The sequence below is a fragment of the Cytobacillus gottheilii genome (assembly GCF_001636345.1).
GTDB classification, from domain to species: Bacteria; Bacillota; Bacilli; order Bacillales; family Cytobacillaceae; genus Cytobacillus; species Cytobacillus gottheilii.
This window is the reverse complement of record NZ_KV440945.1, coordinates 896975-954645: the sequence shown is the minus strand read 5'-3', so window position 1 is coordinate 954645 and position 57671 is coordinate 896975. Positions and strand designations below refer to the sequence as shown.

Genomic DNA, 57671 nt, shown 5'->3' with positions numbered 1-57671 from the left:
CTCGCCGTAAAGAACAGAAGAAACAAAATATCTTAGAGGCCGCTTTAAACTTATTTATTGAATATGGCACCGAAAAGGTATCAATATCTGAGATTGCACAAAAAGCAGATGTCTCCCAAGTAACCATCTATAATTATTTCGAAAGCAAACATAATCTAATACAAGAAGTAATCATTTTCTATGTTGACCAAATTTCTGATTATTTTGACGAGATCATTTACGGCAATGCACCATTTCCCGAAAAGATTCATCAAATTATTTTTAATAAAAGTGAACAAGCCAATGAGATTCATGAAGATTTCTATCAATATCTAATGAAAGAGCATGCTTCTGGAGTAAGTTATCTCGAAAAGGTATATGCCGAAAAGTCATTGAAAGGCTTTATGCACTTATTCGAAGAAGGACGGCAAAAAGGGTATATTGATCCTTCTATTTCAAATGAAGCTATATTAGCTTTTATCCACATTATGAAGGAAGGCATGAAAAAAGGAGAAATCTCTAACAAAATTCTTCCGTTCGCAGAAGAAATCACTAAACTGATGTTTTATGGGATCTTGGGGAATCAGCGAACTGACAAGAACGAATAACCACGGACCGCGGATCCATATTGGATTCGCAGTTCGTGGTTATTGTGCTTGCTTTGTTTTTTCGTCTGCTACAATTATTGAGTTAGTCAGTTTGCGATTGGTCAGTTGGTGGGTACTTGTCTTGATCACTCTTTTTCAAGACTGAAGGGCAGAATTCCTGCCTCTTTCTAACATTAAACCATATAGGTGGAAAGCAGGATCTCTATTAACAATGATGTGCTTATTTTTTTATTCCGAAAATTTACCCACATGGCAAAATTCACAATCAACAGAACTTACCCACATCTTATTCACAATTAACCTTACTTATCAACAGAACTATCCCCATACACATTAGTGCTATTCTCTAAGAGCCTGTTGATAATGACGAATTTATCCACATTATCAACATAATAGTTTGCGGAGAACTTGTGGATAAATTAGAAAAATGCACACTTATCCACAACTTAACCCTGTTATTCTTGAATCACGTATTGACTATATTTCTCAGCATCACTATTTTTACAGATGACATGCAGGATTGTGCCTTTTTCATCATATTCTGTTGATATTACATCGGCATTGTTGTTAAAATACGAAACAATTTCGCCGTCTGTATAAGGGATAAGCATTGTTTGCTGTGAATAATCGTTTAGAATTTCTGTGCTGATTTTATTGGTCAATTCCTCTAGACCCTGCCTCTTTTTCGCAGACAGATAGACTCTGCTATTGCTGACAGAAGGAGACTCCATATCTGTTAAGTCGACTTTATTGTATGCATAAATCATAGGTATACCCTTTACACCAATTTCATGCAATACTTTTTCGGTTAGCAACTTATGCTGTTCATGGTTCGGATCTGATGCATCAAGAACATGGATAAGCAGGTCTGCTTCTGTCACTTCCTCCAATGTTGATCGAAATGCCCTGACGAGATGATGTGGAAGTTTGTGAATAAATCCAACTGTATCTGTTAATAAGAAGACACGATTATTCTCGAGCTCGAGTCTGCGCACAGCCGTTTCCAGTGTGGCAAAGAGCATATCCTTTTCAAACACAAGCTTTTCATCTTTGTCGCCATATTTTTCAAGCATTGCATTCATCAGCGTAGATTTACCTGCATTTGTATAGCCAACAAGAGCCGCAACAGGCACGTCTTTTTTATTGCGCTGCTTTCTTTGCGTTTTTCTTTGCAGCGTTAATTGTTCCAGTTCTGTGGATAACTTACTGATCTTTTCTTCGATTTTGCGGCGATCCAATTCTAGCTTGGTTTCACCTGCACCTCTATTTTTTAATCCGGAGCCGCCGCCTTGACGACCTAAATCTTCACGAGTGCCAATTAGCCTGGGAAGCAAATATTTAAGCCGAGCCATTTCAACCTGCAGCTGTGCCTCTCTTGTTTTCGCTCTGCTTGCAAAAATATTTAAAATAAGAGTCGTTCTGTCGATTACCTCACACTTTAGCTCTTCTTCAAGATTGCGGATTTGCGAAGGTGAAAGCTCATCATCAAACACGACAAGCTCAGAATCCTCGTGTTCAATCAGCATTCGCAGCTCCTCCACCTTGCCAGGACCCATATAGTAGCCTTTATGAATATGCTTTACATTTTGCGTAAGCGCACCAGCCACCTCTAAATCGCATGCTTCAGCTAAATTGGAAAGCTCCTCCATCGAACTTTTAAAATTTTCCTGTTGATTGCTGTTTACATTTACTCCAGCTAATATGACTTTTCTCTTCATAAAATGATTCCTCCCTTTCATTACAAACTTCATGCCTGCATTGTGTAATCGGGAGTAGTCCTTTTGAAATAAAGGAAATAACGATAAAGTTAATTGCCGACCGGCAAGCCTAAAAAGGTGTAGCCAGAGGCTTAACTGCATTTATACTTTCATTTGAAGTCGGAGCCTGAGCAGAATTTTCTCCTTTGCTGCTCAATTAGACTTTATGAAGGTATAAAAAAAGACAGCAAAAAAGAGAGAACGATTCATCCCCTCTTCTTTGCCGTTATATGCAAATGTAACTTCCTCTAATGAAGGCAGACCAATCCCGTTTACCCTGCAAGGCGCAGAGTTTTTGAACATATTCAGTTACTGGTTCAAAGTGGGAAAACGTAGTCTGATTGATTGCATTAGTGGAAGCCTCCGTTCATTTAAGTTAGCAACATCATATCATTCGCTGGAATATAAAGCAAGGTGACATTAGCCTAATTTATGACTGCTGAAGCTTAACTGCAGCATTTTTTTGTTTCAGTTTCTTCTGCCAGATCATGGTCACCGTCATTGTAACAGAAAGGAATACCAGTCCTAGAATAAATGGATAAATAATATTAACATCATAAAGCATTCCGGCAATCGTTGGCCCTAAAATATTTCCGATACTCATATAAGAGTTATTCATGCCCATCGCAAAGCCTTGCTCATTTCCCGCTAATTTTGAAATAAGCGTGTTTAATACCGGGCGGAGAATCGATGTAGCTAAAAAGATTAATAATGTGATGGCAAAGAAAACAGCATAGCTTGAAGCAAATAAGGTTAATAAGAAACCAAAAGCTGCAACGCCTAAGAAGATGTTTAATACTTTACCTTCACCAATTTTTGAAACAAGACGATCAACAATAAACAATTGAACAACCACACTAATAATACCAGTGGCTGTAATCATAAGAGCAATATCCTGAGGCGTGGCACCAAATTGATTATCTACAAAAAGTCCCAAAACGGATTCATAAGCCATTAAGCCAAAGCTCATCACAAGCGTAATAATAAGCGGGACAAAATAAGGCATTTTTACAGAGCGAACCATTTTGCTTGCCATTGACTCTTCCTGTACATTTTTTGCAGCTGCTGCAGCCTGCTCAGACATACTTTCTTTTAATACAATAACAGAGAAAATAACAGCAACAAGGGAGACAAGGGCAGAAACAAGGAAAGGCACCTTTAATCCATATTCCGCTAAAAATCCACCGACACCGGGACCGATTACAATCCCTAAGGACATAGCTGCAGATACAAGGCTATTTCCTTTTGCACGCTGATCCATCGTTGTAATATCAGCAACATAGGCAAAGATCGCTGGGATCATCAAGGCTGCACCAACTCCTCCAATTACGCGGGAGACATACAGCAGGTAAATGGAATCAACGGCATAAAAAACAAACATAGATGCGGTTAAACCAGATAAACCAAATATAATCATTTTCCTGCGGCCATATTGATCGGTCCATTTACCAGCAATAGGGGACATGATCAGCTGTGCTCCAGCAAAAATCGCAATCATGAGCCCAGCTGCAGTTCCCCCCTGATTAATTGATTCTAGATATTGAGGGAGGATCGGGATGACAATCCCAAAACTTCCTATGGCAATAAACATATTGACCATTAAAATCGTTAATTTCTTCCTTTGATCAGGAGACATCGTAAAACCTCACTTTCATACTGTATAGTTGATAAAATTTATTGAATGCGAAAAATAAAAGATCCTATCCGTCATAATGGGATAGGATCCAGTCTAACCGTAGAAAAAGGCATAGTGCTGTCACACTAAGCATAAATGATCATTTTCTATCCAATTTTAGACTAATCCTATTTAAAAGAGTTCTTCAAAAAACGAAAATTTATTAAAACAGGATTAGCAGATCATTTTTCTATGGTCACCTCTTCAAATTTTATCTTTAAATCTTACATGGTTTTTTCCAGTTAATCAAGTTAATTATTATAAAAACAAGTTAAAATCCATAAGCATATTTGGCTTCAGTGGATCTTCTTTTAGTGAGAACAATATGCCCATTTTCCTGCTTTCAGATAAGACAAAAGCGGCATCTCTGGATCTCAACACAGCACTTTTCCTGTTTTTTTAGACCCATTTTCACTTTAAACAATCCTAGTTATACCCATTTTCTCCAAAGGGCATAAGCTCATCCAGCCATTTTTGTTCTAATTTTTCAAGTTCCTTTTTGCTGTCAAAATAGCCTTGTTCAGGCTGTTTTAACACTTCTGCAACTTCTATTTGAAACGAATCGCTTCCCAATCGGCTCCAGTCCTCCTGAAGCTCTTTATGAAAACTTGTTCCATTATTTAGTGTGAACTTAACTCCATTTAATGTTTTTAGATTAGGAGTGCTTCCAATAAAAATCCGTCCATTTTCTTTGTTCGTAATTTTATAAACACCGGCTTCCACTTTTGTTTCCTTATATAATTGCTTTAATTCTTTTCTTCGTTCCAAAATATTCAGCCTGCCTCTCGGTTATTTTTTCAGCCAATATGCGCTGCCGTCTTTTTCACGTGCGAGAAATCCATACTCTATTAAATACCGTCTCAGTAATACATAATCATCAAACACGACAGCTAATACTGTGTTCATTTCTTTCTCATCATACTTTTTCTCTGGGCTGATTCTTTCTGCTGCGGCTCTTAATATAATGAGTCTTTGCTTTTCCTTTGGAGGAAAGGATGCCAGTTTCCCTTCCACTCCTTGAGGAAAATACTTATTCAGTATCTTTACACTCTCTTCTTCTGTCACATTGTAGCGGTCATCAATCATTCGGGCGTGAGGGTGGATTGGGATAAAGTCCGGCTCATCATGGTCATGTTCCTTCAGCAGCTCCATCAGTGTTAAAAACAGCTTTGCCTGACGCTCCTTTTCTTTCAGAACAAACCGATGATTTCGTATCGTCGAGGCACTGCCAATTCCCATTTCCTCGCGAATTTCCCCATCACTTTTCCCCTCATAAAATAAACGCAGCAGCCGGTTTTGATGTTCTGTTAAACCTGTCAGCTTCTTATCTAATCCCATCAAGTGATGAAAAACAGTCTGATGCTCTTCTTTTAGATGAAGCTGCATAAATTTTTCCGCTTCGTAAAAGACGCCCTGCTGCTCATACACAATTCCTCTTTCTGATGATCTGCCGCATAATAAGCACACAAAATGCTGCCCTTTCTCTATATAACCTTTTTTTAATTCCTCTATGGTTGCATCCCAGAACAATTCCTCCGCTTTCATTAATAGACACCTCTTACATATGTTTGTTTATTTATAGACATTATAGAATTATGTTTGTTTTATGTCAATACTCAGATTTGGCTTAAGTAGATAAACAAGCCCGTTCCATTGCGCTGCGGACCCTCGCTTTCCGTGGGGAGGAAGCTGAGCCTCCTCGTCGCGCGCTCCTGCGGGGTCTCACCCTTTCCTCTATTGCCCACAGGAGTCGAGTGTCCTCCGCTCCATTTCACTCTTGTTAAAATAAGATATTTTATAATCATAAATAAAAAACCGAATGACTAGAAAGATGATCTTCCTAACCACTCGGTTCTATGGCCATGTTAAATACTGATGTCCCAGCCTCATGTTTCTTATTCAAATTCTTCCATGCAGGATGTATCGATAATCCAGGGTTCCCCGCTGGTTGCATTGATGCAGCGGATATGTCCTCTTGTTTGTGGAAAAGAAGGGACAAAAGCTAATGAATACATGCCGTTTTCCAGATCTTTTACCCATGATAGCTCCATGGACAGACCCTTTTTATACGTTTCCGCTGCTTCTTCTATCGTAATAGACTGCTGAATATTTAGCATACTAAGATCAGCAAAAATAACCTGATCTGTTTCAACTCTAAGCAGGGAGCCTGTTTTGGCGCAGATTTCGATGGCAATTTCAGCATTTTGAACTTTTATGCCCTGTTCAAAACGGTGATAACAAAAACGATAAGCATATATTTCTGATTGACCTTCATTGGTATAATGGTGCAATTCGGCATCACCTTGAAGTAATTGAAACGTACTTTTATTTTTTGTATATTCACCAGAGATCACTTCATTCGCCTTTTTCAGTGCTTGTTCTGCTGTAATCACTGATGCATTTGAATTATGATCTTCACTTAATAAGCGCAGTAATCCTCCATCCTGATTAAATAGCAGCTTAACCGTATCTGGAATCGCTAATTGGATTTCTGCCAGCTCCGCATTCTCAACAGCAAGCTCTTGTTTGGTTTTTTTGCTCCAAACCTCGATGCGGCCCTTCTTTGTTTTGCTTTCGTAAATCTTCATGTGATCTTCCGTTAATCCTGCTAGTGTATATAAATCAGCAGGATCCGACAGACAGACTTCCCCAGCATATTGCTGGCGCTCGACTCCAAACATTTCGATTGTCTGAAGCTTTCCGTCAGCTCCTACCTCCATCACGTAATCTTCTATTTCATAGACAAAGTAATAACGGTTATCTCCGTTGACATATGTATCCTTATCATATTTAGCTATGACAGGCACTAACCGAAGCTCTTTCAAAAATAGTTTCTTTGCTTTTTCAGCAGTGATACAGCTTTTCGGATAAATGACCTCAACTTTATGATAATCTCTCTCCACATGACTGATAACTCCATTTGGCATAATGGAAAAGCTTACCCCAGAATTAGGAAGTTCAAGTCCAAACTTTTTGTCCTTCTGATTAAAGACAATCATCGTGAAATCATCCATATCAATTAATGCAGATAAACAGAGCGTTTCGCTGAAATCCCTTGGATAAAATTCATCAATAAAGGTGTAAGCTTTATTAATAAGTACATCCCTCTTTAAGGATCCTGTTTGAGATTCTTCATCATTATAGGTGGAAAAGTTAGCCAGACCTTCTTCATCAAAATTTGCTGAAGCAATCACCTCATCTTCCTCACGATCAATAAAGTCAAAGGAATTAGGATCGCCCTCTGCCGGGAAAACATCAATTTCCAAAACATCAAATCCATATATGTATGTTTTTAATTTGTCTAACACTGTTTTGTTCACTGTATGGGCCCCTCTTTAAAGAAAAATGGTTAGTTGAATTTTACCATAAACAATTCTTAGAAGTTAACTATTCCAAGTATAATCTGAACATCACTTCGAACAAAACCCTCACAAAAGATGATTATTGCAGGTGCTTATTCATGATCTCATAAGTGTTACATGGTATGATATAGAGAACTTATCTGCTGCTTACACGCAAATGAAAGGTTCAATTTACTCTCCAAAAGAAGGAGTGCGGATTAGATGGAAAACTACAAGCCATTACGGCAAAAGCAACAAGAATATTTTCGAAGCAATCAAACCAAAAGCATTTCTTTTCGATTAGAAGCATTGGATCAATTGCGCTCCATTATTAAAGCTCATGAACAAGAGATTATAGATGCGCTCCGCAAAGACTTAAACAAGTCAGAATTTGAAGCATATACAACGGAAATCGGTATTCTATTAGAAGAAATTAAGTTTACAAAAAAGCATTTACACAAATGGGCCAAACCTCGAAAAGTGAAGACTGCTTTAAGCCATACAGGAACAAAAGGCTATATTTATCCGCAGCCATATGGGAGCGCCTTAATTATTGCACCTTGGAATTACCCGTTCCAGCTGGCGATCGCTCCGTTAATAGGCGCAATCAGTGCTGGAAATTGTGCCATTATAAAACCGTCAGAGCTCACGCCAACCATCTCTGCTCTCATTAAGAAGATGATTGAATCTGCATTCCCTGAAGAGTACATTGCCGTCGTGGAAGGTGCCGTTGAAACAAGTCAAGCCTTGCTGAACGAGCCTTTTGACTATTTATTCTTCACTGGGAGTGTCCCTGTTGGAAAGATTGTAATGGAAGCAGCCTCAAAGCATCTGACTCCTCTTACACTTGAGCTTGGCGGAAAAAGCCCTGCCATTGTACATCATGATGCAGACTTAAAACTTGCAGCTAAGCGCATTGCCTGGGGCAAGTTTATCAATGCAGGTCAAACGTGCATCGCACCAGATTATGTATATGTACATGAAAAGGTAAGAGACTCATTTTTATCGTATCTAAAAGAGGCCATTGCCGAACTGTATGGCAAACAGCCTCTCGAAAATCGTGACTATACCCGCATTGTCAGCGAAAAACACTTTAATCGCCTTGAGGCGTTTCTGACAAGCGGTCAAATTGCATACGGCGGAAAAACGAATAAAGAAAAACTCTCCATTGAACCAACTGTCATCACAGATGTAAATTGGGGATCCTCTATTATGGAGGATGAAATTTTTGGTCCTCTTCTTCCTATTATGGAATACAAGGACATTGATGATGTAATAGCAGGTGTTTTAAACTTTCCCAACCCGCTTGCCCTCTATTTATTTACAAGTGATAAACAGATTGAACATCATGTCCTTGAGAGCATTTCATTTGGCGGCGGCTGTATTAATGACACGCTATATCACTTGGCCACTCCCCACCTGCCCTTTGGAGGTGTCGGAACAAGCGGCATGGGTTCCTATCATGGCAAAAGCAGCTTTGATGCCTTCTCTCATGAAAAAAGTGTTTTAAAACAGTCTACTGTTTTTGATATGCCATTTCGTTATCCAAACAGTAAGGATGGGTTGAAATGGATCCGGAGATTTTTGGGTTAGAATGGATTATCTCTTAAATAAAGGCTGTCGGCCGCTATCCGATAGCCTTTATTTTTCAGCACTACAACTCCCTTTTTATCCTTTACGAATCTTTAGATTCCCTGTGTTTTGAATATCTATTTCTATATTAAAGTCCACTTTCAGTTCTGGAAAATAAACACTGCGCCATTCTTTTAGTTGATCACGAGGGATTTCGCGCCTAAAGTATTGGCCAATTCCTAGAATGTCTGACTCGCTTTCTTTCATCTGCTCAAAAAGGCTTTGGTATCTTTCAGTCAGCAGCTTTTCTAATTCCTTTTTAATCTCGTTTTCAGAAGGATCATTGATCGTTTCCAAGATAGTCACTTTTAGTTTTAAGAACAGCGAAAAAACCGGTATATCCTCTTCCAGCTTGCTTTTGAACTTCATTTTCTCACCTAGGATCATGACACTTGCATCATCCAGCACTTCTATTTTCCCCAGTGTGCTCTCTCCATTGAAGGCATTATACAATAAAGTTTTATTGGCTGAAATATCTCCCATCATGACGCCATTTTTAATAACCGCAGATCCTGTATGCTCAACCAATGTTGTTTTTCCAAGCTTCATTAAAGGCACAGCAACGTCATTTGTGTAAGAATAGATGCTTCTGTATACTTCCCATATTCTTGTTAATGCTATTTGCGGATCCCAGCCTGCACTTTTTTCAAAGAAATCTAATAAAATGGTTCCTTCAGCTTTTGGTTCACTGCTCATGGCACCAAAAAATGTGGATAAATCCTGATCAATAACAGCAAATAAAGCTTTGGAGGATATATCCCTTGATCGGATAAAACCGGAAATCAAATCCTTTACTCCCTTTTCAGCTAGCTCCCGATCTACCACAATGACTTTTACATGCAAAAGATCCACACTTCTTTCCATATTTGCACTAATGTGGTCAATGATCTCATTTACGGTTTTCCCAGTTCCAGACACTACGATGCTTTCAATCTGTCCCCCAGCCGGCTGCGGAATCTGCAGGTACACTTCATAGTTTTCGTCCTGCTGTGTCACACCGAGGACAACAGGCATCACACGATGATTAATGTCTTTATTATCCCAGCAGCCGCTGAGGATAAACATGGATGTAAGCAATAGAATAAGAAGCAAATATCTTTTCACCCATTCACACCTTCTTTACGTTTCTTCCAAAGACCTAAACCAAATATGGAAAGCGGAACAAATAAAATGACATAAAAACGTAAAGGCGTATTAATCTGAAACAACCTCTCTGCATCACTCCAATTAGGGATACGCAGACAGATGCAATAGATGAAGAATGCCAGGCCAATCGCTGCCCATTTCTCTGATAAAATAGGAATATAATATTTTGTAATTCGCACTGTTTTCCATAAAACAAGGGCAATAAATAACATAATAAATGTGATTAAGCATAATAGAAAAAACATGGTGATACGATCAAACATAAGCCAAGATATATTGATGCCATCTACAGCAGCAACATATGGAAATATAAAGGTCTCAGCTGTAGCCTGACCAAATGTTAACACTGGCACATAAACAGATAATAAATAAGCAGGTACGATTGCTGCCAGGCCAATGAGGATCCGGGTGTTCCGAAAAGATAGCACTGGCTGTATAAAACCCAAAAATAGGAACCCTCCCCCAATAGCAAAGTAACTATTAAGATAAGATTGCTTCTTGATAAAAGAGAAGTCACTGCTCCATATAGGAATCACATAGCGCCAATCTACATTCTGAAAAGAAATCGCTATAACAAATAAAACTAATGGCAGGAAAAGAAAAGACAAGAGAAAGCCTGTCTTAAAAATGGCTGAAAGCTCCTGCATGGACAAATAACAGGAAATAGACAGAATAAGGAGCATTACAGCCCAGAGCGGGGTCTTTGTAAGAAAAATGATATTAATGATCTCTGAATAAGCTCTGACCATAATAATATTGATCATTAATAAGTATAATCCTGTAGGTATTAATAAAAGAATGGTCCATAGCTTTCCAAAAGAAGAATATATGTCAATAATATTTTTATTTTTAAAGTAACTTAATCCTTTTAAGTAAATTAAGACTATTACAAAATGCAAGATAACTCCTATGACTATTGGAATCCATTGAGCTTCACTTGAACTTTCAATGATATTTGCAGGGTATAGAAAGAATAAAAGTCCTAAGTGTGTCAGTATGTACATCACTACAATCTGCCAGCTTTTATCCACTGCTTTTTTCTCCTTTATTTAAGTTAAAATACAAATAAGGAATGCCAAATGTTTCAATACTGGCTAAATAGGTACATATGATAAACAATCCTACCAAAATGCCAAGAATCCCATAAAGGGATGCCAGGAAAACGATAAGATACTTAAAGATCCTTATAGAAATGGAATTTTGAAATCCTACTATGGTCGAGTTGGCAATTGTAGCTGCAGCTAAAATAATGATGAGCAGGTTACTGACCAGCTTTGCTTCTACAACCGCCTGCCCTAAAATAATGCCCCCTACCATTGTGATCGTCGGACCAATACTGCTTGGCAGCCGAATACTTGCCTCTAAGATTAATTCTAGGATCAGAAGCATAATAAGAATCTCAATAATCGCCGGATAGGGAACACCCTCCCTGCTTTGTGCAACTGACAATGCAATCTCTATTCTTAGTACTTCGGGGTTTACGGCAACTAAAGCAACATATAGTCCCGGAATAATTAACGCAAGAAGAATGCCCATTATTCGGAGCAGCCGTACAGAGAGCATAAGCGGGTAGGGGTAATTATGGTCGTTATACAAAAAAATCATATCTCTTAATACACCAGGCAGGATAAGTGCTAAGGATAGTCTATCTATAAATAGAACCACTCTTCCTTTTCCGATTGCCCGCAGTGCTTCATCTGGGATTTCAGTTGTATTGATTTGCGTAACGAAACTCCACTTTTTTAATCCAAGCATCTTATAGGCATCCTGAATACATTCAAGTTCGGCTTGATTCATAAATTTTGCAATTTGATCTTGTATTTTGGACAGCAGTTCTGAATGAACCATTTCCTGATTATAGAGCAGAGCTATTTCCTTCTTATACTGTTTACCCATTTCATAGGTTTTAACCTTTAAATGCTGTGATTTCATATTCTTCCTGACCAGTCCAATATTGAGTTTAATATCCTCATTGAAAGAAATGGGCGAACCTAACACAACATTTTCATTTGAAGAGCTTTCAATCGAACGATTTAAAGAAACAGGAGCTGGTACAAGACTAATAGCAAGATCCTTATTCGTTCTTGCAAGCAGCAGTTTGCCTTCTAAAAGAGAGGCTTCAGCTGTTTCAATATCCGCCAACTCCTCTCCGTGCTGCTCAATCTCTTCGATTACCTTATATTCTTTCAGTTCTCCAAGTGTTTTATCTAATTCAACCAAGCTGTCTAAACCTATTACAAAAACGGACTCGCCGCAGATTATTTGTTTTTTACAGAAGAAATCGTCATTTCCCTGAAAAGCATCTTTTATCTTTCCAATAAAAGAATTCATATGTGGTATCCTTTCATCTTATAATTGGGAGTAGTTTTGCCAATAAGAAAAAAATTATGTTGATGAGTAAAGAAAAGTGGGAAACATTAGCGATTCTTTTCGTTAAAATATACCCCTTGTGGTATAAGATGAATTTAATTAAAGAATTTTACAAAGAAAGGTGAAAAAGTATGAGCGGATATACTGAACTGAGAAATTGACAGCAGAATGAAAGTACAATAAAAAAACGTGCAAAGTTACGCTAAATATAGCGAAAGCTTTGAACGTTTTTTTAATCCATTTTTTCAAACTCCTGAATCATCAATTCGTAATTCATAGCCCCTAAAGTTCTATATTGAATAACGCCATTCGAATCTATCATATATGTAGTCGGAAGGGGCTGGATATTATACAAATCAGCCATTTCAGCTTCTTCATCTAATAAAATCGGAAATGTTAATTCGTATGTATTAGCAAAATTCTCAACCTGCTCATTATTCATTTCAGTGTCGGTCATGTTTACAGCTAATATTGCTACATCACGATCTTGATGAAACTTTTCCATATCTGGCATCTCTGCCCGGCATGGCGGACACCAGGTTGCCCAGAAATTCACCATAACACGCTGTCCCCGAAAATCAGATAATTTTACACGTACCTCTTTGTTTAACAATTCAAGTTCGAAATCAGGTGCTATATCCCCAACGTCTAGACCAACCTCATTCTCACTTTCATTAAGCTGTTTGGCTGTGTTGTTCGTATTTGTGAAATCGTAAATGGCCCAAGCCAGCATACCTAAAATAACTCCAACAACAATTGTATTTTTCATAACCTGCCCTCCTTCTCCTAATTAACATCCTCATTAATAAATCTGAGAAAATAAAATCCTGTAACAAGATTAACTGCTTTATTAACGTTTAAGGATTAGATTTCTTTTCATCATAACCACTATACCGAGCACCATAAATGCCAATACAAACCACCTGGCTACAATAAATCCGAAAATCGTGATGAATGGCTGAAAGTAAGATAATATAAGCATTCCAGCTGACCAGCCAGTAAGGAGTGCCAAAACAAGATTGACAGATTTCAACCGCTCACGAAGATAAAGATACAAAACAAGAATCAGGCCAGCTATGAGCATGTTTCCAAGACTCAAAGAGTTATTCTTCCACACCAATTGAATAAACTCATATAAAAAAATTGCTAATAAGAAAATAGGCAGAAAAGCAGCACTTAAACCGATAAAATGAAGCTGTTTATATTTAGATTTATATACAAGCAGTACAATACTGAACAGAACTGCCAAGTAAAACGCTGAAGAATTACTTGGATAAGCTAACACTGCCAATGGGTCATCAATAAATATTCGCCAATTGACCAGTACCTTTCCTATAATCATGAAGATAACAAAATTCAATAGTGCTGTTATAACTTCATCAATTTCTCTTTTCTTTTGCTCCTTCGGCTGCTCACTTAAAAAACAAAAAGCTATGACGCCAGCCAAAAAGCTAAATGCAACGATTCCAAAAAACAGTAATTTACTGGTTATCGCCATATTGGATTTCCTCCGTTCACTCTATACCAAAACAATACACTGGAAGTATGAAGAATCCGTGAAAACTCATAAAAAATTCAAGGCATAGGGAGTCCCTTTTATGAGCATAAAACAAAGACAGTAAAGTGCTATAACTTCACTGTCCTCATGTGTAATGTTACCTCATTACATCCAAGCACTCATACCGCCAGTAACATTGCTTATTTGCTCAAAGTCTTGTTTTTAATAATTAAATGATGACACTTAACCCTACCAGTAAGGGCCTTTTCTGACGAATACCCGCATACGTATATTATTATGAAAAGAAAAAGTCCAATACTTTTTCTTATGGTATTGAACTTTATCTGCTTTTCACCAGTAAATTGACTGCTTCTTTCACTAAATCCTCTGTGCTTTCCCCTTTTTCCAGGTTCTCCCGAATACATTGTTCTAAGTTCATACTGACAATAAGGCCAATCGTTCGGTCAATGCCACTGCGGGAAGCTGATAATTGGGTGATGACGTCACGGCAATCCTTATTTTGTTCGATCATCTGCAAAACTCCCTTAAGCTGACCTTCAATACGCTTTAAACGGTTTACAACGGATTTATCATATTCCATCCTACTTCCCCCCTTTTTCCCCTATTGTACCCTAAAAGGGATAAATGGAGATACTTTTATAGACGTCACTTTTAACCATCCTTACTTAAAATTATATTGCGTAACGATCTTTTCTCTTCCGCTCACGAGATCGTTAAAATACTCATAAATATTAATGCCTAAATAAGACCCGGAAATATTATATATATTTTCATAGCTTAAGTTATTTAATGCCATGACCATATTGTAACTGCGCTGACCTGAACGGCAATGAATATACACTGGCTGATCTGTTGGAATCTCATCCAGTCTGTCTCTAAATTCGCTAAGCGGAATGTTAACTGCATTTTTTAAATGCCCTGCCTGATATTCTCCCTTTTCACGGGCATCAATAATAAAGGCATTACCTTCTACTAAATCACGAACCTGCGAAACCTTAACTTCCTTATATAGTCCATGAAGCTGGTTCTCTGCTACTAATGCAGCATGATTTACGACATCCCTAGCCGTCCCAAGCATCGGTGAATAGGTTAATTCAAGGTCTTTTAAATCCTCTATTGTTCCATTCAGCTTGATGATGGCTGCGATAACATCAATTCGCTTGTCGACATTTCCTTTTCCAATCGCCTGTGCACCTAAAATTCTGCCAGACGGATATTCGTATACTAATTTAAAATGCATAGGGTTGCTATTTGGCATCAATCCCACTTTATCTCCTGGTATAACATAAACAGAATCGTGAGAAATCCCCGCATTTTTAGCAGTTCTTGCATTCAATCCGGTTGCTGCGGCATTAAGATCAAAAAGGTGAATAGACGAAGAACCAATCACGCCTTCATTTCTGTTTGGAATCTCATACATATGGTCTGCAGCTGCTCTCGCCTGCTTTAAGGCCGGACCTGCCAGCGCCAATCTGGTTGGTTTGTTTAATAAACGATGATATACCTCAATAGCATCACCAACAGCATAAATATGCTGGTCGCTTGTTTGATAGTGATGGTTAACCTTAATCGCACCTGTCTCACCAATTTCTAGACCAGCATCTTCCGCTAAAGTCGTTTCTGGTCTAACTCCAATTGCCAAAACAACGACGTCCGCTTCTATTTTTCGGCCTGAATTCGTTTCTATAAAGGTATCAGAAATTTTTGCTAAGCCATCATTTAAAATAAGCTCCACACCATGACCCACTAGCTCTTTATGAAGAATTTGAGCCATATCATAGTCAAAAGGTGTCATAACTTGATCAGCAAACTCAATTAACGAAACGTCTAGACCAGCTAATTTTAAGTTTTCAGCGACTTCTACACCAATGAAACCTCCGCCTATAACAGCCGCCTTTTGAACATTTTCAGTTTTTATAAAGCGATGCATTTTTTCAATATCCACCACATTTCTTACTGTAAAGACATTGGCATTGTTTACACCATCAAGATTTGGCCGAATTGGCTTTGCTCCTGGTGAAAGAACTAAATGATCATAAGTTTCCTCGTAATATTCACTTGTTGCTAAATTCTTCACTGAAATGCTTTTTTCTTTACGATTGATTTTCACCACTTCTTGACTTACTCTCGCTTCGATATTGTATCTCTTTTTAAATATTTCAGGATTCATTAACACGAGCTTCTGACTATCTTCTACAATGCCGCTTAAATGGTACGGAAGTGAACAATTTGAAAAAGAAACATGCGGCCCTTTTTCAAACATGATGATCTCTGCATGCTCGTCCAGTCTCCTAGCTCTTGCAGCAACAGACGCTCCTCCAGCAACTCCACCGACAATTACGATCTTTTTCCCCATATTTGTCACTCCTTTGGTTATCTTATATTTCATTTTATACCCATGGGGGTAAATGGTCAACTATGGGGATTGATTATTAGATCGTTTGAGTATGATTTAATTTGTGTGCAAGGTAACCTTATTAATCTATATAATCCTATAGTGAACATGCCAATCAAACTTTTCACTTTTTGCTGTGCTGCGATAACGCCAGAAAGCTGCCACACTAAGTGACAGCTTTCTTCCATTATCTTATGCTCCCATTACATAAAACACATACCGGCTCATGCCTTCTGCAAAGATCAAGACAGCGAGTGCTCCATAAGCAAAGTAGATTGGGATTTTTTTATTCATTGCAATGGACAAATAGCCAATGAAGAATATGCCAATAATTTCAATCATCCACCTAATTGCAACTGTTGTTTGATAACCTTCTAGTGCATCCATCACATTCACACCTGCAATTTGGTTCACTTCAGGAGCAGTAATCCCGAAGATTGCAACACCGATCAGCTGAATGGCTATTCCGCCTAGTGCAATGTAGAATGCATTTTTCACAAAAGCTTGCGCAAGTTCTTCATTTTTTGCCTTTAAGAAAGGAACAAGTAAACTCACAATTAAAATTGGACCTAATACAAAGGCTGTTCCATAAAAAGATGTATACGTATTAATAGAATTCCAGCCGCTAACCAGTGTGTTGTAATAAATCGCACCCATACAATAGATGTCAAAAAGTCCAATGACAGCTCCGGCAGCTAACAGCCATACATTCACCTTTTTCTGAATAAATGCAAGCCCTGCCGCTCCGCAAGCAACAGCAATAAACATTCCTGTTACAAGGATCTCTCGGCTCATCCAAGATGACCCTAAGTGCCGAATAGTGTTCAGTGCATTTTCTGGAGAACCCAAATGTGTAAAGGAAGCCGCCAGACCAATAAGTGATAATCCGGCAATGACAACCAGCGGCAGTTTCATCACGTGAAACTGTTGTTCTGGATCCAGTTTTGATAACTTTTTATAAAAAATCAGGAGCATCACAGTACCGCCAATGGCAGCCTGCATGCAAAGAGTAAAGATCAGTAAAGACCATTCATGCATCTTTTAAACCTCCTTTATTTAGCGTTTCTATGTGCAGTAATAACAAGATTTGGCTTCGTAATAGATGAATTAGGCAACCCTTTTATATCACTGACATTTCCATATTTAGCTCGCAGTTCTTCAATTGGACCGTATTCAATAGCGCGCATTGGACAAGATCCTACACAAGCTGGATTTTCACCAGCAGAGATTAAATCAATACAGAAATCACATTTTGTCATCTTACCAAGCACTTCATTGTATTGCGGAGCGCCATAAGGACAGTTCCATACACAATATTTACAGCCGACACACTTATCATGGTCTACTAATACAACGCCGTCTTCTTCTCTTTTATACATTGCACCAGTTGGACATCCTTCCACACACTTTGGATTTTCACAATGGTTGCAAGAAATAGATGTGAAAAAGGTTTGGATATTTTGAATAACAGCATGATCTCTTTCTACATAGTCACCTTCGGAATGCTCATAAACACGGCGAAAGTTGACACCAACCTCATTATCATTTTTATCTTTACACGCTACCACACATGCTTTACAGCCTGTACAATAATCATTATTTATATAAAAGCCTAGCTGAGCCACTTGCTCTCCCACCTTTCATTCTTCTACACTCTTGCTACTTCAACTAAGTTTGTATGCTGAGGATTTCCTTTAGCCAATGGCGACGGACGCTGACTTGTTAACGTATTGACGTTTCCACGCTGATCAACCCCATCTTTATCCGGACTCCACCATGCCCCTTGCGGAATCGCAATCGTTCCCGGAATAACACGATTGGTCATTTTCACCGGCATATGCACTTCACCGCGGTCATTAAAGATCTTCACACGATCTCCATCTTTTATGTTTCGAGTAGCTGCATCCCGCTCATTCATCCACATCACTTGCGGACCTGCTTCCTCCAGCCACTTATTGTTGTCAAACGTAGAGTGACAGCGACGCTTATAATGCCAGCCAATTAGCTGCAGCGGATATTTCTCTGTTAACGGATCTTCCGGCCCTTCCCAGGATGAGATATATTTTGGGATCGCTGGAATCTCTTCATGGTCATTCATGTCCCACAATGCTTTAGAGAAAATCTCAATTTTTCCTGATGGCGTTTCGAATTTATTGTTTTTAGGATCTTTAATCTGCTGTTCGAACGCGACCACTGAATTGCCTTCTAATGAGACTTGATAAATGCCCTCTTTCTTGAATTCTTCAAATGTTGGGAAGTTCGGATCAGTTTTTCTAGATTCTTCTATAGACCATTTAATCCAAGCCAGCTCATCTCTTCCTTCAGTAAATTTCTGCTCAACACCGAGCTTTTTAGCCAGCATTGTCATCCACTCATAATCTGATTTCGATTCATACATGTTTTCAATACATTTTTGTGACAAAATCGCCTGCTGAGAAGGAGCCCAAGTTGTACCGACATCCCATCTTTCCATAAATGTATTGGAAGGAAGTAAAATATCAGCAAATTTTGCGCTTGGTGTCATAAAGATTTCACTGACAACAATTAATTCAAGCAAGCTTTCATCACTTAATATCTCTGCTGTTTTATTACAATCAGAATGCTGATTGATCAGTGTATTACCTGCTAAATTAAACATGGCTTTCATATTCACTGGTAATGTATCCTGTTCCTCAGCTAATCCTTTCACGCCATCTTTAGCATCCATTTCCGTTCCGCGTACAATCGCATCTGTCCACAAGAAGCATGGAATGGTTAGACCAACTGGATTATCGCCTTTAGGCACAGCTGTTGTTTTAACAAGACTGATATAACCGGCACCAGATGCCCATCCGCCTTTCACACCAACATTTCCGGTGATGGCTGCAAGCACTGTGCCGCCGCGCACAAATTGTTCACCATATGCTTGCCGCTGCGGTCCCCACCCCTGCATAAGCGCTGATGGTTTATTGGTTGCGTATTCTCTGGCAAGTCTGCGGATGGTTGAAGCAGGTACTCTTGTAATTTTTTCAGCCCATTCTGGAGTTTTAGGAACACCATCTTTTTCGCCAAGGATGTAACTTTTTAAAGACTCTCCCTCTGGCACACCATCAGGCATATGGTTTTCATCAAAACCGACACAATATTGATCTACAAAGCTCTTATCATATAAATTTTCTGTAATGATGACATGTGTCATGGCATCCATCATCGCTGCGTCTGTTGTAGGCGCAATCGGAATCCATTCATCAGCCAGTGCTACAGCCGTATCAGATTGGCGCGGATCAATAACAACAATCTTTACTCCATTTTCTTTCGCCTTTCGCACATAAAAATCTGTTACACCAAATCTCGTTTCAACCGGATTATGACCCCAAAGGATAATCATTTTAGAATGTGATAGGTTATCCAGAGTGCTTCCTGTTTGGGTTGTTCCATACGTAAATGGAGTTGCATTTGTTGTTTGCGCAGAACTATAAGAATTGTGAAATCCTAAGTATCCGCCTGTTAGCCCAAATAATCTCTGAATCATGTTACCTGCACCGATAATACTGCCTGAGTGTCCACTCGCATAGTTGCTGTAACGGCTGGCAGGTCCATACTTTTCTGTTATTCTCGTTAACTCTTTTGCAATATAATCAATCGCTTCCTCCCAGGAAATACGTTCAAATTTCCCTTCTCCCCGCTTGCCTACACGCTTCATTGGATATTTTAAACGGTCAGGATTATACACAAATTGGCGATATCCTCTTCCCCGAATACAAGCCCGCAGCTGCGGCAATTCGAAGGTATCGGCTTTTGTATCTGTTGTTAACCTTGTAACCACGCCATTATTGATATGGGCTTTAATCAGGCATCGGCCACCGCAGTTAACCGTAGAACAAGTTGTGAGCACGAGTTCATCTGCCTTTTTTGCAGCTAATTCCGCTCCAGCTTTTTTCACCATGTTTCCAGTTGTTGCAATTCCTCCTAAAACAACTGGCGCTGATACGGCACCCGACCATTTAATAAATTTTCTTCTTGAAATCTTTTTTTCATTTAGTTCATTGAAGAATCCATTACTCATGTCTGTAACCTCCCATATAAAAAAATCGTATTAAAGCAGTTCATTTACTAATTCACTGTCAAACTGAATAAATGAATTTAGTATATTAGCAGAGCCTTGAAAATAGAGAGAACTGGCATTAGTCAAAATATCTTGAGCCAAATCGGGTATCCATTTTTTCAAATGCTCATCCAGCATTTTTTTCTGACCAAGCAGTGCTGCTGTTTGTTCAGCAGGACTATCTGCATCAAGCACTTTATCAATTAAAATACTCATAAATTCAAGCTCATAGATTAAATGATCGTCTGCTTCATCATGCTGTCCTTCTTGCTTCTTCATTTCTAAGCCAAAAGAGCTGTATAAATCTCTCACTTCAAAAGTTGGATAGTCGAACAGCGCTCGATCCTTTCCTCTATAGACAGACTCCCATGGAGGACAAGGTAAAGAATCCGGTCCGACAAAAAGCCGAAAATAATCCTCTCTTGCTTTTTGAATCGCGAAAGACTCTTCTTCTTGAAAAAAGGATTTTAAAAAATCACCGTCTGATATTTCTTCAGGGAAACCATTGGTTTGGACGTTATCCTTAATCAGACTGTAGGATTCCTGACTCATTGGAGTTGAAAACATAACTATTAGCAATTGATACATATATTTTCTGGCGTTCATCCATTCAATTTTATCCGCACCCATCAATCCCGCTTGGATCATTTTCACATCAACTCCTGTCTAAGATTGTGAACTTAATCACTAACTTAATTGAAGTATATTATTTTCTCACACAGAAAAATATGGACCGTGATACGAAAATAGAAATGAATTTTTGTACAGTGTGACAATAGAAAATGGGGTGAAAAGTGATGTAAATCACCTGATGTCAGCAGATCTTCATGTTGTTGGAGGAATAAGGAAAAGGAAAGGTGGATTTTAATGTAGAATTAATAAAGGGGGAACCTGGGGAATCATCAGATAGGAGTTGAAAATTATTAGTTGTTACCGCCATAAACCAATTGAGCTGATCATTCTGCAATCATTAGAGGGCAGAATGAATTTACCTGATCTCAAGAAAAAGCATCATTTAGAAAAAGGATATGCCGGGGAAAAACGCTTTGATCACTGGCTTGAAACGGAGCTATCATGCTCTTTCATTGTACTTAAAGATATAACGCTGGATGTCCACTCATCCAATGCACTTCAAATTGATACGCTCCTTATCTCTGAAAAGACACTCTACTTATTTGAGGTGAAGAATTATGAAGGTGATTTTTCAATCGATGGAGAAAAGTGGCATTCCATCACAGGTACGGAAATCAAATCACCATTACAGCAGCTCAAACGAAGCGAGCTTCTGCTCAACCAATTTTGCCGCGAGCTTGGCTATAAAATACCAATAGAATCTTATTGTGTATTTATAAATCCCGAATTTCATTTATTTGGCTGCACCCCTCAGCAACCACTCATTTTCCCTGCGCAGATTAAGAGATTCCTCCAAAAGATTAATAACCACTCCACTAAACTTAAAGCCCAGCATCATAAACTCGCTGCTGCATTAAACTCTTACAAGCTAGAAAAATCTCCCTACTCACGTTTTCCTGCCTATTCCTATGACACGCTCAAAAAGGGAGTACCTTGTCCTGTATGCCGAACGTTTATGCTTCCTTCTAACTCTAAAATGGTATGTGATCAGTGCGGATTTGTTGAGAAATTGGGCGCTGCAATACTACGGTGCGTTCAAGAGTTTAAAATTCTATTTCCTGAAGAAAAAATCACTGTTGCTGGAATTTCTAATTGGACTGGAGGCCTGACTGTAAAGACAGTACAAAGAGTACTCAAGAGGCATTATCGCTTGACTGGCAGTGGAAGAGGATCCTTTTATGTTTGATGCTTAAATGGTTCGTCTTCTAGTATGCTTTGGATTATGTCATTTGCTCGTGCATCCATATTGTGATTGCACGGGCTTTTTTGCTATATTGTTTTTGTTAGTGAATAGTTGAAGGCTTTTTATGCGTTATTTTTGGTTTACTAGATTTAGGTTGGGGGTTTTTCTTCTTTTGGTGACACCATTTTTTAGATTCTGGATTATAGGAGGGTTTCTTCCCTTTTCGCGACAACGTTTTCCAGATTGTGGATTTTAGAGGGGTGTTTTTTCTCTTTTCACGACACCATTTTCCAAATTTCGGATTTAAGAGGGATGTTTCTTACCTTTTCACGACACCATTTTCCAAATTTCGGATTTAAGAGGGATGTTTCTTACCTTTTCACGACACCGTTTTCCAGATTGTGGATTTCAGAGGGGTGTTTCTCCCTTTTTTACGACACCTTTTTCCAGATTGTGGATTATAGAGGGGTGTTTCTTCTCTTTTCGCGACTCCATTTTCCAGATTCTAGATTATAGAGGGGTGTTTCTCCCCTTTTCACGACACCGTTTTCCAGATTATGGATTATAGAGGGGTGTTTCTTCTCTTTTCGCGACACCATTTTCCAGATTCCGGATTATAGAGGGGTGTTTCTCCCTTTTTCGCGACTCCATTTTCCAGATTCTAGATTATAGAGGGGTGTTTCTTCTCTTTTCGCGACTCCATTTTCCATATTGTGGATTATAGAGGGGTGTTTCTTCTCTTTTCGCGACTCCATTTTCCAGATTCTAGATTCTAGAGGGTGTTTCTCCCTTTTTTACGACACCATTTTCCATATTGTGGATTACAGAGGAGTGTTTCTCCCTTTTTCACGACACCACTTTCCAGATTGTGGATTATAGAGGGGTGTTTCTTCTCTTTTCACGACGCTAGTTTCCAGATTTTAGATTATAGAGGGGTATTTCTCCCCTTTTCACGACACTATTTTCCAGATTCTAGATTTTAAAGGGGTGTTTCTCTCTTTTCCGCGACACCACTTTCTACATTCTGGATTACTCAGGTTTATTACTCCCCTTTTCACCACACCATTCTCCATATTTATGTTTATCGCACGGTTTCCCCCCTCTTTCACAACTCACCTCTCCCAAAATCCATCTAAAACACCCTCATCTCCCTCTATTATAAGAAGAAAACGTACGCCTCTCCCCACCCTCCTCATTTTCCGCTTCCATCGAAAAGGCTCTAATCAAAATAAACGCTCCAATTACTTGAATCCAGCTCCCAATCATTAGGATGTGTTCTCCCGCTTCCTCCAGTTCCTGCAGTAAGAAAACAGTTCCAATTGCCTCAACGATGGAGCCCAGTGAAACTAGACTATTTCCCGTCATATCCAACTCCCTTGCAGGTGTGTCGGCGGCAAGGTAAGCTCCCACTGCTTCAAATGCTGCACCAAGTCCTTGCACGGAACTTCCCAGTGCATCAATTCGCCTGCCATCTTCTTCTGATTCATTTAATTCGACATGTATCCCAACTGAGTTTGTGGTATTGCCTGCCGCTTCAATCCAGCAGCCCAAGATATAATAGTAAGTTGATTCAGCACTTGCCGGATTGAGATCTTTTGACCTTCCGACTGCCTGTAATGAGTTGCCCAATGCCTCGATCCCATTTCCCTTAAGGACCAGTTCTTTTCCCTTCTTTGTCCGTGTGACGGTGGCATGAGTCTGACCTATGGCTGCTGATAATGTGCCCAGTCCAAGAAGCCATGCCCCTGTTATGAGTAATTCTTCGCCTGCATGATCCATGCCATCCCTCCTGATAAGACGCTGCTACTATGGTATGACGCATTTTCCGCTTTTGTACCTCACATAGGGATCCTCCCAATGGCATTTTGAATAGTTACTACCTATTTGATAAAATAAGAAAGCTACTAATAGAAAAGGAGATTCCCTACATGTCACAGAAAAAGAAATCATCTAATACATTTATTATTGTTTTGACTCTTTTAGTCTTTGCTTCCATTGCGGTGTTTGTTGTGCTCAACAGCAATAACCAAAAAGAAAATGAACCCGGTACTGAATTTTCAGAGCAGCCATCACTGGAAAAACAGCCTAGATTAGGAGAAGAGGATGCACCAGTGAAAGTCGTTGAGTTTGGCGACTTTAAGTGCCCAGCATGTAAAGCATGGGGAGAAAGCATTTACCCGCAGCTTGTGGATGATTATGTAGAAAGTGGACAAGTTGAGTTTGGTTATATCAATGTCTTATTTCATGGCGAGGAATCCACATTAGGCTCTGCTGCTGCAGAAGCCGTGCTAAAGCTAGAGCCTGAATCCTATTGGGACTTCCATAAGAAGCTATTTGCAGAGCAGCCTGAAAATGATCATGATACTGTATGGCTAACGGTGGATAAAATACACGAAGTGGCAGCTGAAACAACTGGCATTGCTGCTGAGGATCTAGAAGCAGCAATGCAAACGGAAGCGGTTGTGGAAGAGGTAAATAAAGATACATCCCTTGTTGAAGAGTATGAAATACAATTAACACCAACCATTATGGTTAATGAAGTGATGATAGAAGATCCTTTTGATTATGAAAAAATAAAAAGTGTAATTGATGAAGCATTAGAGGATCAGGAATAATGGAGGCACAGAAGAAGAGTCAGCTCTTTTTATATCTTGCTTGGGTCATCTCCATGATTGCTGCACTTGGCAGCCTTTATTTTAGTGAAATCCGCGGCTTTATCCCTTGTGAACTTTGCTGGTATCAGCGTATTTTCATGTATCCGCTTGTTTTCGTTTTAGGAATTGGCGCTTTTTATCAGGATCATACGGTGAAAAGAATTGCATTGCCAATGGCTGTGATTGGCTGGTGCATTTCCATCTATCACTACTTGCTGCAAATGGTTCCTGGTTTTGCACAAATCAAACCATGTGCAAATGGCGTTCCCTGCAATGCCAAGTATATCGATTGGTTTGGGTTTGTAACCATTCCTTTCCTGGCCTTAACGGCATTTACACTAATTATTGTTTTACTGTTCATGATGCGCATCAAAAAATAAAGCAAAAGGGTGATCCTGACTTCGGATCACCCTTTTCAAATGTCAGAGCACCTTAATGTGCTTCCGACATATACACTCTATTTTTCCCTGTTCTTTTCACCTTATATAGCGCTTCATCAGCTAGACGGATGACCGACGTGATGTTGTTGATTTCAGGGTGATATACTGCTCCGCCTACACTGCAGCCGACATGAACAATATGTTCATCAATGACAAAGGCATCACCAAGCATAGACACAATCCGATTTCCGATATCGATTCCTCGTTGAACTGGATCTTCTGGCGATTTCAAAACAAGGACAAATTCATCTCCACCAAGTCTTGCAACGAACTCGCCATTCTCGATATTCTGCTTGAGGCGCCTTCCTGTTTCAATCAGGAGCTGATCACCTGCATCGTGACCTAACGTATCATTTACTTTTTTAAATCCATCTAAGTCTAGATACAATACCGTTAATGGGATATTTTCATGTGTAACCCGATCCAGATAACGTTCAAGACCATTGCGGTTCGCAAGTCCGGTCAAATGATCCCTTGAAGCTACATTTTCCATCTCTACTAAATCAGTTTCCGTTTTGGTTAACTGTTTTATTAGTTTTCGCAATGAAATGGAAAGAGATTCAATCTCCTCTATTCCTCTGTAGATTGGAATATCAATTTTTTCCCCTCCGCGCAGCCGGTCCGCAATGTTTGATATTTCCTTCAACGGTGCAGCCATTCTTCTGGCCACTAAGGAAGCTAAAAGGGAAGAAAGAACTGCCAAAATGATGCCGCAGACAATAAAATAGCTCAACATCTCTTTCGTTGGAGCATATGCCTCGTCCACCGTCTGTCTAACAATGACAGTCCATCCCAGACCTTCATAGTCTCTATAGCCATCCGTTAAAGCAAAACCTGTTAAATATTCCTTTCCATCGTCCCATTTCTCTACAGCCCAAGCAACCTGATCTGGTTCGGCATGCTTTAACTCATCAAAATTCAGCGTATGACCCAGCATTTCTTGCGGTCCTAGGAGAACATCTTGATTTTTGCCCACAATGAAAATTTCAAGATTCTCTCTGCCTTTTAATGTATTCAGCATGGACATTTCAACCTCTTTTGCCCATTCCCAGCTTAAGTGTGCCGCCAATACTCCAGTAAAAACACCACCATCGGTTGTAATAGGCATACTAATATCCACGAATCTCATCGGTTCCCCAGTAGGATTTGGCAATAACTCAGCCAGCAGCACCGCTTCATGAACATCACCAATAAATGGCCTTTCCAATGCTTCCTGATAAACTGGCCTCTCTGAAATATCTACTTCTTTTAAAATATCATCTGTAGATGAAACAACTTCGCCTGCTTCATTGGTTAATCCAATCCAGCTGAAAGCAGGAAAGCTTTCTTTGACCTGATTCAGCAATTGATCGATTTCGTTAAGGTCTTCCTGCTCTTTAATGGTCTGCATTTCACTGATAATCTCAACTTCGCCATTTCTTGACCACATGTAACGATCAAGCTTGTCCCCCATTAAATAGGCCATATCTGCTAATGAATCACCAATTTCCGTTTGTACTTCCTGAATGGATCGCTGTCCAATTAAAAAACTTAGTATAATGACTAAAAATACCATAATAATGCCAAAAATAATCGATAGTTGCCTTTGCAGACTACTAGAAAACAACATATAGAACCTCTCCGTTTGTTTAATCATTTTGCAGATACTATTCATTGAGGCGTATTCTAAGATGCAGCTTTTTATTCAAGCTAAAATTGATCAATCTTGAACATAGTAAGTATATAAGATGTGAAGGAATTTTGTATAGCAGAATTCCTTATACAGTTTAAACTTCTATAAATAGTTTTACAGCTGAACTTCCACAGAGTAACTTTCCCCCACTTATTCCGTCTATTGTTTTAGGAGGGAAAAAAATGAAAAAAATCATCTTACTCGCTTTATTTGCCCTTTTTGTAACTGGATGTGATTCAGGTATGGCCGGCACAGACCAAGTAAAAAAGGGAATTGAAGAACAAGATATCACGATACCTAATGATCTTCCACAGCAATTAAAAGAGATCGACAAATCAAAAGTAAACACAGCTATTCAATTTGAGAGTAAATCATTTTTGGATTTAATGGATTCAGTCTTTTTTGAAAATCGTGATCAGGAAGGTTATCAGCGCACAACACATCGTGTATATAAGGCTGGGGACCAATTTGAAATCGACCCCGATGGATTATCACCCACAGCAAGATATGAAGTTGAATTCTTGAAATTTAATTATGAAGAAAGAAAGTTTGAAACGATCATAGAAAAAACAGTTGAGCGCCAGGATCCAAGTTATTTTATCACCATTCCAGATGAAGAGAATGTTGCTTATTATATTGAGCAAGTAGCAATAGGTGAAAATGATGAAATTCGGAAACAGGAATATCATCAAATCTTTGTACCCTATAACGAAATAAATGCAAGAATTGATTTAGACAAGACACACTATTCCCCTGAAGAAAAGATGACCGTTACGCTGACAAACTTGGGTACGATTGAATTAAATACTGGTTATGGTGTGATTTTGGATAAATGGAACGGAGAAAGTTGGGAACAGTTTGAGTTTGAACAAATGGCACCTGCATAGGAATTTTATTAAGAAATGGAGACACTTTTTCGCAGGATGTCGAGCTTTCTCAGCTTGAAAAAGGAACCTATCGTGTGATTGAAACTTTGACAGAGGATGACCGAATATCCGCATCATTTACGATAGAATAAATAGAAGACTGATTAAATGGCGAGCCTTTGAAGTTCCATAGCATGGAAACTTTTTGTTATATCACTTTCATAAACTAAAGAGCTCATTTGATCATGAGCTCTTTGGCTTTTCATATGTGTTGATCCTTTAGGATAAGGTGCTCCCGTTTTTACTGTTTTCTCACTCAGCTGTGCTTCAGTATTTATCCAGCAATTAAGCGAAAATAAACTGCAATATCACCAACATATCAAATTGGTTCTATTTATAGATTTGACTTCCGCCTTCTTTAAATTCTTCTGCTTTCTGCTTTAACCCCTGTTCTATATCTGCTGTTGTAACATGTATATTCTCTTTTGCATAGTTTCGAATATCCTGAGAAATTCTCATTGAGCAAAATTTGGGACCGCACATGGAACAGAAGTGAGCTGTCTTAGCACCTTCTGCAGGCAAGGTTTCATCATGAAATTGCAGTGCCCGTTCTGGATCAAGGGAGAGATTAAACTGGTCCTTCCAGCGAAATTCAAAGCGCGCTTTTGATAAAGCGTCATCTCTTATTTGGGCACCAGGATGGCCTTTAGCCAAATCGGCTGCATGGGCAGCGATTTTATAGGTGATCACACCTTCCCGGACATCATCTTTATTTGGCAGTCCTAAATGCTCCTTCGGCGTCACATAGCAGAGCATGGCTGTTCCATACCAGCCGATCATGGCTGCGCCGATTGCAGAGGTTATATGATCATAGCCTGGTGCAATATCGGTTGTTAGCGGACCTAATGTATAGAAAGGCGCTTCTTGACAGACTTCAAGCTGTTTATCCATGTTTTCTTTAATCAGGTGCATTGGGACATGCCCAGGACCTTCAATCATTACCTGTACATCGTGCTTCCAGGCAATTTTAGTCAACTCACCTAATGTTTCAAGCTCTGCAAACTGGGCTTCATCATTTGCATCTGCAATTGAGCCGGGACGGAGACCATCGCCTAATGAAAAAGCCACATCATACGTCTTCATGATTTCACATATTTCTTCAAAGTGAGTATAAAGAAAACTTTCTTGATGATGATATAAACACCACTGAGCCATAATGGAACCGCCGCGAGATACGATCCCAGTCATTCGCTTAGCTGTTAATGGAACATAATGCAGCCGCACACCAGCATGGATTGTAAAATAATCTACCCCTTGTTCGGCTTGCTCAATCAGAGTATCGCGAAATACGTCCCAATTAAGATTTTCCGCAATCCCATTTACTTTTTCAAGTGCCTGATAGATTGGAACTGTGCCTACAGGAACAGCAGAATTTCGGATAATCCATTCCCGTGTTTTGTGTATATTTTTCCCGGTCGATAAATCCATAATGGTATCAGCACCCCAGCGCGTTGCCCAGGTCATTTTTTCAATCTCCTCTTCAATCGACGAGGATACAGCGGAATTGCCGATATTGGCATTGATTTTCACATGAAAGTTGCGGCCAATAATCATTGGTTCACTTTCAGGGTGATTAATATTTGCTGGAATGATGGCTCGTCCGCGGGCGACTTCCTCACGGATATATTCAGGATTCATATTTTCCCGGATGGCGATGAATTCCATTTCAGGTGTGATGATCCCTTTCCTTGCATAATGAAGTTGTGTAACATTTTTTCCTCGTTTTGCCCGCAGAGGCTTTCTTTTTAGCCCGGGAAACACACCGTGCTGGGTACGCTGGTCGTCTTCATTGCGGTAACCATTATCTTCTGGTTTTATCCTGCGACCTTCATAGCTTTCAATATCGCCGCGTTCATACATCCATTTCTGGCGAATGGGCGGCAGTCCTTTTGTCAGATCCACTGCATAATTCTGATCCGTATACGGCCCGCTTGTATCATAAATACGCACGGGCTCGTTCTTCTCATCTCCAAAAGATCCTGTGGTGGCACTAAGTTCAATTTCTCTCATTGGCACCTGGATATCAGACCTAGTACCTTCTACATACACTTTTTTGCTGCCGGGAAAGCTGGACATAATAGAAATCATTTTACCGTTTACAGTGGGGTTGATCATTTTATCTCTCCTTTAACATATTGTTAAGGACTTGATCTCGGGAAATGCAAAGACATCCTTCAGTGAAGTGCACAAAAAGAAGCTGGGTCCATTGTAAAATAAACAGACCCAGCTTCAGAATATGCAGAAGTATACATAGCAAGTATTCACTAACTTCCCTACGCTGGCATGATCCAGATCAGGTCCAAAGGGTCAAGAAACTTTATAGCGTTTCCCTCTCAGCCCAGCTTATTGGACTCCCCCAGTTATAACTATTCAATTGTGCTTTTAGTTTAATACATACAAACAGTAAATAAAAGGATATTTTAGAATTTATTGAAAAATAGGACGAAAGAACGTTGATTCTGGGAATCTTAAAATGATGACATTACCTGCACTGATACAGAGCGGAAGTTATATAGTAGATTTTTAAGATTGCTAGTTATAACTTCAGAAACTGAACTAAAAAAAGGTTGAACTAGTCAGCCTAATTCAACCTCCATACTATATAATTTTTTTTACTATAGATTATTAATGATGATTCACATTAAACTCTGTTTACGTTCGCTCCACTCTCTTCTTCTTTGCCTTTATTTAATTGCTTGCGGATAAAAGGCATTACATAATAGTCAAGACCGAATCTTCCAGCGTTGTAGCCAGCAACTAAAATGAATACACCCATTAGAATGTCTGTCGGGTTATGAGATACAGTACCTGTAAGCAAGAAAGAGAAGTTCATCAAAATTCCGAAGAATGCTGCTGCTGTTGTTAAGCATCCAAGAATTAATCCAAGTCCAACTAAGAATTCGCCCCATGGAATAATGAAGTTAAATAGATCGGCATTCGGCAATGCAAAGCTTTGAAGGAAGCTGTTATACCAGCCAAAAACAGGTGCTCCATCTGGTCCCATTACCGGGTTTGCGGCTGCGTTAGCCAGGAATCCTTTTGAATCAAATCCTCCTGTGATTTTCCCCCATCCAGCTGTGATCCATAAATATCCCCAATAAACACGTATAACTGTTAATAGTGCTGCTGCAATTTTGTTTTCTCTTAACCAAGTGTTAATCATCTTGCATCTCCCTTTCTATTTTGAAAGATTATTTTATGATTGCTTCTTACACTTAGAATATACCATGGTGGAGGATACTCCACATCAACATTGTGATAAACTTCACAATGTTGTAATAAAGATGTGACGGATTGTTGAACAATGTGATTTTTTATAGGATTTTCATCACTAGAAAGCATTTGTATTGGTGAGGAAAGCGCCGCTGTTGGGACTTCTCTGCGTTCTATTTACATCACAATCCGATTATTAGAGCTCATTTTGAGGAACAAATGCTGGATTAAACGGAGAATTTTATAAAAAATACTGCAAAACCTTTTAAAAAATATAAATGATAGACCTTTGAACCGGGATATCCGCCGTCGCGAGTAAAATATCCGCCGTTAAATGGGATTTATCCACCGTAAAAATTTTTTATCCGCCGTAAAAAAAATATATCCGCCAAAAACAACGTTTTATCCGCCAAACCCCGTTCAAGTTATACAATACGTAAAAAGCCGGCAGCACCAATAGTGGCGCCAACCGGCCTATAAAATAAAATTACTTCGTCTCTCTATGCAATGTACGTTTCTTCAAGCGCGGGCAGTACTTCATTAATTCAATTCTGTCCGGGTTGTTGCGCTTATTTTTCGTCGTAATATAATTACGGTCTCCTGTTTCTGTACAAGCAAGTGTAATGTTTACTCTCATGATCAAAACTCCTTTTCGTTTGGTTTAAACACTAAAAACAATTCTTTCAGCCGCTTGACGGACTGATGACTAAATGGGCAGCTGAGATGCCGCCTCCCACAACAGCAATAGAAGGCTTCATTTTCGTTAAATCGGCAGCTTCATCGTAAATATGGAAAAGCTGATGTGAGTGAGCTTCAAGGTTACTCGCCCACTCAGGAATATTCAGCTGGCCATTCACACTTAGTGCCAGTACCACGTTTTTCGTTTTAAAACGATTCCCTGCCACAGTGCTGATGGTCCAGCTAGCATCTTCCCGGTCAACTCCATTAACAAAGCCTTGATGCCAGCAGGATTTCATGTTGAGATTTCGAAACAGAGCTTGGCTATGCTCATTGAAAAGCTCCAATGAAGGCCGTTTATATACTCCATAAAAATCACTTTTCTTTCGATTCTGGTCGTCAGCATATTTTCTCAAAGAGAAAGGCTCAACATCCAGATGATGTACAGACGGTGATCTTAAAAATTTCATCTCAATCATTTCTGTTGTCTTGGTCCAACGGTATAGCGGTGTTTCATGGGGTCAATGATGAGCAGCTGAGATGCTGATACTTTGTTATTTTTCATTAGAAACGCTGCAATTGTACAGCCTTGAATACCGCCACCTACTACAATCCATTCGTAGATCATGTCTATCTCCTGCCTTTAAAACGAAATTATTACGATTTAATTTTCAAGCTTCATGAAGGGAAAAATAAAAATATTTAACATGATCATCTATATTTTTATTTTGCAAGCGAACTTTTTCTGTTAAATCAAGCCATTGTGCATGCTCCATTTTCTGCTCAAGCTGCATACTAATAGTGTCTTCAATTTTGTGCATTGTCATCATCAGCTGCCCAAAGGAAAGATTAAAGTGTTCGGCAGCTTGCCGATGAGGTGAATGTTTGACAAGCAGTGACATGAATTCATCCGAGGTTGAAGCTTGACTGGCCAGTTCATCTTCCAGATTAACAACATATTCATAAATATCCTTTTGCCTCGAAGGAAGTGATTTAATAATCTCTCTTGAGAGAGTTTCCATTAAATGAGTATTCATGCTAATACCCCCAACCATCTTGCTAATAGCAACATTTTACTTATTTTTCATATTATATTTTTGCATAAAGCGATCTGCACGGCCACCGCGTTCAGCAAACTTTTGAACACCTGTATAGAACGGATGTGTATCTGATGTAACCTCTAGTTTAAGCAGCGGATAGGTGTTTCCATCTTCCCAAGTAATCGTTTCGTTTGATGTTTTCGTTGAGCCTGTTAAAAATTTAAAACCGCTATTTGTGTCCATGAATACCACTTTATGATACTCTGGGTGAATATTTTCTCTCATTTTAAATTCCTCCTTTTATATTTACCAGCTGGCTTTTTTCACACCCGGAATTTGACCTTTATGAGCATACTCTCTGAATGCAATCCTCGACATTTTAAATTTACGCAAATATCCGCGCGGTCTGCCTGTTACCTGACAGCGGCTTTTCAGACGGGTCTGCGATGAATCTCTTGGCAGTTTCCTTAATGCCTCGTAATCACCTTTTTCCTTTAATTCTCTGCGTAACTCTGCATATTTTAAGACAAGCTCTTGTCTCTTCTGTTCTTTTACAACCTTTGATTTCTTCGCCAAAAATTTCACTCCTTTGATTAACTAAATCGTAACTGTTACGATTTATTTTCGGGATAAAGTCATTTAATCATATTTTTTTATGAAATGCAACCTCTATGAATTGTGCTTGATTTTTATAACGTTTGTTTTATGTCTGTTTTTAATAATAACCTTCTTAGTTCTGTTTTAACTCGTTTTATCTCCATCTTCCTCTTATTCTTCAGTACCAATCATCACAGTTTGTGCGGTTGGAACGGTAAAGGAAGGCAGCGGGTCAGGAAGTGAGTTCCAGTCTCCCTGCATTTCCGTTTCTGTTAACTCACCATTTTTAAGAGACTGTACAATTTCATTTTGATTCATGTCAATACCAATAAAGACGAGTTCTGTCAGGCGATCACCATTAACTTCATCCCATCGATCCTTTAGTTCTGGATCCTCTTCGAACATAACAGCCTGCTCTTCTTCAGGCAGTGCCGCAATCCAGCTTCCCCCGGATTGAAAAACAATGGATGGACCTGCCTGAGAAATAAGACAGCTTTCAACGTTTCTTGAAGCCAGCCATATAAAGCCCTTCATACGAATAACCTCCACTGGAAAATCTTCTAACCATGCATAAAAGCGCTCGGGGTTAAGCGGCTTTTTACTTCTATATACGAAAGAACTAATCCCATACTCTTCGGTTTCAGGGGTATGTTCACCATTTAGCTCTTTAATCCAGCCTGCACCTGAACTCACTGCATCAAAATCAAACAAGCCTGTATCGAAAATGTCGTTCATATCTACTTTTGACATGGTACTTTCAATTATTTTGGCATCAGGGTTTAATTGTCTCAGAGTTGCTTTTAATTCGTTTTTATCTTCTTCCTCTACAAGATCTGTTTTGTTTAGGATTAGTATATTAGCAAACTCAATTTGATCAATTAACAGGTCAACTACTTCTCGATCATCGTTTTCATCTGTACCTTGTTTACGGTCAAGCAATGATTCACCTGAAGCATAATCATGCCAAAATCGATTTGCATCAACAACGGTAATCATGGCATCAAGCTGACACATGCTGGACAGATCAATATCTAATGTCTCATCCATATAAGTAAAGGTCTGTGCAACTGGAATAGGTTCACTAATTCCGCTTGATTCAATGACGATATAATCGATATCACCGCTTTCTACCAGTTTATTAACCTCAATAATTAAGTCTTCTCTTAAGGTACAGCAGATACAGCCGTTTTGCATTTCTACTAATTTTTCATCCGTTCTGCTGAAGCCGCCCTGCTTTACAAGTGCTGCATCAATATTGACCTCACTCATGTCATTGACGATCACAGCCACTTTCTTGTTATCTCTGTTTGATAAAATATGATTAAGCAATGTTGTTTTTCCAGCACCTAAATAGCCGCTTAATACAGTAACCGGAATTTTTCTTTGTGTCATTGGTAATCTTCTCCCCTCAATCTTTTTAATAGATATCATTATAAATCGAAATGATTACGTTTTACAATTAATTATTTATTCAAACTATTATTCCGATGCCTAAATTGAAAAAGACTGCCACAGATAGATCTGCAGCAGCCCTATTTCAACATCTATTATTCGCGATCTTCTTTGTTCAAATAATTATACTGTGAACGATCTACGGGGAGGAAGCTATCTGGTGTATAAAACCGCAGAAGATCTCCATTTACCACTTTATCAGACATCCCAAGCTTTTGTTCTGCGATTGTCTGATATTCCCTCGCTTCATCTAACCGGCTTTCGTCCAGCAGTTCACCAGTTGTGGAATCGTAAAATTTGCCATCAGCATAAGTAAACACCGAACTCACGAAATCTCCATTCCTGAATGGAATTATATCATCATGCTGTTCTGACAGGAGATCCGTACCTAAATGAATATATTCGTCCGTCTCAATCCCCAGCAAGTGAAGCAGTGTCGGCAGCAGATCAATCTGGCCCGTATACTCTTCATTCATGCCGCCTTCCATGCCTGGTACACGAATAAATAATGGCGTACGCTGCAGACCTGCACTTTCAAATGGTGTGACCTCTTTTCCAATAACCTGCTCCATCGCCTTGTTGTGGTTATTCGAAATACCATAGTGATCGCCATACATAATAATGATGGAGTTATCGTATAAACCGTTTTCCTTTAAATCATCAAAAAATTGCTGAAGCGCCTCATCTGCATATCTGGCAGTTTGAAAGTAATTATCAACCGTTTTATTGCCCGTTGTATGCTTATCAATAGTTGCTTCCTCTTCATTAATTGTAAAAGGAAAGTGATGAGTAACGGTAATAAAATTCGCATAAAATGGTTCAGGCAGTGCCTTTAAATACGGCATCGATTGTTCAAAAAACGGCTTGTCCATCAAACCATATTCAGCCTGCTGGTCAGCGCTCATTTCATAGTAGCTTAAATCAAAAAACTCATTGTAGCCGAAAGATTTATAAATTTCATCTCTATTCCAGAAGCTTCCCGTATTTCCATGAAAAACAGCAGACGTATATCCTTGCTGCTGACTTAAAATCGCTGGTGCAGCCTGATACGTATTAAGCCCTTTTGTTGTAAATGCCGAACCTTGCGGAAGCCCATAAAGTGAGTTTGCTACCATAAATTCAGCATCAGCTGTTTTTCCTTGTGCTGTTTGGTGGAAGAAGTTATTAAAATAAAGTGTATTCTCTTCCTCTGTTAAAGAGTTCAGGAACGGAGTAACTTCCTCTCCATGCAATCTATAATCAATCAGGAAGTTCTGAATAGACTCCATGTGCACATAAATGACATTCATCCCTTCAGCTGCTCCAAAATATTCGGGCTTCGGCTCTGCACGGCTTGTCTGAGTAAAGTTTCGAACCTCGGTCAAATCATTGCTGTCAGCAAATACTCTTTGAGCAGTTGCTCTCGTGCTCTGAACTGCATCATAAATCGTATAATTATACATCCCGAGATATTTTACGATATAGTTTCTATCAAACCCTCTTGTTAATAGCTGCGGGCGATCCATTTCGGCAATAGCCAGGTTTATACAAGATATACTTAAGGCTAAAAACATTAAAGCAGAGACTTTCCTTGGAGCTGTCTTTTTAACTTCTAAACTTTTAAAATTAAATGTTAATAGAAATACCAACAGGACGACATCAGCAAAAAATAGTAAATCTGAAGGACTAAGTAACGTGCCGATGCTCCCGCTGACATCACCAAAATTTTGCGTTTGTGTTAAAGTAGGCAACGTGATAAAGTCATTAAAAAAACGATAAAACATGACATTGGCAAACAACAATGCTGACATAAAAAAGTCAATAACAATCAAGGCTATAAACTTTTTCTTGCCTTTAAACAAAAAAGCCAGCCCAAGAAATAATAGCGATGATCCCAAAGGATTTAAAAGCAGCAAAAACTGCTGAAGCACACTCTCAATTCCCAGTTCAAATTGTGTTAATTGAACTATATACGTTTTTAACCAGAGCATCAAAACAGCTGCTATATAATAGAACGTAAACTGATGAGTTTTATTTTTATTAAGCGTTAGGTTCATTTTTCTCCTTCCTTCTGCGAGAACAACATCTATATTTATCCTATATATTTACAAATATAAACATTACTGTAATAAAAGATTAACAAAAGTGTACCATGGATCGTCCCAAAAATGAACTATTTTGGTACAGGTCATTATATGTATATTCAACCAAAAAATAGTTATTACATCTAAGAAGATAGAGAAAGTTAGAGGTGCTAGTTATGCAAATTGGCTATGCCAGACCATATCCCAGCGATCCCGATAGAGAGAAGCAGAAGCAGATTCTGCAAGAAGCTGGCTGCGATACCTTTATCAATGAAATTCATTTTTCATCTGGCCAGCGTCCTGAACTGATGAATATGATCAAAAGCGTACAGCCGGGAGATAAAATTGTAGTCAGCAACCTGCTCACATTCGCAGATTCTACCCGGAATCTTTTTGAACTCCTTCAAGAAATTGAATGGAAGGAAGCATTCTTCCATTCTGTACAAGAGGATATTGATACAAGTAAGGAAGACCATAACTCGTTTAAGAAGATCGTTAAACATATTATTGATTTTGAATCAGACCTACTGAGCGAAAAAACCAAAGAAGGAATTCACGAAGCTAAACAAAAAGGCAGTATCCCAGGAAGGCCGCGAATCCCAGATGAAAATGTCAAAAAAGCCATTCAAATGTATGAAAGCAAGAAGTACAGCTTGGCTGATATTAAAAATACAACAGGGATCAGTAAGACTACCCTGTACAGGTATCTTGGGAAATCACAGGATTCATAAAAGGCAAATAGGGGGAGCTCGGACTTTCATGCCTCAGTGATGACAAGCATAATAACCTTTTCTCCTTTGGTGCTTTCTGAAGGTACAGGGAAAAACCCAAACGATTAGAAGATGTTCCCTATCTAATCGTTTGGGCACTTCCATTCTTTAAGAAAGGCGGAAATGGAATAAAGTATCGTAACGCCTTATTTAACAATCATAACAGGTGCTAATACCCGCTTTGCTATCTTATGACTGACACTCCCTAATACCATCTCTTGCAATGCGTTCAACCCGCGGCTGCCGACGACAATAAGGTCGTATTCTCCTTTATTGGCAAACTCCACTATCGCTGGTCCAGGCTCACCATGTATAAACTCAACCACATATGTTACACCCTTTTGCTCGAGGAGATTTATTATGGGCTCTAATCGCTGTCTTCTCTTTTCATTCACGATAGTTTTATCATAATGATGAAGTATATCTTCCTTTGAAGTTTGACCGTCAATAGCATATACAACGGTAAAGCGGGCCTGTGGATTTTGTTCCCCCAGATGCAATGCTTTTTCAGCACAGCGAATCGAATGATCAGAACCGTCAGCCGCAATCAGAATTTTATTAAACATACCCTTCACCTCTGATTTACAATCTTTCATCAATCATATTTCTTCTAATTGATTCATTCAAGATAAAAAAAGGAAAATTGTGTATAATATATGTTTGTATAAAAAATTTACTATATTATTTACAGAAGCCATTATGATATAAATGGATACATTCTAACAAACATGAAAATATTAATAATACAGATCAAATAGCCAGGAGAAATGTTCTCCTGGCTATTATTTATACTTACTAGATATCTGCTTTCTCTATTTCCCTGTTTCCGCAAACGTTTTAATCCGCTCGCTGATTTCATCTCTGACACGCTGGAAAAATGCCCACTTCTCTTCTTCTGTTCCTTCCGCTTTGGCAGGATCATCAAATCCCCAGTGTTCGCGTTTCAAATGAGGAGGTGTCACTGGACACTTATCAGCCGCATCACCGCAAAGTGTGATAACTAAATCGGCATGATTCAAGATTTCAGGATCAATAATATCGGAAGTTTGTGATGTTATATCCATACCAGCTTCCTTCATCGCTTTAACAGCATTCGGGTTTAAACCATGTGCCTCAATACCTGCACTGTACACGTTCCAGGCATCACCTAAATATTTCTTTCCCCATCCTTCAGCCATTTGGCTGCGGCAGGAATTTCCTGTACATAGAAAATAAATCGTTTTTTTAGACATATTTTATTCCTCCATTTAAATAATCAATAACCATATATATAATCCAACCAATGTGATAAATAATGTTGGAATCGTTAAGATGATTCCCGTCTTAAAATAGGTGCCCCACGAAATCTTTACTCCTTTAAGGGATAAAACATGAAGCCACAGCAAGGTTGCGAGTGAGCCAATTGGTGTAATTTTCGGCCCTAAATCAGAGCCAATCACATTTGCATAAATGAGCGCTTCACGAATAGCCCCCGTTGTATTTGTATCTGCGATCGCGAGCGCATCAATCATCACAGTCGGCATGTTATTCATAACCGACGAAAGGATCGCAGCAATAAAACCCATCCCGATGGTTGCCGCAAAAAGACCCTGATCTGCTGTCGCTTGAATCACATCTGCTAAAACGCTAGTTAAACCTGCATTACGCAAACCATACACCACGACATACATTCCAATCGAAAAAAATACAATTGCCCATGGAGCTCCTTTAATGACTGTACCTGTATTTACCGCTGGACTTCTTTTTGCCATGATTAAAAAGAAAATAGCAATAAGACCAGCAATGATGGAAACAGGAACCTTTATAAACTCACTAACAAAATAACCAATTAATAAGATCCCTAAAACAATCCAGGAGAGACGAAACATTTTTCCGTCTTTAACCGCTTCAGCTGGATTCTTCAAATGGTTTGAATCATATTGTTTTGGAATGCTTTTTCGAAAATATAAATACAAAACAATAATACTGGCCGCTAATGAGAAGAAATTTGGAATAATCATTCTGGATGCAAATTCTACAAATCCAATGTCGAAAAAGTCAGCAGACACAATGTTTACGAGATTACTGACGACTAATGGAAGTGAAGTTGTATCCGCAATAAATCCACTTGCAATGATAAACGGAAAAACCATCTTTTCCTCAAATTTAAGATTTCTGACCATCGCGAGTACAATTGGCGTCAAAATCAAAGCCGCACCATCATTTGCAAAAAAGGCTGCAACCAATGCTCCCAAAATGGAGACATAGACAAACATTCTGACTCCATTCCCTTTTGCCGCTCTCGCCATATGCAGTGCCGCCCATTCAAAGAAACCAATTTCATCTAAAATAAGAGAAATAATAATAATAGCAACGAATGTCAAAGTCGCATTCCAAACAATTGATGTGACATCCAATACATCATTAAAATCGACTACACCCGCAAGAAGTGCAAGAATTGCACCTCCACAGGCTGACCACCCGATTGATAGCCCTTTAGGCTGCCAGATGACAAGGATCAGTGTGGCTAAAAAAATTACGGATGCCAGTATAATTTGAGTCATCTTACTTCCTCCTTTTACTCACAGGAAATTCTTAATCCCTGTTCTTCAAGTTGTGCTAATTTATCATCCTGACTTGGAAGGTGACTCAGCAGGTTCTGTACCAGTTGGTAGTATTCACTGTTTTTATTCAGCGAATAAAAAATCCACTGGCCTCTGCGTGTTTCCCCCACAACCCCTGCATCCTTCAGTTTTCTGAGATGCTGGCTGATTGCAGGCTGGCTCATGTTAAAAATCCCGACAAACTCACACACACAACAATCATGATGATCAAGAATTTTCACCATTGTTAAACGTGTTTTATCACCTAACAATTTAAGGATCTGTGCTGCTGTTCCGATATCAAGCGTTGATTCCAACATTTCCGCCTCCCTTTTCTCTACATCAATATATAATAATATGCTTATATATGTAAATACTTATTTTGTGTCTCTTCCTTATATTGATATCCTTCCATGTACAAAAATAGAAAAGTTTCTTTGTTTTACTTTTAAATAATAGTAAAAAGGTGAAAAATTGAATTATATAAACATTTTAGTATTTAATAAAACTATGCCTGTTTATAAAACAGGAGTTAAGAAGAAGGTGAAACGTGGAAAAAAGGTGCAGAAAAATTTGGTATAACGATGAAATCTATTATCTCATTAAAACAAACGAGTCAGGATATTGCGAAATAAAAAAATCAAATCTGAACTATATTGAATTAATCCATCGCAGTGAACTAAAAGAAACAAAAGATGATTATAAGTTATAGAAAAAAGACCCTCTCTACGGGTCTTTTTTCTGAGATTATATTGGATATACGTCCCTAAAAAGTGAGCTATATAGCTTAAAAGTGTCTTAGAATTGTCGTATTACTATATACCGCGAAAATGTTATCATTAATATGATATATATGTTTTCGTAAAAGACTGATCCAGTCAGTATATGTATTTTTATTCTATGAGGAAAAGCTATAATATTAAAATGAAAAAGGAGCTGTACTTCTTGAAAATCCAAATTAGTGATAAAGCATTGCAGTGGTTTAAGGATGAGGTTGGTTTAGAGCCGGGAAAAAAGGTTCGCTTTTACTCGCAAATTTATGGAACAAGTCCAGTCCAAGAGGGATATGCTCTTGCCTTTACGATCGATAATGATTCGAGAAATGCGGTTGTCGAAACCGTATCAGACGGCATCACATTCTTTGTTGAAGATGCTGATCTATGGTTTTTTAATGGTCATGATCTATATGTAGATTATAATGAAAAAAGTGATGAAGTGGAGTATGACTATATTAAACCAGAATAATGTGATCATAATAAAACCCTCTGTGCGGCAGACTCTTTATCTGCTCAGAGGGCTTTTTGAATTATATGTTATTTAAATTATAGTGAAAGAGCAATATAATTCGACTAAATAACTGAATTATATTAAGAATTAACATACTTTCAAACAGGAGTTTCTTTCCTTTTCAAAATTATTAATGCCCTGGAAACTAGGAGGAGTTTCTTTCTCTATTGTTTTATAAAAAGCGGAAAATGAGGAAGATAAGAGAGATAGCCAAAATCATTAACTAAGATCCAGCAAAATGTGACTTCAACCATATGTTTTAATAAATTCAACCATAAGCTTTCCAAACCCTTATATAATAAATATTTATCAAATTTTTTATAACTGACTTTTTCTATCTACTATAGTAAGAAGACCTTATAATAGATATTTTATGATAATTTAACAATACTTTATGAAGATTTATGGCTTTAAAAAATACCAAAAGAATTCTTATGGTTGAATTCAAAACTTTTTTCAATACACTGTTTTTTTAATACTATAACAAAAAAGACTCTATACAAGAGCTGAATACTTAAAGAAAGTATTTTGGCACACATGTATAGAGTCATATAAAATCTTATGTTACATTAATAAATATTTTTATCAGATGATAGAATCTCAATTTAAAGGATAGTGTTAATGACGTTCTTTACTGTCCTGAAATTGACGTTATTAATTGTCCTAAAAGTGACGGATTCACTGTCCAATATGAAGGGGAAGCAACCCTTTGCTTCCCCAATTATTTTACAAATCAACCATATGGTTTTATTTTTCTTAAGGTAAAATCTAACATCCTTTTGACCAGTAAGAATGTATCAGTCTCTGCCTAGTTCGAAGTGGCAGGAAGATATTTTCCATTTCCTAAATGGAAATTCAAATCATTCATCACAGTGCAACCCAACAAATCCAACATTCCAGTACTTTAATGTATTCTTTTTAGCAGTTTTTTTATGAAAGTTCCCCCTGGATAACTTGCTTAATCATATGATCATCAATGATTCTCCGACCATTTTGTGAGCCATACAGGAGACTATGTGTACAGAGTTTATTAATGAGCCTTGCGGCACCACCAGAGAACCGGTGGATTTCGTCAAGCGCCCCATCAGAAAAGATCGGTTGTTCAACACCTGCATAACGGAGATGCCTAGAAACATACTCTTCAACCTGAGCACGGTCGAGATGTCCTAACTGGAATTGGATATCAATTCTTTGGCGTATCGCTGCGTATGATTGGAGGCGTAGTCGATCCCACAATTCACTTTGACCGACTAGAATCAGCGCCATCGGACTCTGTGAATCCATTTTGAAGTTTAATAGGAATCTAACTTCTTCTAACATTTCTCGGTCCAAAAGGTGAGCTTCATCCACTACCACGACAGGCTGTAGTCCTCGAATACCTTTCATTAATTCAATTTCTCGATGAAGCTGTCGTTTTGCATCCCCCCGATAAAACTTTGCTTCTGAGCCTAGTTGTTCCAACAGACCTTTGTAAAAATGACGAGGCGTTAATTTGGAGTCGGATAGATAAAGGATGTGGAACTTTCCTTTATCTAATCTATCTACAAACTTACGGATTGTCGTCGTCTTTCCAGTACCACTATCTCCACTCAAGACCGCAAAAAGCTGTCTCTCAGCTGCATATTTAAGCCTTCCAAGGATTTCTTGCATCATGGAAGAATCGTAAAATTCATTCGTTGGCAAATCACGTGTGAACGGAGTATTTTCCATTTCATAGAATGCTTCAAACACGAGAGTCATCCTCCTTCCAGACTGCACGGAAGGTTACGGCAGGTTTCTGTTCAATTTGACGATCCTGGTTCCTTCGTTCAGCTGCCCTTAGTAGTCTCGAAGATTCAACACTTTGCACCTGCAGGTGCTCAGGTAATTCAGGACGTTTCCCAGCTCTTTCCCCAATGATAAGCTTCCTGGCCTTCCAAGGAGTATAATCCTCGAACTCAATGGTAAGATCCTCTATATTCGCAGGGTCATAAACTACATCCACCTTTCGCCCAATGAATGCCAAGCCCACTTCATATTTTTGATCCATGAAACTGATACACCCTGATTTATCAACCTTCCTTGTTTCACAGTGTAGAAATGCAGTGCTTAACGTTTCCTCATCAATAAAGCGAATTGCTTTTCTATCGGAACGGAAAGCCATTTCCGGACTAATTTTCTCTTCAAGGGCAGAGTGAGGTTTATTCTGATAGCACTCTGTCAGCCACACCTGAAAAAGTTCATTCAGATGATCTAAAGTTTTTGGTTTCTCAATGACAGCTTCACTTATAAATGAATCTATAACTCTATTAAACCTTTCAATTTTACCCTTGGATTCAGCTGCATACGGCTTAGTGTAAGAAAGGCGGGTGCCTATTTTAGAACATGTACGGGACATCCATTTGGTTCGATACTGCTTTCCATTATCAAAATAAACGGCTTCTGGAACACCGTACTTTTGGATTGCTTGCCGAAAGGCATCTTCAATGATTCTTGAGTCTAGAGTCGGATAGAAGGCTGCATGAACCACTAACCTGGTTGCATCATCAATAAAAGCGACAAGGTAAACCTGTTTATTGATCCCTTTTGGCCCAATAGGCAGATAAGGACCGTATTTAATATCTGATTGCCAAAGTTGGTTCCGGTGCTGTTTTTGAAATCTTCGGGCAGCTACACCGGATTGAGAATAGAGACGCATATGTCGGGTACTGTAACCTTTTTCCGTTAGTTTTTCTTGAAGAGTAGACCTTTTAATTTGTCCTGGATCAGTTAATCCTTCCCATTCTAGAATCTGGATGATTTGCGCCACACTACGGTTTGGCACTTCCTTTCGAAGAAGGATTGCCTGTTCCAATATATGAGAAGGAATAGCTTCTGACTTCCGAGAAACTTTTCTCCCTTGTGGTTTCAATCCTCCAAATCCATCTTCACGAAATTGAGCCAGATATCGCCTAATAGTTCTTTCAGAAAGACCGCTTACCTGCACTATCTGGTTTTTTAGCTCCTTTATTTTTCCAGCATCAAGCCCTTCTGCCAATAAAGGGGATATCAGTTGGAAACGCTGCACTGCCAACTCCTCTGATTTCTTATGATTTCTCATGCATACACTCTCCTTTTTGTTTCTATCATGAGTGTAAATCAGAGGTTATTGGACAATGAATGCAGAACGGGTATGTATCCAAAAATTAATATTTACTATAGGGCGGACAATTCTTGTCAGCCATCCATTGGCATCTCCTGCCAAGCGTCCTAGCCTTTGAAGTGCAGTCCCTGAACCTTTGGACGTAAGATCTTGGGGGATGGTTCCTTGACGGGTTCTAATCATGATAGAGATTAAGCAACCAACCCAATAGTCCACATACTCATGAAACCAGCCACTCCACCTCGAAATAGTAGAATCATCGGCTGGAATAGTGTGGTTGGATGGGTTCGTAAGAACGCTTTCAATACATTCAGATTCATACCGTTTGTAAGGGACCAATAAATCCGGAAGTTCATGGTGAATGGTAAGGCAGTTTGTGCACCTTAACCTCCTAATGTTATAGGTCTTACTCTGTCCTGAATGATCCATAGCTTTTCGGTTCTTAGTACCTATAACCAACATGACTTTCCCACAACATGGAGACGGAATCCTACCTGCACCCCTAACTAAAAACTCCAGTAAGCATGTTTTCAATCAGCTGATAATCTGATACAATAATCATATACTTTTTGGTGGGACGTCTCCCGTATAACTGTTGGCGCAGTTATACGTTATGGGAGGCGTCTTTTCCTTTCTACAGAATTAAAAATGTCGAAATGTTTCGAATATATATATGGACATTATAATCGACTAATTCTGGACAGGCAATACCGTCAACTTTCGGTAATTTAATGGTGTCAAAAACAGTAACCCCATCCCTTGGTCGGCTCTCTTTTCTTAAAATTGGATATATTAGCTCATTAAAAAGTACACCTAGAGTAACATTATGTGCTGTACTCAATCTAGTTACGTAACTTGTTAAGCTCTCTATCTCATCTGTATTTATACCGATAGGCTTTAAATTATAAAGGGTACTGCGACTTTCAAATAATTTATGTTGTATTAACATATTCCTTTAACCTCCTACTCACCAACAGCATCCCTTTTTGGATTTCTTTCCCCAACTTTGCGTTTCTTTTTAGTTTTGTTCTCTTGTACTTTTTCTTCATCAGTTGCAATTTCTTCTTCTTCATCAGTATTGCTATTATTGCCTAGTAGCAAATTTAACACATCATCTCTACTCCTGTTATTAACTTTAACATTAGCTTCTCCATCAAGCGCCTCTTGTGCCAATTTAAAGGCTTGGTTTGGAGTCAATGCATACTCTTTAAAATCCCCAAGTGTCAACTCACTAGCATCCGGATTTTCAAGTAGTTTATATTCTAAAGTGGTTGATATCAAATCTTTAAGAATCCCTATACATCCTAAACTTACTTGATAAAAATATTCCCAATGCTCTATTAACTCTGGCTCAATTTGAATGGGGATTTGCCTTTGAATATTCCACAAAGTTTGTATAAACATCTTTTGCTCATTACTCTTTTGAATATCATATCTTCTAAGATGGATATCTAGCCCCCGCCTTGATAATTGTCCTAGCGAGTCTCTAAAATCTAAAATTTCATATGTACCAAATAAAATATGTGGTGTCTTTGTGGTTGAAGCTAGTGACTTTATCATGTTCATTTGATTATTTGATGATTTAGAAGATGAATTAAAAGAGATATGTTGTGCTTCATCAATGAAAAATGCTAAAGTCTCTCTATATTTTAATGCTGTTTCTAAGGAACTTCTTAATTTCCTGTTTACATCATTTACTTTAATCTCTATATCAGGCTTCTTCTTTATATCTACTTTATGTTCAACTAGTGGTTCCTTTAATGCTAACAGAGACCGAATATAATGATCTCTCCAATCATAGTAGCCTTTATCTGGTGCTCTAGCTTCTATTCCCGTAACAGGAATAAATCCAGGGTTACTAATGATTTGATCCATTAAATCATTTATTATTTTCTCAGCAACTTTCTTAATCAATGTTGATTTTCCAACACCACTTGGTCCGTATACCAAAAAAAATGCTTTTAGTAGAAGGATTGTGGATTCTTTGTAATAGGGTTTTGTAAGCCACCAGAAAAAAAGGATGAGCAACAGTATAATCATTAAAATAGTGTATACGTTCAACTGGCGGCTCATCAAGTAACTCCATGGGGAACTTATCCATCTATTCACAACCCTTCATATGACTCAAATTTTAGCTCTGAGATATCGACTTTTTTCTTCTGTTTATTTACAAGCTCCTTACTCTGATTATTAACAACTAACTTAATGTTATCATTATCGATTGACTCGTTTGATGTAGATTTCTGTTCAATTCTTTCTGGTGATGTTTTCCCACCCTCAATAACATAAAGGTTTCTCAGCGCTTTATCCTTAAGTCGTTGTATTAACAACAACTCTTCGCTTTCAATAGAGTTTATAAAATCTGTTAACATCTTAATAGTTACATCTTGTTTCTTTTCACTCAGCTTTGCTCTTCTTTTTAATTCTTCAAATGCAATATTAACTTCTTTTTCTGAACGGCTCTTTAAAATGTTATATTTTTCTGACTGAAGTTCTACCCACCTTTTGTTCACGAAGGCATATGCTATTCCCATATTAAATGGATCGTATCTAACAAAAACTTTACTGTTCTCAACTAACCCATTCCTAAAAACAGGAGACCAATAATAAATTCTATTTATCTTTACTCCATAACCAGGCAAAACTTTTGCTTCACCTTTTTTAGTTGTCGGTAATGTTAAAATTTTAAAAGTTTCGTCGTATACTACTCTCGTTACTTCTCTAGCTCCACCAGTCTTGATACTTTGTTCATACATATCATATGGTGAAACCCCTAAGCCTGTATGATCAGTTTGATCATAAATTTTATACGCCCATTCATTTAATAACTCACCGAAATTTTCTAATTTCCATATCGAATTGTTTTTAGGATTAACTTCTTTGGTAACTTGTCTTACATTTTTCATAATTTGTGTATTACCAGTTAAGTTATTAATAAACATTTTATTTGTTGTCCCAAATAATCTCTCGACAACATTTCCAAACCTTGCTTTTGCACTTGGTCTTCTTACTTTTAAACAACGATTTCTAGTAAGAAGCGTTTCAAAATATACACTTTCAAACTCCTTCCCACCATCAACAACAATTGTACTAGGAAATCTAGAGTATCTTTTTACACATTCCCTTAAAACCATCATACAACTACGGTAACTTGGAGGATCGAATGAAATATATATAGCTAATAACCTCCTTGAAAAGGCATCTACTAAAAATGTCCCCCAAGGTCGCCCTAGGTTTTTATCTGTAATGGAACATCTTAGCTCTATATCTAATTCAGTATGATCTAAATGACAGATTTCAAAAATCCTATCCCCGTGTCTTGGAGTTTCTTCCCATAATTCATAAATAAATTCACCGCTTGCATAAGCAGCTTTAGAACCTTTTCTACTTTTAACTCGATCGTATTTGGGAGTTTTTTTCACGTTTTTTGTAAAAGTATAATACTAGGTGGCTCATAACCTTGCTGCTTACATTCTTGTTGGAATTGAAGAAAAACTTTCATCATACTTGTTTGCTTTATATTTTCATACTTTTCTTTTATAAATGTATCCATTATAATTTGCACATCATCATTAATTCTTTTTACTCTATTTCCTTTTTTATTTACTTCGGATATCAATCCGATGAACCCATTCCCATACTTTTTCTCTGCTGCTTTGTATTTTCTTAACCAATTTTGTATAGTTCTTTCTGTAACTTCATCCTTATATTTTTCCGTATCTCCATTTCGATAAGCACGAATAAGACTATATTTGAAATTGGCATTTTCCAATTGAAATGAACTTGCGTTTTTCAATATTTCTAGTTCGTTATTATCAGACTCAGTTTTAGAAATGCCACTTACTTTCCCCTCTTTTAGCAAATATTCAAATGTAGCAACTGGTACATCAATTGTTTCTTTAACTTCATTTATCAGGTTAACTGATGTCTCACCTACATTTAATATCTTCCAAACTATTCCATCCCATAACATTTTTTCACCATGACATACTTTAAAAGAAATAGACATTTCTGTATTGGGTAACGTTGATGATGAAACAATATTCTTTAATGCTTGTTTATACTCTTTACTAATGTAAAGTTTCGCAGAAAGATCTGGTATAGTCTCATTTTCAATATCTGTATAAATATTTCCTAATATTAAAGAAGTGTATAAATCATCAGCCTTAAATTCATTTTTTTGATTTAAAAAATCTCTAATTGTAATTCCTGGTCTCTCACTAATGTTATTACATATATTTTCTTTGATATTTTCATCAACAGATAAGTTACTGCTTAATAAATAGTCCTCTAAAAACCTAATATTCCGTACAAAGTTCAAATTAAGATCTTTCGAGATTTTAACTTTAAATGACAAACCATACTTCTCTGCATGTTCTTCAGCGGGGGGACATCTCCACAATCCATTTTCATCAAGTTGATATCTTTCAGGAGACTTAATAGATAATTTTAATATATCATCTTCTGTTTTCCATTCTTCCCAACCTATCCAATCCTCACGAATCACAAAAAAATCTGCGGTGTAAAGATGTGCTTGGTTTTTCCCGTTTAGCATATATGATATTTTAAATGAAGGCGGTTGGTCATAATATTCTAAAACGTTTGGATTGTGTTCTTTTTCAAAAATAGCTGGGAATTCTAATGTCCGACTTTCAAACTGAATTGATAACCCCATTTTCTTACTTGGATATGTACCTGAAACATTTTTACCGTTACTTTTAACGCGCCTAGCTGGCTCTGATTCACGAATTCTTTTCAAATAGGTAATTGTCTCTTCTTCAAATCCTTTTGACTTTAAAAAAGATTCTATATTTCTAATCAATTCGTCATCTCCTCCAAGAACATGCATTTGTTTGTCAACTGCATATTTCGACAACAAACTCGAATCCACCTTCAATATATGGATAATTTTTATTGGCTGTTAATCAATATATAGATAAAGCTAATTCTCTGAGAGAAGTTCGTAAACATTAAATTAACAAGAATTAATAAAACAATTTTTCTTTAAAGCTCTCCATTTTTCTTGTAGTAACTTTTCTCGAAGTACACCCTCACCAACAATGTTTTCCATTTTCCTTCTACTTGGGTATTCGTTATTTGTTATCAATTGATTAAATGCGTCTTCAACTTCTTTTAACTTCTTCTTATCTCTTTTACTTTTCTCATTAATTAAAAATCTATCATTGATTTCCTTGATTTTTTTACATTCTATTTGATACAGACGGTAAAGGAGCTTTCTGTCACAACCTATGGCTTCTGCTACTTTGTTTATTGAAATTGATTCTTCATTATCAATTATGTCAGAAAGATATTTCGTGATTTTTTTGTGATCATATCTTTTCCTTTCGCTTTTACTTTTTACTTTTATATCATCATTGCTTTCCTGATTTATGCGCACCTCTGTCCTTAATAAAAACTCGGAAATGTTAACACCTAGATAAATACATATTTCTAAAAGTGATTTAATTTGAGGTAAACTTCCTCCAATACACCAACCCTTGAGTGTTGATTTTGGCACATTTAAGTCTCTACACATCAATGAATTTGAATCTTCAAAGCATTCTTTCAAATAAAAATTCAGTGATTCTGATATAAGAGACCTGTTTGGTTTATCTTCAATAACATGATTTTTAGATAACAAGTCATTAATCAATCTAATAAAAATATCTTTCTGTTGCATTTCAATTAACTGGTTTCCAGTCTGTAATTTTTCACCTAACCAATTTTCGCAGATTGAGCAATATCCTGGTCTAGATTTCCTAGATAGAATCGGATTGGTTTTATCACAATAAGGACATATAAATGATAAATGTTGATTATGCTTTGAACAAACTTCCACAAGTTGGAAATTCCAAACTAAACGTTCATATATTTCAAAATGATTTTCCTTATCTTCTAAATAGCAAGTTGGACACCAAGCCCTATGTACTCTTAACAACCCTCTTGTTGGAACTATGTTTGACCACTTTAACAATGTCAGCGATTTTAAATCATCCCTTAAAGTTAGACTTTGCAGGATATTTGAAAAATCTTCAGCAAGTGTCCCGAGACCATTTATACCATTTGATGATTTATAAAGACCTTCACCTCCTTTATAGGCTTGATTTGATAAATACAACTTATTTAAAAGTGGTACGAGTTTTTTTGCTAATAGATCTCCTGTACTGTTTGAATGATGGCTGGCCAGTCGAGAAAAATAACCACTTAATGATTCAACATAAGGTGTACCAACACCAATTGGTTCCAAACTGTATAAACTACTACGTGAAAAATTTGCGTATAGTTCAGTAAACATTGCTATATTTATCCCCTATTCTGATTTTAAGGATATTTTTAGCAATTAAAATGATATTTATTAGTAAAAACAAAAAAGGTCATTAGTCTATTGTTCATGACTAACAACCCTTTTATAATTTTTGAAGACTCCAGACGTGTATTTGGCAATTAAATAATGCTGTTTGTGGCGGTATGTTTTTTGAATATAAATAAGCCGAAATTATGCAGGAAATGAATAAAAACTTGCATGTTTTCGGCTTATTTAAAATTGGAGATATTGAACAAACGCACCCGTTAGTTTAAGTACATATCTTCACAAAATTTATATTATTAAAGGAAGGCTACCCATTTGCTGAATAAGCAAATCTCTACCTACAACCTTTATTAACTAAATATATATAAATCAAAATGAATCTCCGCTTGAATTACAATTATAAAAAGATAATCTAAACCATATTCCCCTTTGAGGAATGATAATTGGTCCGTTTCCCCAATGATTGATTTTAGAATTACATTCAACTGTGGCCAAATCATTAGTAGGCTATTTGCAAATCTAAGGATAGTTCTTAGTTTTCTTAATTGCAAAAAACATACTTGAAAATACAATTACAGCAGATATGACGCTATTCAAGTTTTCATTTATTGATGAAAAACCTAATATATACTTGGCTATATCATAAGTTGACACGGCGAGGCCCAGTACGAAGAAAAATCTTAGATGTTTCCTGTTTTTGTATTTTATTGACATACCAAAACCTACAATAATAAGGAAAATAGCAAAAGGTATTAAGATCAAAAATTTTTCCTCCTCATAAAAAAATTTTAATATTCCCTTATTATAATAATCTGCCCCTTTTATGGAATTAGAAAAGCCACCTGAATTGGCAGCAGATCTTGATTATTAATTATTAGCACACTTTACTTTAAGTGTACTTTACACAAAATACAGTTTGCTTTCATCTTATATGAAAAAGTGTTCCCGTTTATAGTATTAAAACCATATCTCCGAAAAGGTTCTGCTAGAACCTTTTTAATAGTTAATATTCATAAGATATTGCTTAATCGGTTATGTTATAAACTAATATATCGAATAATTCATCATTAACATAGAGTAACACTGCCCATTCACCTTTTAAAGGAATATTTACGCTTGAAGGTGCATGTGCATCCGCTCCATTATTCTCTCCACCAAGTTCAATTGACCAGCCTGTTGTCAGGATTTGATGGACTGTATCCGATTCTTTATGCAGCCCAACAACTGTTAAGTTGTTTTCAGTGGTATTATCAATTCCCCACAGATGCCACATCCACTTTTGATTAATATTTAAACTAGGCATATCAGCACCAATAACACCTGATTTGTTATCATTCCCTATAATATTATTACCTAAATCCACTGCCTCTTTGCTCCATTCAACGTTTTCAAAATCTCTAGTCAAAATAAAGGAAGGTGTATTTTTAGGTAATATTATTTTTGTTTGGTTATTTTCTGATCCAACCAGTAATACGACATCCCCGTATAATTTCTTATCAAAGTACACTTCGTATTTCCAAATTCCACTTTCAGGTACTGTAAGTGAAGCAGTAAATCTACCTAAACTTGAATACCCTGGGGTTGGTTCGGAAATTTTAAATGGAGTTAATACATTAATGCGATCCCCGGTTTCTTTATGAATTGCGTATATTTCAATTTCTTTTCCTCTATAGGTATTGAAAGACTCCTTAAAACTAAAGATATACCCATATGATTTACCAGCAGTAAGATAAGGATCGGGAGATACGTTGAATAGTACCTTATTATTCTTTGAGTATTCCTCCCGAATCTCCCATTGATTTTCAACAGTCTGTTTATCGTTCTGATTTATATCCCCGCTTAAAGATAGATTAGTAAATAACCCTGTATAAACTACAAAGAAAAACAAGGTTGCTGCAATAGTCGATATTAAATATATAGAGACATTTGGTTTCCTAATTTCTTTTGTTTGTATTTGATTAAGAGAGGACATAATCTTTCTTTTCTGTATCTCCGTAAAGTGCTTACCTTTATGAGTTGATGAATTCATAGCAGCACGTAAATTACTAAGCTTCTTTTCCATTTTACCTCCACCTTTCCATTAAGACTTTTAGTTTTATCCTTGCCCTATTCAGTCTAGTTTTGACCGTATTATTATTTATTTTTAAGATCCTACTAATTTCTTCAATCGACAGTTCGTCATAATAATACAGTGTAATTACTTCTCTATACTTGATTGGAAGTGCTAATACACAAGTAGAAAGGAATTCCTCCTCACTATTTTTCATTATGGACATTTCAGGAGATAACTCTAACGTTCTTATATGGGTGACAAGTGTGGAACTCATAACAACCCTTTTAAAGAAAGAACTCTTTAGTAAATCTTTACATTTATTTATTGTAATCCTATAAATCCATGCCTTAAAAAAGTCGATTTTATCAATGTTTTCATACTCCCTATAACAAGTAATGAACACTTCTTGGACAATATCTTCTGATACATTCCAATCCTTTGTATAATTAAAGCAAAGCTTAGTTAGCCTTTCACCATAAACATCCATAATCTTTTCAAACCATTCATCCTTACTTTCTATATTTAAAATTTCATCCACATTTGATTTACTCACAATTTATTCCCACCTCTTTTCCCACCTCTTTATGCTAAGACGACTGAAATCTGCTTTGGTTTCATTTTTTATACTTTAACAATAAAAAAACTACTCAAATGAGTAGCATGATAACTTTTTGTCCTTTTATCTTTTATAAAACTGCCCCTTTAGCACTATAAGAAAAGGCTTCCCATTTATTTAAGGAAAGCACCCGTTAGTGAAAAATTATTTTTTCCTTATGTAGCGATATAGTAGGAAAACTACTGCTATACCAACTAAAACACCTGTACTAACATATAAGAGTATATTAGACTTATCATTCTGACCTTGATTATGTTTTTCAAGTTTGGTAACACTTATTTTTTCTGGTTGTACTTTTAGAAAATCTTCGAAAAAAGTCCTTCTTTCATCATTTGGGTCTTCAATTTTACCATCGGAAACTTGAACCATACCGTTTGGACCTCCAATTGGTATTAGGAAATCAGCATCCTCACTTTTTTCTAAAAATAAGAGGAATTCGCCACCTTTATTTTGGAATTCCTCTACCCATCCAACATCATTATAGTCAATGCCTGCCGTCAATTGTTTAGAAATATCCCCTTTATAAACATTTATAACGTTGAAATCTAATCCCTGAAAAACAAAATCACTTGGTTTCGGCTTGCTTGAAAAGTCATATTTACCAGTAACAATAACTTCAGCTCGATTAAGGATCTCTTGTGGTTTTAATTCAACCCAACTTGTAGCAGAAACTGTATTGTTTATAATCACTATTGATAAAAAGAAGCTTGCAAATAATAATATGTAACATAAATTTCTCATTGGAAACCCCCTTTTTATTAATTAGACGATTATCTAATATGAAAAGTTCCAGATTACCCCTTTTTAAAGTAACCTGCCCCGTTCGTTACATAAAAAAATCCCCCTGAATTTGAGCTGTTTTTTTAAAAAATAAACACTGTTATTTCAATAAGGTTATTTTATAAAATCTCTTATAAATTCTTCTGTTGTCAATATTGTGGTAAATTCGTCGTGCAATGTGCTAGAGATATAAAATATAAAACCTTCACAAGATAAGTTAGACGAGTTTAATGACACACTGTAATAGCAAAACCCTTCTACCTTATTGAGAGGGACTTTATTAATTTAAAGGAATACTATTTGAATTTTTTTGTTTTAGATCAATTAAGGCCAATTTTTTTGCTGCTTCCTTTGATTCAGCAAGTCTGGATACTAAGAGACCCTCGTTTTCATATGATAAATAAACTTCATAATGACTTTGATATTCAACAGTAAAACTGATTATTAAGGCGTATTTATCCTCTTCCCAATTTAGAGTTTCTACTCTTGTACTTAACAAATAAATTAGACTAATAAGAGTATGGTATAGTCCTGGTGTGTCAGGTCTGTGAAAATAACATAAATTTTTAATTAATAATAATTAATAGAATCTAATATTTCAAAATATTCTTAAATGAATATTGTTATATATGTACCGGAGTATATGTATAAATACAATGTGATTCATCTAGATTTCTATTAAAACAACAAAAATCAATAGATTAGTAAATGTGATATAAAATAATTAACAAAAACTAGGAGGTTTATCTATGCTGCTAATTTTAAATAACTGTTTAAAGTACTGTAATTAATGACAAAATAATAAGAAGTGTAACAATGAAAAAACTATTATCTTTATTCTTAGTAAGTACCCTTTTATTAATGATTTTGCCTTTTGCAGATGAGGTATCTGCAGCTCCCCCAACGTGTAACACTGGTACAATAGTTATCGCATCTGATGATCATCCGGTTATAGAATGTGGAGCAGGAGGTGCAGCATGGGCATTAATTTTAAGAAATGCAACTTTAACAAATCGTACTAATAAAGTTAACAACTACACTAAAAGTGGAGGTTATAATCAAGGATTGAGAGATTTCAATTCAATGCCTGGTACCACTAGAACAACTGATGATGGTGTTAAACTCAAAACATATGAAGGAAGAACTGTAAGTCTATATCCGAAAAGTACATCTACAGGATATCCGAGTTTACAGTATCCTGCTTCTAGTGGGACTACCCAAGTATGGGATAAAGTAAGATTAATTGAATAATTTTAAGTAGGTGTGCGAATGGATACAAAAAAAGAGATACTTCATATGTGGCAACCTAAGGAACTAGAAAATCTTAATGCTAAAAATGCCGCAGAAATTGTATTTGAGGAAGTTATTAGACATAATGATTTCTTTAAAATAACACTTAAAGATTTTGATGATAAAAAAGTTGAAATTATCTATGATCAACTAAGTTCTCCTGTAGAGTATTTCGTTTGGTCGTTTCGATTTAGCACTGAATATGGTAGACCAGATCTCCATACACTTACTCAAGAAGCTAGTGGGAGAAAAAACAAAAATTCACCGTACTTTTTTAAGGTAGAGAACTCAAATTATGTAAATTGGATGGATAAAAACCCAATAATTAATAGTAAAACAAATCCTAATCTGGAACATCATATGTATTTATCAGGTGATGAAGTGTTAGAAGTTCTATCTGACTATGAACCAGTGTTTAGAGTGGTTAAATAAACAGTTGTCGGAAAGAGTAAAAAAAAGGACTCACCGGCTTAATTTAGTAATTAAAATTTTTTGTGCAAAATTTAGTAATAGGTAGTTTTGGTATTCAACCAGCTATTTAATTTTCATCTTTAATCTTTTCAAATTCAACTTTCTCCGTTCAGATATCTGAACGGTTCTTTTATTTTTAAGAAATGCAAACTTTTCACTAAACTGCCCCGCCCGTTTGTTACATAAGAAAAGCCGCCTAATTTGGCAGCTGAACTTGAAAATAAGCACCAGTTAATTCAAGAGTTTGTGTACTATTCACCCAACATTAGTAAATATCTTGTTTCAATCCCATTATCTTAAACTATGAGAATATCCCTTCTTTCCCTCGGTGCGATGATTTGGGTTCCAACAGATAATTCACTTGCCATTCCATCTTTAATTTCTCCAATTACCTCGCCTTTTGTTAACTTGACTCCCTCTATCCAGTCAATACCCGTTACGTAAACTTTATCATTTAGTTCAAAATAATCTGCCTTTGGGTTTTCTTTTAAGACTTGTTCTTTAGTTAAATAACCTGTTTCATTTTCTTGAATGCCATTACAACCTATCAATAAAAACATCAAAATCAAAACAAAGGAATTTCTAACTAAAAACATAGGACACCCTATCGTTAAATAAATTTTTATTCAACAAACCTGCCCCGGTAGTTGTATAAGAAGTAAATTCTCCCTCAACTAATCATATTGTTGTATTTTAAAATGTTTGTTAATCCAGTCATCCCAGTAACCATTTTCTTTTTCTTGAATTCCCAATCGTACAGCTTCCTTTGCAGTTATTCCAGCTAAGGACATTTTACCTGATTCGTCTTCAACATGAAGATCTTCTGCTAAAATTTCTGCATGATATTCCTTCCCTTCTTGGTAATCTATCTTTTGGCTGTCATCAATATTAAAAGATGTCTTTATACAAAGAACTGTGACCGTCAAGTAGAATGAAACAATTTTTGCTCGTTATTTTGAAACACTTTGTTCCCCAAATATGGTAGAACGATGCTTCATACGATAACTATCTTCATTTAAATGAATGATTTCTACTCGGTGAAGAATCCTATCTAGAATTGCTGTTGTTATAGCTTGATCACCCAATAATTCTCCCCATTCTTTTGGTGCCTTATTAGAGGTCAAGATAATGGAAGACTGATTATACAAGTCATTAATTAAATGAAAGAACATATTAGCTTCTTGTTGATCCATTGCCATAAACATTAAGTCATCTATTATGACTAAATCAGCCTCTCTAATTCTTTTCATTCTTGCTTTTGACTTTCGTGTGATTTCTTCTGTTTTCAGGTTATGAATTAAATCTCCCATTGATGTGAATATCGCTTTATACCC

General features: G+C 37.3%; 56 protein-coding genes and 1 riboswitch (1 of these 57 cut by a window edge). Of the genes, 10 read left to right on the top strand and 46 right to left on the bottom strand.

Features of this window, described 5'->3' with window-relative positions:
- Window positions 1-587, top strand: partial view of a TetR/AcrR family transcriptional regulator gene (locus tag A6754_RS04490; protein ID WP_066442710.1) — the 3' portion only. It extends 13 nt beyond the left edge of the window; only the last 587 of its 600 coding nucleotides appear in the window; the start codon falls outside the window, past its left edge; its stop codon occupies window positions 585-587.
- A 455-nt stretch (window positions 588-1042) separates the two neighbouring features.
- Here the strand turns inward: A6754_RS04490 and hflX are convergent, their stop codons facing one another.
- The 5 genes from hflX to A6754_RS04465 form a co-directional block, all read right to left on the bottom strand.
- Window positions 1043-2305: a GTPase HflX gene (hflX, locus tag A6754_RS04485; protein ID WP_082851605.1), complete on the bottom strand. Its 1263-nt coding sequence runs from the start codon at window positions 2303-2305 to the stop codon at window positions 1043-1045.
- Between the two features lie 469 nt (window positions 2306-2774).
- Window positions 2775-3980, bottom strand: coding sequence for an MFS transporter (locus tag A6754_RS04480; RefSeq protein ID WP_066442708.1), 1206 nt, complete (start codon window positions 3978-3980; stop codon window positions 2775-2777).
- A 465-nt stretch (window positions 3981-4445) separates the two neighbouring features.
- Window positions 4446-4787 (bottom strand): GIY-YIG nuclease family protein, encoded by a 342-nt coding sequence (locus tag A6754_RS04475; RefSeq protein WP_066442707.1) that lies wholly within the window; start codon window positions 4785-4787, stop codon window positions 4446-4448.
- A 21-nt stretch (window positions 4788-4808) separates the two neighbouring features.
- A complete protein-coding gene (locus A6754_RS04470; RefSeq protein ID WP_066442706.1) occupies window positions 4809-5564 on the bottom strand; it encodes a DUF2087 domain-containing protein in 756 nt (251 codons plus the stop codon).
- Window positions 5565-5914: 350 nt separating this feature from the next.
- Window positions 5915-7339 (bottom strand): hypothetical protein, encoded by a 1425-nt coding sequence (locus tag A6754_RS04465; RefSeq protein ID WP_066442705.1) that lies wholly within the window; start codon window positions 7337-7339, stop codon window positions 5915-5917.
- Between the two features lie 243 nt (window positions 7340-7582).
- On the opposite strand from A6754_RS04465, the gene A6754_RS04460 reads away from it, so the two are divergent.
- Window positions 7583-8953: an aldehyde dehydrogenase gene (locus A6754_RS04460; RefSeq protein ID WP_066442704.1), complete on the top strand. Its 1371-nt coding sequence runs from the start codon at window positions 7583-7585 to the stop codon at window positions 8951-8953.
- 75 nt (window positions 8954-9028) lie between these two features.
- Here A6754_RS04460 and A6754_RS04455 read toward each other — a convergent pair whose 3' ends face one another.
- From A6754_RS04455 to A6754_RS04405, 11 genes are all read right to left on the bottom strand, one after another.
- Window positions 9029-10096, bottom strand: a complete 1068-nt coding sequence (locus tag A6754_RS04455; RefSeq protein WP_257297410.1) for a Ger(x)C family spore germination protein — start codon at window positions 10094-10096, stop codon at window positions 9029-9031.
- Window positions 10093-11169, bottom strand: a complete 1077-nt coding sequence (locus A6754_RS04450; protein ID WP_066442703.1) for a GerAB/ArcD/ProY family transporter — start codon at window positions 11167-11169, stop codon at window positions 10093-10095. The genes A6754_RS04455 and A6754_RS04450 overlap by 4 nt, the downstream gene beginning before the upstream one ends.
- On the bottom strand, window positions 11162-12469 hold the full coding sequence (locus A6754_RS04445; protein ID WP_066442702.1) for a spore germination protein: 1308 nt from the start codon (window positions 12467-12469) through the stop codon (window positions 11162-11164). Before A6754_RS04445 ends, A6754_RS04450 begins: the two co-directional genes overlap by 8 nt.
- Window positions 12470-12740: 271 nt before the next feature.
- Complete coding sequence (locus A6754_RS04440; protein WP_066442701.1) at window positions 12741-13277, bottom strand: redoxin domain-containing protein; 537 nt, start codon at window positions 13275-13277, stop codon at window positions 12741-12743.
- A gap of 81 nt (window positions 13278-13358) precedes the next feature.
- A complete protein-coding gene (locus A6754_RS22885) occupies window positions 13359-14006 on the bottom strand; it encodes a hypothetical protein (RefSeq protein WP_066442700.1) in 648 nt (215 codons plus the stop codon).
- Window positions 14007-14346: 340 nt separating this feature from the next.
- Entirely contained in the window at window positions 14347-14607 is a 261-nt protein-coding gene (locus tag A6754_RS04430; protein ID WP_066442699.1) for a metal-sensitive transcriptional regulator, read from the bottom strand.
- An 81-nt stretch (window positions 14608-14688) separates the two neighbouring features.
- On the bottom strand, window positions 14689-16383 hold the full coding sequence (locus A6754_RS04425; protein ID WP_066442698.1) for an FAD-dependent oxidoreductase: 1695 nt from the start codon (window positions 16381-16383) through the stop codon (window positions 14689-14691).
- A gap of 231 nt (window positions 16384-16614) precedes the next feature.
- Window positions 16615-17460, bottom strand: coding sequence for a dimethyl sulfoxide reductase anchor subunit family protein (locus A6754_RS04420; protein WP_066442697.1), 846 nt, complete (start codon window positions 17458-17460; stop codon window positions 16615-16617).
- 14 nt (window positions 17461-17474) lie between these two features.
- On the bottom strand, window positions 17475-18047 hold the full coding sequence (locus A6754_RS04415) for a DMSO/selenate family reductase complex B subunit (RefSeq protein ID WP_066442696.1): 573 nt from the start codon (window positions 18045-18047) through the stop codon (window positions 17475-17477).
- Between the two features lie 23 nt (window positions 18048-18070).
- Window positions 18071-20467 carry a DMSO/selenate family reductase complex A subunit gene (locus A6754_RS04410; RefSeq protein ID WP_066442695.1) on the bottom strand — a complete coding sequence of 799 codons (2397 nt, stop codon included), beginning with the start codon at window positions 20465-20467 and terminating at the stop codon, window positions 18071-18073.
- Between the two features lie 30 nt (window positions 20468-20497).
- Window positions 20498-21154, bottom strand: coding sequence for a TorD/DmsD family molecular chaperone (locus A6754_RS04405; RefSeq protein WP_082851604.1), 657 nt, complete (start codon window positions 21152-21154; stop codon window positions 20498-20500).
- A gap of 334 nt (window positions 21155-21488) precedes the next feature.
- Between A6754_RS04405 and A6754_RS04400 the strand changes: the two genes are divergently transcribed.
- Window positions 21489-22325, top strand: a complete 837-nt coding sequence (locus tag A6754_RS04400) for a nuclease-related domain-containing protein (protein WP_156495692.1) — start codon at window positions 21489-21491, stop codon at window positions 22323-22325.
- 1140 nt (window positions 22326-23465) lie between these two features.
- Here A6754_RS04400 and A6754_RS04395 read toward each other — a convergent pair.
- On the bottom strand, window positions 23466-24101 hold the full coding sequence (locus tag A6754_RS04395) for a DUF6944 family repetitive protein (protein ID WP_066442693.1): 636 nt from the start codon (window positions 24099-24101) through the stop codon (window positions 23466-23468).
- A 149-nt stretch (window positions 24102-24250) separates the two neighbouring features.
- Between A6754_RS04395 and A6754_RS04390 the strand changes: the two genes are divergently transcribed.
- Both A6754_RS04390 and A6754_RS04385 read left to right on the top strand, forming a co-directional pair.
- The gene (locus tag A6754_RS04390; protein WP_066442692.1) at window positions 24251-24937 is read left to right on the top strand and encodes a DsbA family protein; all 687 of its coding nucleotides are present in this window, start codon (window positions 24251-24253) and stop codon (window positions 24935-24937) included.
- Window positions 24937-25356: a disulfide oxidoreductase gene (locus tag A6754_RS04385; RefSeq protein WP_066442691.1), complete on the top strand. Its 420-nt coding sequence runs from the start codon at window positions 24937-24939 to the stop codon at window positions 25354-25356. The genes A6754_RS04390 and A6754_RS04385 overlap by 1 nt, the downstream gene beginning before the upstream one ends.
- A 52-nt stretch (window positions 25357-25408) precedes the next feature.
- Here the strand turns inward: A6754_RS04385 and A6754_RS04380 are convergent, their stop codons facing one another.
- Window positions 25409-27025 (bottom strand): sensor domain-containing diguanylate cyclase, encoded by a 1617-nt coding sequence (locus tag A6754_RS04380; RefSeq protein ID WP_066442690.1) that lies wholly within the window; start codon window positions 27023-27025, stop codon window positions 25409-25411.
- 245 nt (window positions 27026-27270) lie between these two features.
- On the opposite strand from A6754_RS04380, the gene A6754_RS04375 reads away from it, so the two are divergent.
- Complete coding sequence (locus A6754_RS04375) at window positions 27271-27975, top strand: immunoglobulin-like domain-containing protein (protein WP_066442689.1); 705 nt, start codon at window positions 27271-27273, stop codon at window positions 27973-27975.
- A 369-nt stretch (window positions 27976-28344) separates the two neighbouring features.
- On the opposite strand, the gene thiC is transcribed toward A6754_RS04375, so the two are convergent.
- From thiC to ltaS, 10 genes are all read right to left on the bottom strand, one after another.
- Window positions 28345-30129: a phosphomethylpyrimidine synthase ThiC gene (gene thiC / locus A6754_RS04370; RefSeq protein ID WP_066442688.1), complete on the bottom strand. Its 1785-nt coding sequence runs from the start codon at window positions 30127-30129 to the stop codon at window positions 28345-28347.
- A gap of 138 nt (window positions 30130-30267) precedes the next feature.
- Window positions 30268-30382, bottom strand: a riboswitch (TPP riboswitch).
- 273 nt (window positions 30383-30655) lie between these two features.
- The gene (locus tag A6754_RS04365) at window positions 30656-31177 is read right to left on the bottom strand and encodes a DoxX family protein (protein ID WP_066442687.1); all 522 of its coding nucleotides are present in this window, start codon (window positions 31175-31177) and stop codon (window positions 30656-30658) included.
- A gap of 537 nt (window positions 31178-31714) precedes the next feature.
- On the bottom strand, window positions 31715-31864 hold the full coding sequence (gene rpmG, locus A6754_RS04360; RefSeq protein WP_066442686.1) for a 50S ribosomal protein L33: 150 nt from the start codon (window positions 31862-31864) through the stop codon (window positions 31715-31717).
- Window positions 31865-31910: 46 nt separating this feature from the next.
- The gene (locus A6754_RS04355) at window positions 31911-32375 is read right to left on the bottom strand and encodes a SidA/IucD/PvdA family monooxygenase (protein WP_257297409.1); all 465 of its coding nucleotides are present in this window, start codon (window positions 32373-32375) and stop codon (window positions 31911-31913) included.
- Window positions 32376-32380: 5 nt separating this feature from the next.
- On the bottom strand, window positions 32381-32533 hold the full coding sequence (locus A6754_RS23155) for a hypothetical protein (protein ID WP_257297408.1): 153 nt from the start codon (window positions 32531-32533) through the stop codon (window positions 32381-32383).
- 43 nt (window positions 32534-32576) lie between these two features.
- Entirely contained in the window at window positions 32577-32942 is a 366-nt protein-coding gene (locus A6754_RS04350) for a hypothetical protein (protein WP_066442684.1), read from the bottom strand.
- A gap of 36 nt (window positions 32943-32978) precedes the next feature.
- Entirely contained in the window at window positions 32979-33230 is a 252-nt protein-coding gene (locus A6754_RS04345) for a type B 50S ribosomal protein L31 (RefSeq protein ID WP_066442683.1), read from the bottom strand.
- A 21-nt stretch (window positions 33231-33251) separates the two neighbouring features.
- On the bottom strand, window positions 33252-33521 hold the full coding sequence (gene rpsN, locus A6754_RS04340; RefSeq protein WP_066442682.1) for a 30S ribosomal protein S14: 270 nt from the start codon (window positions 33519-33521) through the stop codon (window positions 33252-33254).
- A 192-nt stretch (window positions 33522-33713) separates the two neighbouring features.
- Window positions 33714-34934, bottom strand: a complete 1221-nt coding sequence (locus A6754_RS04335) for a GTP-binding protein (protein ID WP_066442681.1) — start codon at window positions 34932-34934, stop codon at window positions 33714-33716.
- 155 nt (window positions 34935-35089) lie between these two features.
- Window positions 35090-37030 (bottom strand): lipoteichoic acid synthase, encoded by a 1941-nt coding sequence (ltaS, locus tag A6754_RS04330; RefSeq protein WP_066442680.1) that lies wholly within the window; start codon window positions 37028-37030, stop codon window positions 35090-35092.
- 203 nt (window positions 37031-37233) lie between these two features.
- Between ltaS and A6754_RS04325 the strand changes: the two genes are divergently transcribed.
- Entirely contained in the window at window positions 37234-37788 is a 555-nt protein-coding gene (locus tag A6754_RS04325; RefSeq protein ID WP_066442679.1) for a recombinase family protein, read from the top strand.
- A 185-nt stretch (window positions 37789-37973) separates the two neighbouring features.
- On the opposite strand, the gene A6754_RS04320 is transcribed toward A6754_RS04325, so the two are convergent.
- The 4 genes from A6754_RS04320 to A6754_RS04305 all read right to left on the bottom strand — a co-directional run bounded on the left by A6754_RS04320 (window position 37974) and on the right by A6754_RS04305 (window position 40729).
- Complete coding sequence (locus A6754_RS04320) at window positions 37974-38393, bottom strand: universal stress protein (protein WP_066442678.1); 420 nt, start codon at window positions 38391-38393, stop codon at window positions 37974-37976.
- 246 nt (window positions 38394-38639) lie between these two features.
- On the bottom strand, window positions 38640-39059 hold the full coding sequence (gene arsC / locus A6754_RS04315) for an arsenate reductase (thioredoxin) (RefSeq protein WP_066442677.1): 420 nt from the start codon (window positions 39057-39059) through the stop codon (window positions 38640-38642).
- Between the two features lie 15 nt (window positions 39060-39074).
- Window positions 39075-40370 (bottom strand): arsenic transporter, encoded by a 1296-nt coding sequence (locus tag A6754_RS04310; protein WP_066442676.1) that lies wholly within the window; start codon window positions 40368-40370, stop codon window positions 39075-39077.
- Between the two features lie 14 nt (window positions 40371-40384).
- Entirely contained in the window at window positions 40385-40729 is a 345-nt protein-coding gene (locus A6754_RS04305; RefSeq protein WP_066442675.1) for an ArsR/SmtB family transcription factor, read from the bottom strand.
- A gap of 625 nt (window positions 40730-41354) precedes the next feature.
- On the opposite strand from A6754_RS04305, the gene A6754_RS04300 reads away from it, so the two are divergent.
- Complete coding sequence (locus tag A6754_RS04300) at window positions 41355-41654, top strand: HesB/YadR/YfhF family protein (protein WP_066442674.1); 300 nt, start codon at window positions 41355-41357, stop codon at window positions 41652-41654.
- 972 nt (window positions 41655-42626) lie between these two features.
- Here A6754_RS04300 and A6754_RS04295 read toward each other — a convergent pair.
- From A6754_RS04295 to A6754_RS04250, 11 genes are all read right to left on the bottom strand, one after another.
- Window positions 42627-43427, bottom strand: coding sequence for an ExeA family protein (locus A6754_RS04295; protein ID WP_066442673.1), 801 nt, complete (start codon window positions 43425-43427; stop codon window positions 42627-42629).
- The gene (locus A6754_RS04290) at window positions 43420-44775 is read right to left on the bottom strand and encodes a DDE-type integrase/transposase/recombinase (protein ID WP_066442672.1); all 1356 of its coding nucleotides are present in this window, start codon (window positions 44773-44775) and stop codon (window positions 43420-43422) included. Before A6754_RS04290 ends, A6754_RS04295 begins: the two co-directional genes overlap by 8 nt.
- A gap of 45 nt (window positions 44776-44820) precedes the next feature.
- The gene (locus A6754_RS23150; protein ID WP_257297406.1) at window positions 44821-45351 is read right to left on the bottom strand and encodes a DUF6431 domain-containing protein; all 531 of its coding nucleotides are present in this window, start codon (window positions 45349-45351) and stop codon (window positions 44821-44823) included.
- A 100-nt stretch (window positions 45352-45451) separates the two neighbouring features.
- Window positions 45452-45766 carry a hypothetical protein gene (locus tag A6754_RS04285; protein WP_066442671.1) on the bottom strand — a complete coding sequence of 105 codons (315 nt, stop codon included), beginning with the start codon at window positions 45764-45766 and terminating at the stop codon, window positions 45452-45454.
- 14 nt (window positions 45767-45780) lie between these two features.
- A complete protein-coding gene (locus A6754_RS04280; protein ID WP_257297405.1) occupies window positions 45781-46890 on the bottom strand; it encodes an ATP-binding protein in 1110 nt (369 codons plus the stop codon).
- A 32-nt stretch (window positions 46891-46922) separates the two neighbouring features.
- A complete protein-coding gene (locus A6754_RS23145; RefSeq protein ID WP_257297404.1) occupies window positions 46923-48239 on the bottom strand; it encodes a TnsB C-terminal domain-containing protein in 1317 nt (438 codons plus the stop codon).
- Complete coding sequence (locus A6754_RS23140; protein ID WP_257297403.1) at window positions 48236-49696, bottom strand: TnsA endonuclease N-terminal domain-containing protein; 1461 nt, start codon at window positions 49694-49696, stop codon at window positions 48236-48238. Before A6754_RS23140 ends, A6754_RS23145 begins: the two co-directional genes overlap by 4 nt.
- Before the next feature lie 96 nt (window positions 49697-49792).
- Window positions 49793-51112, bottom strand: coding sequence for a TniQ family protein (locus tag A6754_RS04270; RefSeq protein WP_066442670.1), 1320 nt, complete (start codon window positions 51110-51112; stop codon window positions 49793-49795).
- 1039 nt (window positions 51113-52151) lie between these two features.
- On the bottom strand, window positions 52152-53189 hold the full coding sequence (locus tag A6754_RS04260; protein WP_066442668.1) for a DUF4871 domain-containing protein: 1038 nt from the start codon (window positions 53187-53189) through the stop codon (window positions 52152-52154).
- A gap of 1 nt (window position 53190) precedes the next feature.
- Window positions 53191-53733, bottom strand: coding sequence for a sigma-70 family RNA polymerase sigma factor (locus A6754_RS04255; protein ID WP_257297402.1), 543 nt, complete (start codon window positions 53731-53733; stop codon window positions 53191-53193).
- Between the two features lie 207 nt (window positions 53734-53940).
- The gene (locus A6754_RS04250) at window positions 53941-54537 is read right to left on the bottom strand and encodes a hypothetical protein (protein ID WP_066442666.1); all 597 of its coding nucleotides are present in this window, start codon (window positions 54535-54537) and stop codon (window positions 53941-53943) included.
- An 855-nt stretch (window positions 54538-55392) separates the two neighbouring features.
- On the opposite strand from A6754_RS04250, the gene A6754_RS04240 reads away from it, so the two are divergent.
- Entirely contained in the window at window positions 55393-55827 is a 435-nt protein-coding gene (locus A6754_RS04240) for a hypothetical protein (protein ID WP_066442664.1), read from the top strand.
- Window positions 55828-55845: 18 nt separating this feature from the next.
- Complete coding sequence (locus A6754_RS04235) at window positions 55846-56298, top strand: hypothetical protein (protein WP_066442663.1); 453 nt, start codon at window positions 55846-55848, stop codon at window positions 56296-56298.
- Between the two features lie 335 nt (window positions 56299-56633).
- Here A6754_RS04235 and A6754_RS04230 read toward each other — a convergent pair whose 3' ends face one another.
- The 3 genes from A6754_RS04230 to A6754_RS04220 all read right to left on the bottom strand — a co-directional run.
- A complete protein-coding gene (locus A6754_RS04230; protein ID WP_066442662.1) occupies window positions 56634-56933 on the bottom strand; it encodes a hypothetical protein in 300 nt (99 codons plus the stop codon).
- A 78-nt stretch (window positions 56934-57011) separates the two neighbouring features.
- The gene (locus A6754_RS04225; RefSeq protein ID WP_066442661.1) at window positions 57012-57263 is read right to left on the bottom strand and encodes a hypothetical protein; all 252 of its coding nucleotides are present in this window, start codon (window positions 57261-57263) and stop codon (window positions 57012-57014) included.
- A 24-nt stretch (window positions 57264-57287) separates the two neighbouring features.
- Window positions 57288-57671: ATP-binding protein (locus tag A6754_RS04220; protein WP_180320270.1), on the bottom strand; the 384-nt coding region annotated here is incomplete at its 5' end.

Excerpts from the sequence above, each read along its gene's own strand:
- A6754_RS04260 (WP_066442668.1), bottom strand. The coding sequence starts at position 53,189 with ATGGAAAAGAAGCTTAGTAATTTACGTGCTGCTATGAATTCATCAACT.
- thiC (WP_066442688.1), bottom strand. The coding sequence starts at position 30,129 with ATGATCAACCCCACTGTAAACGGTAAAATGATTTCTATTATGTCCAGC.
- A6754_RS04270 (WP_066442670.1), bottom strand. The coding sequence starts at position 51,112 with ATGTTTACTGAACTATACGCAAATTTTTCACGTAGTAGTTTATACAGT.
- A6754_RS04250 (WP_066442666.1), bottom strand. The coding sequence starts at position 54,537 with ATGAGAAATTTATGTTACATATTATTATTTGCAAGCTTCTTTTTATCA.
- A6754_RS04310 (WP_066442676.1), bottom strand. The coding sequence starts at position 40,370 with ATGACTCAAATTATACTGGCATCCGTAATTTTTTTAGCCACACTGATC.
- A6754_RS04320 (WP_066442678.1), bottom strand. The coding sequence starts at position 38,393 with ATGTTTAATAAAATTCTGATTGCGGCTGACGGTTCTGATCATTCGATT.
- A6754_RS04375 (WP_066442689.1), top strand. The coding sequence starts at position 27,271 with ATGAAAAAAATCATCTTACTCGCTTTATTTGCCCTTTTTGTAACTGGA.
- A6754_RS04285 (WP_066442671.1), bottom strand. The coding sequence starts at position 45,766 with ATGTTAATACAACATAAATTATTTGAAAGTCGCAGTACCCTTTATAAT.
- A6754_RS04420 (WP_066442697.1), bottom strand. The coding sequence starts at position 17,460 with ATGCATGAATGGTCTTTACTGATCTTTACTCTTTGCATGCAGGCTGCC.
- A6754_RS04230 (WP_066442662.1), bottom strand. The coding sequence starts at position 56,933 with ATGTTTTTAGTTAGAAATTCCTTTGTTTTGATTTTGATGTTTTTATTG.
- A6754_RS04395 (WP_066442693.1), bottom strand. The coding sequence starts at position 24,101 with ATGGATCATGCAGGCGAAGAATTACTCATAACAGGGGCATGGCTTCTT.
- A6754_RS04380 (WP_066442690.1), bottom strand. The coding sequence starts at position 27,025 with ATGTTGTTTTCTAGTAGTCTGCAAAGGCAACTATCGATTATTTTTGGC.
- A6754_RS04390 (WP_066442692.1), top strand. The coding sequence starts at position 24,251 with ATGTCACAGAAAAAGAAATCATCTAATACATTTATTATTGTTTTGACT.
- A6754_RS04405 (WP_082851604.1), bottom strand. The coding sequence starts at position 21,154 with ATGATCCAAGCGGGATTGATGGGTGCGGATAAAATTGAATGGATGAAC.
- A6754_RS04430 (WP_066442699.1), bottom strand. The coding sequence starts at position 14,607 with ATGGAATATGATAAATCCGTTGTAAACCGTTTAAAGCGTATTGAAGGT.
- A6754_RS04235 (WP_066442663.1), top strand. The coding sequence starts at position 55,846 with ATGGATACAAAAAAAGAGATACTTCATATGTGGCAACCTAAGGAACTA.
- A6754_RS04305 (WP_066442675.1), bottom strand. The coding sequence starts at position 40,729 with ATGTTGGAATCAACGCTTGATATCGGAACAGCAGCACAGATCCTTAAA.
- A6754_RS04240 (WP_066442664.1), top strand. The coding sequence starts at position 55,393 with ATGAAAAAACTATTATCTTTATTCTTAGTAAGTACCCTTTTATTAATG.
- rpmG (WP_066442686.1), bottom strand. The coding sequence starts at position 31,864 with ATGAGAGTAAACATTACACTTGCTTGTACAGAAACAGGAGACCGTAAT.
- A6754_RS04400 (WP_156495692.1), top strand. The coding sequence starts at position 21,489 with ATGAATTTACCTGATCTCAAGAAAAAGCATCATTTAGAAAAAGGATAT.
- A6754_RS04440 (WP_066442701.1), bottom strand. The coding sequence starts at position 13,277 with ATGAAAAATACAATTGTTGTTGGAGTTATTTTAGGTATGCTGGCTTGG.
- A6754_RS04355 (WP_257297409.1), bottom strand. The coding sequence starts at position 32,375 with ATGAAATTTTTAAGATCACCGTCTGTACATCATCTGGATGTTGAGCCT.
- A6754_RS04365 (WP_066442687.1), bottom strand. The coding sequence starts at position 31,177 with ATGATTAACACTTGGTTAAGAGAAAACAAAATTGCAGCAGCACTATTA.
- A6754_RS04445 (WP_066442702.1), bottom strand. The coding sequence starts at position 12,469 with ATGAATTCTTTTATTGGAAAGATAAAAGATGCTTTTCAGGGAAATGAC.
- A6754_RS04345 (WP_066442683.1), bottom strand. The coding sequence starts at position 33,230 with ATGAGAGAAAATATTCACCCAGAGTATCATAAAGTGGTATTCATGGAC.
- A6754_RS04460 (WP_066442704.1), top strand. The coding sequence starts at position 7,583 with ATGGAAAACTACAAGCCATTACGGCAAAAGCAACAAGAATATTTTCGA.
- A6754_RS04425 (WP_066442698.1), bottom strand. The coding sequence starts at position 16,383 with ATGGGGAAAAAGATCGTAATTGTCGGTGGAGTTGCTGGAGGAGCGTCT.
- hflX (WP_082851605.1), bottom strand. The coding sequence starts at position 2,305 with ATGAAGAGAAAAGTCATATTAGCTGGAGTAAATGTAAACAGCAATCAA.
- A6754_RS04280 (WP_257297405.1), bottom strand. The coding sequence starts at position 46,890 with ATGAGCCGCCAGTTGAACGTATACACTATTTTAATGATTATACTGTTG.
- arsC (WP_066442677.1), bottom strand. The coding sequence starts at position 39,059 with ATGTCTAAAAAAACGATTTATTTTCTATGTACAGGAAATTCCTGCCGC.
- A6754_RS04410 (WP_066442695.1), bottom strand. The coding sequence starts at position 20,467 with ATGAGTAATGGATTCTTCAATGAACTAAATGAAAAAAAGATTTCAAGA.
- A6754_RS04325 (WP_066442679.1), top strand. The coding sequence starts at position 37,234 with ATGCAAATTGGCTATGCCAGACCATATCCCAGCGATCCCGATAGAGAG.
- A6754_RS04470 (WP_066442706.1), bottom strand. The coding sequence starts at position 5,564 with ATGAAAGCGGAGGAATTGTTCTGGGATGCAACCATAGAGGAATTAAAA.
- A6754_RS23155 (WP_257297408.1), bottom strand. The coding sequence starts at position 32,533 with ATGATCTACGAATGGATTGTAGTAGGTGGCGGTATTCAAGGCTGTACA.
- A6754_RS04335 (WP_066442681.1), bottom strand. The coding sequence starts at position 34,934 with ATGACACAAAGAAAAATTCCGGTTACTGTATTAAGCGGCTATTTAGGT.
- ltaS (WP_066442680.1), bottom strand. The coding sequence starts at position 37,030 with ATGAACCTAACGCTTAATAAAAATAAAACTCATCAGTTTACGTTCTAT.
- A6754_RS04385 (WP_066442691.1), top strand. The coding sequence starts at position 24,937 with ATGGAGGCACAGAAGAAGAGTCAGCTCTTTTTATATCTTGCTTGGGTC.
- A6754_RS22885 (WP_066442700.1), bottom strand. The coding sequence starts at position 14,006 with ATGGCGATAACCAGTAAATTACTGTTTTTTGGAATCGTTGCATTTAGC.
- A6754_RS04480 (WP_066442708.1), bottom strand. The coding sequence starts at position 3,980 with ATGTCTCCTGATCAAAGGAAGAAATTAACGATTTTAATGGTCAATATG.
- A6754_RS04350 (WP_066442684.1), bottom strand. The coding sequence starts at position 32,942 with ATGAATACTCATTTAATGGAAACTCTCTCAAGAGAGATTATTAAATCA.
- A6754_RS04290 (WP_066442672.1), bottom strand. The coding sequence starts at position 44,775 with ATGAGAAATCATAAGAAATCAGAGGAGTTGGCAGTGCAGCGTTTCCAA.